General features: G+C 66.4%; 57 protein-coding genes and 1 other RNA gene (2 of these 58 cut by a window edge). 19 read left to right on the forward strand and 39 right to left on the reverse strand.

The features are described 5' to 3' along the window. The 8 genes from atpD to ABQY74_RS17255 form a co-directional block, all read right to left on the reverse strand. A protein-coding gene (gene atpD / locus ABQY74_RS17220) for a F0F1 ATP synthase subunit beta (protein ID WP_016901010.1) crosses the window boundary here: on the reverse strand, positions 1-432 show its 5' end (the start). The gene continues 975 nt to the left of window position 1, outside the view; the window shows 432 of its 1,407 coding nt (coding positions 1-432); the start codon lies at positions 430-432; its stop codon lies off the left edge, out of view. 122 nt (positions 433-554) lie between these two features. Beyond that, entirely contained in the window at positions 555-1,418 is an 864-nt protein-coding gene (gene atpG / locus ABQY74_RS17225) for a F0F1 ATP synthase subunit gamma (RefSeq protein WP_102583529.1), read from the reverse strand. A gap of 186 nt (positions 1,419-1,604) precedes the next feature. Then, positions 1,605-3,152 carry a F0F1 ATP synthase subunit alpha gene (gene atpA / locus ABQY74_RS17230; protein WP_047127371.1) on the reverse strand — a complete coding sequence of 516 codons (1,548 nt, stop codon included), beginning with the start codon at positions 3,150-3,152 and terminating at the stop codon, positions 1,605-1,607. 47 nt (positions 3,153-3,199) lie between these two features. Further along, positions 3,200-3,727 carry a F0F1 ATP synthase subunit delta gene (locus ABQY74_RS17235; RefSeq protein WP_016901013.1) on the reverse strand — a complete coding sequence of 176 codons (528 nt, stop codon included), beginning with the start codon at positions 3,725-3,727 and terminating at the stop codon, positions 3,200-3,202. 3 nt (positions 3,728-3,730) lie between these two features. Further along, a complete protein-coding gene (locus tag ABQY74_RS17240; protein ID WP_016901014.1) occupies positions 3,731-4,201 on the reverse strand; it encodes a F0F1 ATP synthase subunit B in 471 nt (156 codons plus the stop codon). Positions 4,202-4,314: 113 nt separating this feature from the next. Further along, on the reverse strand, positions 4,315-4,617 hold the full coding sequence (gene atpE / locus ABQY74_RS17245; RefSeq protein ID WP_002814105.1) for a F0F1 ATP synthase subunit C: 303 nt from the start codon (positions 4,615-4,617) through the stop codon (positions 4,315-4,317). A gap of 73 nt (positions 4,618-4,690) precedes the next feature. Then, on the reverse strand, positions 4,691-5,491 hold the full coding sequence (gene atpB / locus ABQY74_RS17250; RefSeq protein WP_016901015.1) for a F0F1 ATP synthase subunit A: 801 nt from the start codon (positions 5,489-5,491) through the stop codon (positions 4,691-4,693). 25 nt (positions 5,492-5,516) lie between these two features. After that, positions 5,517-5,882 carry a hypothetical protein gene (locus ABQY74_RS17255; protein WP_016901016.1) on the reverse strand — a complete coding sequence of 122 codons (366 nt, stop codon included), beginning with the start codon at positions 5,880-5,882 and terminating at the stop codon, positions 5,517-5,519. A gap of 529 nt (positions 5,883-6,411) precedes the next feature. Here ABQY74_RS17255 and ABQY74_RS17260 point away from each other — a divergent pair. Beyond that, positions 6,412-7,224, forward strand: a complete 813-nt coding sequence (locus tag ABQY74_RS17260) for a hypothetical protein (protein WP_026064024.1) — start codon at positions 6,412-6,414, stop codon at positions 7,222-7,224. A 210-nt stretch (positions 7,225-7,434) separates the two neighbouring features. On the opposite strand, the gene ABQY74_RS17265 is transcribed toward ABQY74_RS17260, so the two are convergent. The 6 genes from ABQY74_RS17265 to ABQY74_RS17290 all read right to left on the reverse strand — a co-directional run bounded on the left by ABQY74_RS17265 (position 7,435) and on the right by ABQY74_RS17290 (position 15,004). Then, positions 7,435-8,712, reverse strand: coding sequence for an amidohydrolase family protein (locus ABQY74_RS17265; RefSeq protein WP_181143022.1), 1,278 nt, complete (start codon positions 8,710-8,712; stop codon positions 7,435-7,437). 370 nt (positions 8,713-9,082) lie between these two features. After that, positions 9,083-10,915 carry a dihydrolipoyl dehydrogenase gene (lpdA, locus tag ABQY74_RS17270; protein ID WP_104589398.1) on the reverse strand — a complete coding sequence of 611 codons (1,833 nt, stop codon included), beginning with the start codon at positions 10,913-10,915 and terminating at the stop codon, positions 9,083-9,085. Positions 10,916-10,931: 16 nt separating this feature from the next. Continuing rightward, entirely contained in the window at positions 10,932-11,579 is a 648-nt protein-coding gene (locus ABQY74_RS17275) for a hypothetical protein (RefSeq protein WP_054592378.1), read from the reverse strand. Continuing rightward, complete coding sequence (locus ABQY74_RS17280; RefSeq protein ID WP_039525251.1) at positions 11,576-13,354, reverse strand: dihydrolipoyllysine-residue acetyltransferase; 1,779 nt, start codon at positions 13,352-13,354, stop codon at positions 11,576-11,578. Before ABQY74_RS17280 ends, ABQY74_RS17275 begins: the two co-directional genes overlap by 4 nt. Before the next feature lie 128 nt (positions 13,355-13,482). Further along, entirely contained in the window at positions 13,483-14,241 is a 759-nt protein-coding gene (locus ABQY74_RS17285) for a DUF2884 family protein (RefSeq protein ID WP_039529675.1), read from the reverse strand. Positions 14,242-14,476: 235 nt separating this feature from the next. Next, the gene (locus ABQY74_RS17290; protein WP_372470102.1) at positions 14,477-15,004 is read right to left on the reverse strand and encodes a DNA-deoxyinosine glycosylase; all 528 of its coding nucleotides are present in this window, start codon (positions 15,002-15,004) and stop codon (positions 14,477-14,479) included. Between the two features lie 175 nt (positions 15,005-15,179). Between ABQY74_RS17290 and ABQY74_RS17295 the strand changes: the two genes are divergently transcribed. Further along, on the forward strand, positions 15,180-15,851 hold the full coding sequence (locus ABQY74_RS17295) for an OmpW family protein (protein ID WP_016901022.1): 672 nt from the start codon (positions 15,180-15,182) through the stop codon (positions 15,849-15,851). 85 nt (positions 15,852-15,936) lie between these two features. Here the strand turns inward: ABQY74_RS17295 and ABQY74_RS17300 are convergent, their stop codons facing one another. The 6 genes from ABQY74_RS17300 to ABQY74_RS17325 all read right to left on the reverse strand — a co-directional run bounded on the left by ABQY74_RS17300 (position 15,937) and on the right by ABQY74_RS17325 (position 20,359). Further along, positions 15,937-16,494 carry a hypothetical protein gene (locus ABQY74_RS17300; protein WP_039525245.1) on the reverse strand — a complete coding sequence of 186 codons (558 nt, stop codon included), beginning with the start codon at positions 16,492-16,494 and terminating at the stop codon, positions 15,937-15,939. Positions 16,495-16,519: 25 nt separating this feature from the next. Beyond that, a non-coding RNA gene (locus ABQY74_RS17305) (sX9 sRNA) lies at positions 16,520-16,595 on the reverse strand. Between the two features lie 62 nt (positions 16,596-16,657). Then, positions 16,658-17,461, reverse strand: coding sequence for a MetQ/NlpA family ABC transporter substrate-binding protein (locus ABQY74_RS17310; RefSeq protein ID WP_024940265.1), 804 nt, complete (start codon positions 17,459-17,461; stop codon positions 16,658-16,660). Between the two features lie 136 nt (positions 17,462-17,597). Beyond that, positions 17,598-18,290, reverse strand: coding sequence for a methionine ABC transporter permease (locus tag ABQY74_RS17315; protein WP_039525241.1), 693 nt, complete (start codon positions 18,288-18,290; stop codon positions 17,598-17,600). Beyond that, positions 18,287-19,294, reverse strand: a complete 1,008-nt coding sequence (locus ABQY74_RS17320) for a methionine ABC transporter ATP-binding protein (protein ID WP_016903462.1) — start codon at positions 19,292-19,294, stop codon at positions 18,287-18,289. The genes ABQY74_RS17315 and ABQY74_RS17320 overlap by 4 nt, the downstream gene beginning before the upstream one ends. A gap of 168 nt (positions 19,295-19,462) precedes the next feature. Beyond that, positions 19,463-20,359, reverse strand: a complete 897-nt coding sequence (locus tag ABQY74_RS17325; protein ID WP_349792481.1) for a DMT family transporter — start codon at positions 20,357-20,359, stop codon at positions 19,463-19,465. Between the two features lie 107 nt (positions 20,360-20,466). Here ABQY74_RS17325 and ABQY74_RS17330 point away from each other — a divergent pair, with 107 nt between their 5' ends. From ABQY74_RS17330 to ABQY74_RS17355, 6 genes are all read left to right on the forward strand, one after another. Next, on the forward strand, positions 20,467-20,952 hold the full coding sequence (locus ABQY74_RS17330) for a YajQ family cyclic di-GMP-binding protein (protein WP_016903460.1): 486 nt from the start codon (positions 20,467-20,469) through the stop codon (positions 20,950-20,952). 133 nt (positions 20,953-21,085) lie between these two features. Continuing rightward, a complete protein-coding gene (locus tag ABQY74_RS17335; RefSeq protein WP_349792482.1) occupies positions 21,086-21,550 on the forward strand; it encodes a hypothetical protein in 465 nt (154 codons plus the stop codon). Continuing rightward, entirely contained in the window at positions 21,543-23,282 is a 1,740-nt protein-coding gene (locus ABQY74_RS17340) for an ATP-binding protein (RefSeq protein ID WP_349792484.1), read from the forward strand. The genes ABQY74_RS17335 and ABQY74_RS17340 overlap by 8 nt, the downstream gene beginning before the upstream one ends. Next, positions 23,269-24,096 carry an alpha/beta fold hydrolase gene (locus tag ABQY74_RS17345; protein WP_349792486.1) on the forward strand — a complete coding sequence of 276 codons (828 nt, stop codon included), beginning with the start codon at positions 23,269-23,271 and terminating at the stop codon, positions 24,094-24,096. The genes ABQY74_RS17340 and ABQY74_RS17345 overlap by 14 nt, the downstream gene beginning before the upstream one ends. Positions 24,097-24,242: 146 nt before the next feature. After that, positions 24,243-24,803, forward strand: a complete 561-nt coding sequence (locus ABQY74_RS17350) for a DUF1415 domain-containing protein (protein WP_016903456.1) — start codon at positions 24,243-24,245, stop codon at positions 24,801-24,803. A 188-nt stretch (positions 24,804-24,991) separates the two neighbouring features. After that, entirely contained in the window at positions 24,992-25,798 is an 807-nt protein-coding gene (locus ABQY74_RS17355) for an SDR family oxidoreductase (protein ID WP_349792487.1), read from the forward strand. A 76-nt stretch (positions 25,799-25,874) separates the two neighbouring features. Here ABQY74_RS17355 and ABQY74_RS17360 read toward each other — a convergent pair whose 3' ends face one another. Both ABQY74_RS17360 and ABQY74_RS17365 read right to left on the reverse strand, forming a co-directional pair. Beyond that, a complete protein-coding gene (locus tag ABQY74_RS17360) occupies positions 25,875-26,588 on the reverse strand; it encodes a pseudouridine synthase (RefSeq protein ID WP_349792489.1) in 714 nt (237 codons plus the stop codon). Beyond that, on the reverse strand, positions 26,585-27,652 hold the full coding sequence (locus ABQY74_RS17365) for a class I SAM-dependent methyltransferase (protein WP_184458127.1): 1,068 nt from the start codon (positions 27,650-27,652) through the stop codon (positions 26,585-26,587). Before ABQY74_RS17365 ends, ABQY74_RS17360 begins: the two co-directional genes overlap by 4 nt. Positions 27,653-27,844: 192 nt before the next feature. On the opposite strand from ABQY74_RS17365, the gene ABQY74_RS17370 reads away from it, so the two are divergent. Continuing rightward, positions 27,845-28,105: a hypothetical protein gene (locus ABQY74_RS17370; protein ID WP_087962350.1), complete on the forward strand. Its 261-nt coding sequence runs from the start codon at positions 27,845-27,847 to the stop codon at positions 28,103-28,105. 109 nt (positions 28,106-28,214) lie between these two features. Here the strand turns inward: ABQY74_RS17370 and ABQY74_RS17375 are convergent, their stop codons facing one another. The 5 genes from ABQY74_RS17375 to ABQY74_RS17395 all read right to left on the reverse strand — a co-directional run bounded on the left by ABQY74_RS17375 (position 28,215) and on the right by ABQY74_RS17395 (position 32,936). After that, positions 28,215-29,549, reverse strand: a complete 1,335-nt coding sequence (locus ABQY74_RS17375) for a sorbosone dehydrogenase family protein (protein WP_349792492.1) — start codon at positions 29,547-29,549, stop codon at positions 28,215-28,217. 87 nt (positions 29,550-29,636) lie between these two features. Then, positions 29,637-29,945, reverse strand: a complete 309-nt coding sequence (locus ABQY74_RS17380) for a DUF3247 family protein (RefSeq protein ID WP_016903450.1) — start codon at positions 29,943-29,945, stop codon at positions 29,637-29,639. A 126-nt stretch (positions 29,946-30,071) separates the two neighbouring features. Beyond that, a complete protein-coding gene (locus tag ABQY74_RS17385) occupies positions 30,072-32,105 on the reverse strand; it encodes an ATP-binding protein (protein ID WP_349792685.1) in 2,034 nt (677 codons plus the stop codon). Between the two features lie 107 nt (positions 32,106-32,212). Further along, entirely contained in the window at positions 32,213-32,503 is a 291-nt protein-coding gene (locus tag ABQY74_RS17390) for a hypothetical protein (protein WP_016903448.1), read from the reverse strand. After that, positions 32,490-32,936 (reverse strand): hypothetical protein, encoded by a 447-nt coding sequence (locus ABQY74_RS17395; RefSeq protein WP_024940280.1) that lies wholly within the window; start codon positions 32,934-32,936, stop codon positions 32,490-32,492. Before ABQY74_RS17395 ends, ABQY74_RS17390 begins: the two co-directional genes overlap by 14 nt. A gap of 249 nt (positions 32,937-33,185) precedes the next feature. On the opposite strand from ABQY74_RS17395, the gene ABQY74_RS17400 reads away from it, so the two are divergent. Next, the gene (locus ABQY74_RS17400) at positions 33,186-33,761 is read left to right on the forward strand and encodes a DUF3016 domain-containing protein (protein WP_024940281.1); all 576 of its coding nucleotides are present in this window, start codon (positions 33,186-33,188) and stop codon (positions 33,759-33,761) included. Between the two features lie 238 nt (positions 33,762-33,999). Here ABQY74_RS17400 and alr read toward each other — a convergent pair whose 3' ends face one another. Both alr and ABQY74_RS17410 read right to left on the reverse strand, forming a co-directional pair. Then, complete coding sequence (gene alr / locus ABQY74_RS17405) at positions 34,000-35,100, reverse strand: alanine racemase (RefSeq protein WP_349792494.1); 1,101 nt, start codon at positions 35,098-35,100, stop codon at positions 34,000-34,002. Next, a complete protein-coding gene (locus ABQY74_RS17410; protein WP_102580605.1) occupies positions 35,100-36,389 on the reverse strand; it encodes a D-amino acid dehydrogenase in 1,290 nt (429 codons plus the stop codon). The genes alr and ABQY74_RS17410 overlap by 1 nt, the downstream gene beginning before the upstream one ends. Before the next feature lie 148 nt (positions 36,390-36,537). On the opposite strand from ABQY74_RS17410, the gene ABQY74_RS17415 reads away from it, so the two are divergent. Beyond that, the gene (locus ABQY74_RS17415; RefSeq protein ID WP_024940284.1) at positions 36,538-37,017 is read left to right on the forward strand and encodes an Lrp/AsnC ligand binding domain-containing protein; all 480 of its coding nucleotides are present in this window, start codon (positions 36,538-36,540) and stop codon (positions 37,015-37,017) included. 39 nt (positions 37,018-37,056) lie between these two features. Here the strand turns inward: ABQY74_RS17415 and ABQY74_RS17420 are convergent, their stop codons facing one another. Continuing rightward, entirely contained in the window at positions 37,057-37,488 is a 432-nt protein-coding gene (locus ABQY74_RS17420) for a hypothetical protein (protein ID WP_104574591.1), read from the reverse strand. Positions 37,489-37,839: 351 nt separating this feature from the next. Between ABQY74_RS17420 and msrB the strand changes: the two genes are divergently transcribed. The 5 genes from msrB to ABQY74_RS17445 all read left to right on the forward strand — a co-directional run bounded on the left by msrB (position 37,840) and on the right by ABQY74_RS17445 (position 42,119). Continuing rightward, positions 37,840-38,304: a peptide-methionine (R)-S-oxide reductase MsrB gene (msrB, locus tag ABQY74_RS17425; protein WP_039525207.1), complete on the forward strand. Its 465-nt coding sequence runs from the start codon at positions 37,840-37,842 to the stop codon at positions 38,302-38,304. A 416-nt stretch (positions 38,305-38,720) separates the two neighbouring features. After that, on the forward strand, positions 38,721-39,575 hold the full coding sequence (gene motA, locus ABQY74_RS17430; RefSeq protein ID WP_104574593.1) for a flagellar motor stator protein MotA: 855 nt from the start codon (positions 38,721-38,723) through the stop codon (positions 39,573-39,575). A gap of 10 nt (positions 39,576-39,585) precedes the next feature. Next, a complete protein-coding gene (gene motB, locus ABQY74_RS17435) occupies positions 39,586-40,782 on the forward strand; it encodes a flagellar motor protein MotB (RefSeq protein WP_104574595.1) in 1,197 nt (398 codons plus the stop codon). 451 nt (positions 40,783-41,233) lie between these two features. Next, on the forward strand, positions 41,234-41,824 hold the full coding sequence (locus ABQY74_RS17440) for a hypothetical protein (protein WP_372469950.1): 591 nt from the start codon (positions 41,234-41,236) through the stop codon (positions 41,822-41,824). A 10-nt stretch (positions 41,825-41,834) separates the two neighbouring features. Continuing rightward, the gene (locus ABQY74_RS17445) at positions 41,835-42,119 is read left to right on the forward strand and encodes a DUF4031 domain-containing protein (protein WP_349792497.1); all 285 of its coding nucleotides are present in this window, start codon (positions 41,835-41,837) and stop codon (positions 42,117-42,119) included. 463 nt (positions 42,120-42,582) lie between these two features. Here the strand turns inward: ABQY74_RS17445 and ABQY74_RS17450 are convergent, their stop codons facing one another. Continuing rightward, entirely contained in the window at positions 42,583-43,134 is a 552-nt protein-coding gene (locus ABQY74_RS17450) for a hypothetical protein (protein ID WP_104570747.1), read from the reverse strand. A gap of 163 nt (positions 43,135-43,297) precedes the next feature. On the opposite strand from ABQY74_RS17450, the gene ABQY74_RS17455 reads away from it, so the two are divergent. Continuing rightward, a complete protein-coding gene (locus tag ABQY74_RS17455; RefSeq protein ID WP_104608211.1) occupies positions 43,298-43,564 on the forward strand; it encodes a DUF3297 family protein in 267 nt (88 codons plus the stop codon). Between the two features lie 409 nt (positions 43,565-43,973). On the opposite strand, the gene ABQY74_RS17460 is transcribed toward ABQY74_RS17455, so the two are convergent. The 4 genes from ABQY74_RS17460 to ABQY74_RS17475 form a co-directional block, all read right to left on the reverse strand. Continuing rightward, the gene (locus ABQY74_RS17460) at positions 43,974-44,735 is read right to left on the reverse strand and encodes an ABC transporter permease (RefSeq protein WP_016900895.1); all 762 of its coding nucleotides are present in this window, start codon (positions 44,733-44,735) and stop codon (positions 43,974-43,976) included. Next, positions 44,732-45,676, reverse strand: coding sequence for an ABC transporter ATP-binding protein (locus ABQY74_RS17465; RefSeq protein WP_039518748.1), 945 nt, complete (start codon positions 45,674-45,676; stop codon positions 44,732-44,734). Before ABQY74_RS17465 ends, ABQY74_RS17460 begins: the two co-directional genes overlap by 4 nt. A 297-nt stretch (positions 45,677-45,973) precedes the next feature. Beyond that, on the reverse strand, positions 45,974-47,611 hold the full coding sequence (locus ABQY74_RS17470) for a Na+/H+ antiporter (RefSeq protein WP_016900897.1): 1,638 nt from the start codon (positions 47,609-47,611) through the stop codon (positions 45,974-45,976). 258 nt (positions 47,612-47,869) lie between these two features. Next, on the reverse strand, positions 47,870-48,511 hold the full coding sequence (locus ABQY74_RS17475) for a hypothetical protein (RefSeq protein ID WP_349792500.1): 642 nt from the start codon (positions 48,509-48,511) through the stop codon (positions 47,870-47,872). A 622-nt stretch (positions 48,512-49,133) separates the two neighbouring features. Between ABQY74_RS17475 and ABQY74_RS17480 the strand changes: the two genes are divergently transcribed. Beyond that, complete coding sequence (locus ABQY74_RS17480) at positions 49,134-49,691, forward strand: fasciclin domain-containing protein (protein WP_164739454.1); 558 nt, start codon at positions 49,134-49,136, stop codon at positions 49,689-49,691. Positions 49,692-50,163: 472 nt separating this feature from the next. Here the strand turns inward: ABQY74_RS17480 and ABQY74_RS17485 are convergent, their stop codons facing one another. The 4 genes from ABQY74_RS17485 to ABQY74_RS17500 form a co-directional block, all read right to left on the reverse strand. Continuing rightward, positions 50,164-51,603 carry a UdgX family uracil-DNA binding protein gene (locus tag ABQY74_RS17485; RefSeq protein WP_349792687.1) on the reverse strand — a complete coding sequence of 480 codons (1,440 nt, stop codon included), beginning with the start codon at positions 51,601-51,603 and terminating at the stop codon, positions 50,164-50,166. A 202-nt stretch (positions 51,604-51,805) separates the two neighbouring features. After that, on the reverse strand, positions 51,806-53,050 hold the full coding sequence (locus ABQY74_RS17490; protein WP_016900902.1) for a putative DNA modification/repair radical SAM protein: 1,245 nt from the start codon (positions 53,048-53,050) through the stop codon (positions 51,806-51,808). 390 nt (positions 53,051-53,440) lie between these two features. Beyond that, a complete protein-coding gene (locus ABQY74_RS17495; protein ID WP_349792502.1) occupies positions 53,441-54,271 on the reverse strand; it encodes a class III extradiol ring-cleavage dioxygenase in 831 nt (276 codons plus the stop codon). A 31-nt stretch (positions 54,272-54,302) separates the two neighbouring features. Next, a complete protein-coding gene (locus tag ABQY74_RS17500) occupies positions 54,303-54,713 on the reverse strand; it encodes a DoxX family protein (protein WP_039518743.1) in 411 nt (136 codons plus the stop codon). 105 nt (positions 54,714-54,818) lie between these two features. Between ABQY74_RS17500 and ABQY74_RS17505 the strand changes: the two genes are divergently transcribed. Beyond that, a protein-coding gene (locus ABQY74_RS17505; protein WP_047127395.1) for a LysR family transcriptional regulator crosses the window boundary here: on the forward strand, positions 54,819-55,649 show its 5' portion. It continues 63 nt past the right edge of the window; the window shows 831 of its 894 coding nt (coding positions 1-831); its start codon is at positions 54,819-54,821; its stop codon lies beyond the right edge, outside the window.

Below are 55,649 nucleotides of genomic sequence, written 5' to 3' on the forward strand. Positions count from 1 at the left end.
GACCTTGCCGCCCTTGGCGAACGGGCACATCAGGTCGATGACCTTGATGCCGGTTTCCAGCAGCTCGGTGCTGGAGGACTGGTCTTCATACGACGGCGCAGCGCGATGGATTTCCCAATGGTCCGACGCCTGCACGTCACCGGCTTCGTCGATCGGACGACCCAGCACGTCCATGATGCGGCCCAGCGTCCCGGCACCGACCGGCACCGAAATCGCGCGCTCGGTGTTGGTGGCCAGCAGGTTGCGCTTCAGGCCGTCGGTGGAGCCGAGCGCAATCGTGCGCACCACGCCATCGCCGAGCTGCTGCTGCACTTCCAGGGTGATTTCGGTGCCTTCGACCTTCAACGCGTGATAGACCTTCGGCACTTCATTGCGCTGGAATTCGACGTCGACGACCGCGCCGATGATCTGAACGATCTTGCCCTGACTCATTTGGATAACTCCACTAATGTCTGTTCGATTCTTGTGTCGGGAATAGGGAAACGGGAGTCGGGAATGGGAAGATCAAGTGCTGCTGCTTCGACCATTCCCGATTCTCCATTCCCTATTCCCGGCTATACGGCGGCCGCGCCGCTGACGATTTCCGAAATTTCCTGGGTGATCGCCGCCTGACGCGCCTTGTTGTAGACCAGTTGCAAGGTGCCGATCATCTTGTTGGCGTTGTCGCTGGCGGCCTTCATCGCCACCATGCGCGCAGCATGCTCGGAGGCCACGTTTTCCAGCACGGCCTGGTACACCAGCGACTCGATGTAACGCGTCATCACGTGCTCCAGCACGGTCGCGGCATCGGGTTCGTACAGGTAATCCCAATCGTGGTGCGCCACCTTGTGCTCGGCGGCCGGCAGCGGCAGCAGCTGATCGAAGCTGGCCTTCTGCGTCATCGTGTTCACGAAGCGGTTGTAGACCAGATACACGCGGTCCACCTTGCCCTCGACGAAGGCATCCAGCATCACCTTGATCACACCGATCAACTGCTCGATCTGCGGACTGTCGCCCAGATGGGTGACGCTGCCGACCATGTTGACCTTGATGCGACGGAAGAACGCCGAAGCCTTCTGGCCGATGGTCACCACGTCGATCTCGGCGCCCTTGTCCTGCCACGGGCGCACTTCGCCCAGCATCCTGCGGAACAAGTTGTTGTTCAGGCCGCCGGCCAGGCCGCGATCGGAAGAGATCACGATGTAACCGACCCGCCTGACCTGCTCGCGCTCGACCAGGAACGGATGCTGGTAGTCGGTGCTGGCCTGCGCCAGATGCCCGATCACCTGCTTCATCGCCTGCGCGTACGGACGCGAGGTCTTCATACGGTCCTGCGCCTTGCGGATCTTGGAGGCCGAGACCATTTCGAGCGCGCGCGTCACCTTGCGGGTGTTCTGCACGCTCTTGATCTTGGTTTTGATTTCGCGTCCGCCTGCCATACTCGCTCGCTTCGATGGTGGGATTCGAGATGGGTGATTCGGGATTGGCCAAAGCCGCCGACGTCACCTCACCCACAAACCCCGAGTACCTGAATCTGGAGATCCGAAGTGGTGATCCTGGGCGTTCAAGCCCTCAGATCACCGCTTCTACGAATCCCGAATGTCCAATCCCGACTCCCGGCGCTGTTACCAGCTGCCCGTGGTCTTGAACTCTTCGATGCCCTTCTTGAAGGCAGCTTCGATGTCGTTGTCCCAGCCGCCGGTGCTGTTGATCTTGGAGACCAGCTCACCCTGGGTGTTGGCGAAGTGCGCGTGCAGGCCTTCTTCGAACGCCAGCAGCTTGTTGACCGGCACTTCGTCGAGGTAGCCCTCGTTGACGGCATAGATCGACAGCGCCTGGTTGGCGATGGACATCGGCGCGTACTGCTTCTGCTTCATCAGCTCGGTGACGCGCTGACCGCGCTCGAGCTGCTTGCGGGTGGCTTCGTCCAGGTCCGAGGCGAACTGCGCGAACGCGGCCAGCTCACGGTACTGCGCCAGCGAGATACGGATGCCGCCGGACAGCTTCTTGATGATCTTGGTCTGGGCCGCACCACCGACGCGCGACACCGAGATACCGGCATTCACGGCCGGGCGGATGCCGGCGTTGAACAGATCGGTTTCCAGGAAGATCTGGCCGTCGGTGATCGAGATCACGTTGGTCGGCACAAACGCGGACACGTCGCCGGCCTGCGTTTCGATGATCGGCAGCGCGGTCAGCGAACCGGTCTTGCCGGTCACCGCACCGTTGGTGAACTTCTCCACGTACTCCTCGGACACGCGCGCAGCGCGCTCGAGCAGGCGGGAGTGCAGATAGAACACGTCGCCCGGATAGGCTTCGCGACCCGGCGGGCGCTTGAGCAGCAGCGAGATCTGGCGGTAGGCCACGGCCTGCTTGGACAGATCGTCGTACACGATCAGCGCGTCTTCGCCGCGGTCCATGAAGTACTCGCCCATGGTGCAGCCGGCATACGGGCTGATGTACTGCATCGCGGCCGATTCGGACGCGGTCGCAGCCACCACCACGGTGTGCGCCAGCGCGCCGTTTTCTTCGAGCTTGCGCACGATGTTGGCAACGGTCGAGGCCTTCTGGCCGATCGCCACGTACACGCACTTGATGCCGGTGCCCTTCTGGTTGATCACCGCATCGATCGCCAGCGCGGTCTTGCCGGTCTGACGGTCGCCGATGACCAGCTCGCGCTGGCCGCGGCCGATCGGGATCATCGCATCGACCGACTTGTAGCCGGTCTGCACCGGCTGGTCGACCGACTTGCGCCAGATCACGCCGGGCGCAACGCGCTCAACCGGTGCGGTCTGGCTGGCGCCCAGCGGGCCCTTGCCGTCGATCGGCTCGCCCAGCGCGTTGACCACGCGACCGAGCAGTTCCGGACCGACCGGCACTTCCAGGATGCGGCCGGTGGTCTTAGCCACGTCGCCTTCGCGCAGGTTTTCGTAATCGCCCAGCACCACGGCGCCGACCGAATCGCGCTCCAGGTTCAGTGCGAGCGCGAAGGTGTTGTTCGGCAGTTCGATCATTTCGCCCTGCATCACGTCGGCCAGGCCGAAGATGCGCACGATGCCGTCGGACACGCTGGTCACGGAGCCTTCGTTGCGCGACTCTGCGGACAGCTTGACCGCCTCGATGCGGGTCTTGATCAGGTCGCTGATTTCGGAGGGGTTGAGCGTGGTTGCCATCGTTCAGTCCTAGGTGCCGGCCGCGAGGGCCATGCGTTTATGTGAATTCAGTGGGCGAGCGAGCTTTGCAGACGCGCAAGCTTGCCCTTCAGCGAGCCGTCGATGACCACGTCGCCGGTGTCGATCACCGCGCCGCCGATCAACGAAGCATCCACCGCGGTGGTGATGTCCACCTCGCGGCCGAAACGCTTCTTCAGCGCAGCAGCGATCGTGTCCAGTTCCGCCTGGCTCATTGCAGCCGCCGAGGTCACTGTCGCCTTGACGACGTGTTCGGCTTCGGCCCGCAGTTGTTCGTACAGTCCTGCCACTTCCGGCAGCAGCGACAGCCGCTGCGCGTCGGCCAGCAGGCCGAGGAAACGCAGATAGTCTTCGCTCGCCTGCGGCGGCGCCAGCAACGTCACTGCCTGATCCTGGCCCAGGGCCGGGTTGAGCAGCAGCGCGGCCACGCGCGGGTCGCCGGCCACCTGCGCCGAAAACGCCAGCGCATCGGACCAGGGCGCGAAGTTGCCGCCCTCACGCGCGATCGCAAACGCGGCGCGGCCGTACGGACGGGCAAGTGTGAGGGCCTGACTCATCGATTAAATCTCCGCCGCCAGCTCGTCGAGCAGCGCCTTGTGGGCGTTGGCATCGATTTCGCGCTTGAGCAGCTTTTCGGCACCGCTGACGGCCAGCACGGACACCTGCTTGCGCAGTTCCTCGCGGGCACGCGTGGCGGACGCGTCGATCTCGGTCTGCGCCAGATCCTTCTGACGGTTGGCTTCGGCAATTGCCTCGTGCTTGGCCGCTTCGATGATCTGGTTGGCGCGCGCATGGGCCTGATCGATGATCTCGTTGGCCTTGGTGCGTGCGTCCTTCAGTGCTTCGTTGACCTTTTCCTGCGCCTGCGCCAGATCCTTCTGACTGCGATCGGCCGCAGCCAGACCTTCAGCGATCTTTTGCTGACGCTCTTCGATCGCCTGCAGCAGCGGCGGCCAGATCTTGGTCGCGACGATCCAGATCAGACCGGCGAAGGCCAGCGCCTGGGCAAAGATGGTAAGGGTGATATCCATGGGTCGCTCAATCGCTGTTTAGGGGTGAAAGCGCCACCGCATAGCGACGCTTTCCGACCTTCATCCGCGGACGCAACCGCACGCGGTTGCCTCCACATCCTGCTACCGCTGGATCAGCCGGCAGCCTGCGACAGACGCTCGATGAACACCTGGGCCAGCGGGTTGGCGAAGGCGAACAGCAGGCCGACGGCGACGCTGATGATGAACGCGGCGTCGATCAGGCCGGCGGTGATGAACATGCGGACCTGCAGCACCGGGATCAGTTCCGGCTGGCGCGCAGCCGATTCCAGGAACTTGCCAGCCATGATGGCCAGACCGAGGCCGGCACCCAGCGCGGCCAGGCCGATCATGATGCCGACGGCGAGGACGGTGGAGCTCTGGACTTGAGCGAGGTTGGTCAGGACGGCGAGGTACATGGTGATCTCCGAACGAAAGTTTCTAAGGGTGATGGATGAATCGGGATGAAGCGTATGAAGGGTGCAGCGAAACTCAGTGACTGTCTTCGGCAAGGCTCAGATACACGATCGACAGCATCATGAAAATGAAGGCCTGCAGCGGAATCACCAACAGGTGGAACAGCATCCAGCCGAGGCCGAATACGCCGCCAGCGACCATGCCGGCGATGCCCGCACCGCCCAGCACCCAGATCAGCAGGAAGACGATCTCGCCGCCGAACATGTTGCCGAACAGTCGCATCGCCAGCGAAATCGGCTTGCTCAGCCACTCGACGATGTTCAAAAGCAGGTTGAACGGCATCATCCACTTGCCGAACGGCGCCGTCAGGAATTCCTTGGTCATACCGCCCACGCCCTTGGAGCGCAGCGAGAAGACGATCATCAGGAAGAACACGCTGATCGACATGCCCAGGGTGGCATTGACGTCGGCGGTGGGCACCGGCTTCCAGGCGTGGATGCCGGCCCAGCCCAGCGGGATGGCGATGAAATCGGCCGGGATCATCTTGATGAGGTTCATCAACAGGATCCAGAAGAAGATGGTGATCGCGATCGGCGTCACCAGCTTGCTGCTGCCGTGATAGGTGTCCTTGGCCTGGCGGTCGACGAACTCCAGGCAGATCTCGACAAACGCCTGCCACTTGCCCGGCACGCCGGCGGTGGCATTGCGGGTCGCCGTCCAGAACGCGAAGACCATCACCAGGCCCATCAACACCGCCATGACCAGGGTGTCGACGTGGATGGTCCAAAACGTGCCGCCACCCTCGCGAACCGGATAGATCAGGTTCTGCAAGTGATGCTGGATATAGGAGGTAGGTGTTGCTGCCTCGCCCGCCATGTGTCCGGAGCCCTTTAAGTTCGAATCAACGCCTGGCCAGAGCCAGAACCTGAAAAATCAGCCCGATGGCGATACCCGCCAGCAAGGCCAGAGGAGGCAGCCGCCACAGGCCGAAGCCAAGCGCCAGCGCCACGAAAACCAACACCCACTTCAACACCATCGCCAGAATCAGCCGGACCATGGCAATGCCGGCTGCCTGAATACCGCCACCTAGCGCGGTACGTGCTGCCACCCAACCGCCCAGCACCGTCGCAAACCCGGTCAATGCCAGACCGGCAGAGTAACGGGGACCGACCAACAGCAACCCCAGACTGGTTATAGCTACAGCGGCAAGCGGATATACCGCAGCGCGCAGCATCAACCGCCGACCCGCGTCAACGGAGTTCAGCACTACGGTTACCTTACGTGTGAATGAGTGGGAAGCGCAGATGCGCCTCGTCGAGCCGCGAAAGTATAGCAATGGGACAAATTGCGAGACAACCGGCAGAGGTCATCCGTTGCTGCGTCGCACCATACAGGGGTTGCCGCGGCGGGTGGGAACTTTGCCACAAACCGGCGGTCATAACCGGCGAGGCCTGCACATCCTCGTCGAAAGGTCCTGCCGCAGGTCGCGTATGGGAGCCCCGGAGCACCGGGGCTCCTGCTTTTTACGCATTTTGTCGCACCCTGCGACCTTCCCATCGGCGGTCCAATCGGCCCCCTGTGCTGCGACACCGACCATATCGCTTCGCCATTGGCGCCCGGATTGCGCGGTGTACGACTAAAGTCTGACAGCCTAACGCAGCGGACCGTTTTGTCCGATTGCTATCTCGGCCTTCACAGCAATGCGACAGCTCCTTCACTTATGGAAGACGCGGTCTTATCGAAGATGCGCCGCACAGGCCCAAACGCCTGACCATTCCAAGAATTCGGAGCTCCCCATGAAACACCTTCTCGCACTGGCCATCCCGTGCGTATTGGCTGCCGCCTACGCCGCGCCGGCGCACGCCGAAGATACCGATGACCGCTTCCAGCTCCGTCTGGGTGCGATGAACGTCGACAACGACAACACCATCCGTGGCAACACGCTGGTGGCGGGCAACAACGTGTCGGTCAACGAAGACTTCAAGCTCGGTGGCAAGGAATGGGAGCCGCGCGTCGATGGCGTGTTCCGCATCAGCACCCGCCAGCGCCTGATCTTCGATTACTTCAAGTACGACAAGGATCGCCGCGAGACCCTGACCCAGGACATCAGCGGCGGTGGCGTCACCGTGCCGACTGGCAGCTTCATCAAGGGCGAGCTGAAGTATCAGGTTGCCACCCTGGTGTATGACTACTCGGTCATCGACTCGCCGGAATTCAGCCTGGGCCTGCAGATCGGCGCTGAATACGCCAAGGTCGAAGCCAACGCATACGCCGACCTCGGCAGCGTCTTCAGTGGCGACGTGCTGGACGAAAGCGAAGACGGCGTTGCGCCGGTGGTCGGCATCCGCTTCACCGCACGTCCGAGCGAGCACTGGCTGTTCAACGTGCAGGGCCAGTACCTCAACACCAGCTGGGGCGACTTTGGCGATTACGACGGCGACCTGAGCCGCGCCAACGCGATTGCCGAATACCGCTTCACCAAGAACTTCGGCATCTTCGCCGGCTACGACTGGTTCAAGCTCGACGTCGACCAGCGCGGCAGCGACGGCCTGATCGGCCTGAAGCAGGAGTTCAAGGGCCCGGTTGCAGGCGTGACGTTCGCGTTCTGATCTGCTTCGCAGCCTTGTGATTGATGACGCCCCGCCTTGTGCGGGGCGTTGTCGTTTCAGCCGTAAAAATACGGCTTGAGCGTGCGCGCGCCATCTGCGGCAGCACGCGCATGTGATTGCAGGCGCGCATGTTAGATCGGCTGCGTAAGCTGCTGCGCAGGCCGGTTACGCAAGGTCACGATGCATCGTTCAACGCAGCTGCGCGCCGCCTCAATCGAGCACGCGCTCGCCGCCCTTGATCACGCTGTCCACCTGCATCAACACGTTGACGTCCTGCAGCGGATCGCCGTTCACCGCGATCAGATCCGCGTAGCGGCCCGGGGCGATCGCACCGACATCGGCAGTGCGCCCCAGGGCCTCGGCCGCTTCGGTCGTTGCGGCACGGATCGCCTCCAGCGGAGTCATGCCCCACTCCACCATCTTGGCGAACTGGCGTGCGTTGTCGCCGTTGGGATAGACGCCGCCATCGCTGCCGAATACCAGCTCGACCCCGGCCGCGTGCGCGGCGCGAAAGGTTTCGCGCTGCTTGCGCCCGATCTGGCGTTCCTTTTCCAGCGACTCGGCGAACAGGCCATTCTTTTCGCCTTCGGCCAGGATGTAGTCGTCGTTGTAGATGTCCATCGAAAACCAGGTGCCGTGCGCCTTGGCCAGCTTGAAGGATTCGACGTCGGCCAGGCTGGCGTGCTCGATGGTGTCGGCACCGGCACGGATCGCATCGTTGATGCCGGAGGTGCCATGCGCATGCACGGCGACCTTCAATCCCGGCCGATGCGCTTCGTCGACCAGCGCGCGCATTTCTTCCAGGCTGTACTGCTGCCCGCCGACGCTGTCGGTTTTGGACAGCACGCCGCCGGTGCCACAGAACTTGATCACCTCTGCGCCGTACTTGCGCAGCGTGCGCACCGCGGCGCGGATCGCGTCCGGGCCATCGGCAACGCCGGGGCCACTGACGCGCACCGATGGCGGAAATTCGGTGGCATCGCAATGACCGCCGGTCGCGCCGATGCCGTAGGTGGCCGGTACGATGCGCGGGCCGGGCACGGTGCCGTGCTCGATCGCCTGCTTGAGCGCGACGTCGTCGTAATTGAGCGAGCCGACATTGCGCACCGTGGTAAAGCCTGCGCGCAGCGTCCTGGCCGCATTGGCCACCCCGACCACGGTCCAGAAGTTATCGGTGTACTCCAGGCCCTTGTAGCCCCCCAGCGTGGGATCCACGGTGAGATGCACATGCATGTCGATCAAGCCCGGCAGCAAGGTGCGCTCGCCCAACTCGATGCGCTGCGCCTGTGCCGGCAGCGGGTCGCCTTGCCGGCCGACGCGGGTGACACGGCCAGCGACCACCTCGATCTGCGGCCGCTCCAGATAGCGACCGGCCTGCACATCCAGCAAGCGCGCAGCAGTGATGACGGTGGTCTGTGCGTGCGCGCCCAGCGACGCGCACAGGCAGCCAGCAGCGGCAAGCAGCACCGGCAAACGCATCTTCAACATCGTGGTCATCCCTGAGTCGCGAACGGCATGTCCGCTCACCGATGGTGCAAGCGTGGTGGGGGCTGCGCAAGCGGCGGCGGCGCAGCGCTGCCGTTCAAACCAGCGTGCTGCCACGCATGGCCTCACCAGCCCCTTTACCGCACGCTGCATGCAGCAGCGCGTTTCGCCAGTGCGTTGCCGGTTACGTGCAGCGTCTTGAAGCGGCTATGCGACCGAAGCAAGTCATCACCAGACAGATGCGAACGACGCGCGGCAGTCGCTCGTATGCCTGCCATAGCCCGCTCACAGCAGCGCTCGCGCACAGTGGTGCCCGAAACGACAACGCCCCGCGCGGGGCGGGGCGTTGTCGCTAGCAAGTGCTGACGTGCGCTTACTTCTTCTTCGGGATGTACAGGTCGGTGATGGTGCCGTCGTAGACCTCGGCGGCCATACCGACCGATTCGCTCAGGGTCGGATGCGCGTGGATGGTGTGGCCGATGTCTTCGGCCTCGGCGCCCATCTCGATCGCCAGGCCGATCTCGGCCAGCAGATCACCGGCATGCACGCCGACGATGGCGCCACCGATCACGCGGTGGGTTTCTTCGTCGAAGATCAGCTTGGTGAAGCCTTCGGTGCGGCCGATGCCGATCGCGCGGCCACTGGCGGCCCACGGGAACTTGGCCACGCCGACCTTCAGGCCCTTGGCCTTGGCCTCGGTCTCGGTCACGCCGACCCAGGCGATTTCCGGGTTGGTGTAGGCGACCGACGGAATCACCCGCGCCACCCATTCCTTCTTCTCGCCGGCAGCCACTTCGGCGGCCAGCTTGCCCTCGTGGGTGGCCTTGTGCGCCAGCATCGGGTTACCGACGATGTCGCCGATGGCGAAGATGTGCGGCACGTTGGTGCGCATCTGCCGATCGACCGGGATGAAGCCGCGCTCGGTGATGGCGACGCCGGCCTTGTCGGCGCCGATCTTCTTGCCGTTGGGCGTGCGGCCAACCGCCACCAGCACGCGGTCGTAGGCGGTGGCCTGCAAACCCGGCTTCTCGCCCTCGGTGGCCGCTTCGAACGACACCGTGATGCCGCTGGCGTCGGCCTTGACGTCGGTGGCCTTGGTCTTGAGATGGACCTCCACGCCCTGCTTCTTCAGGCGATCTGCCAGCGGCTTGACCAGGTCCTTGTCGGCGCCCGGCATCAGCTGGTCCATGAACTCGACCACGGTGACCTTGCTGCCGAGCGCGCTGTACACCGTGGCCATTTCCAGGCCGATGATGCCGCCGCCGACCACCAGCAGGGTCTTGGGAATGTCGTGCAGTTCCAGCGCGTCGGTGGAGTCCATCACGCGCTTGTCGTCCCACGGGAAGTTCGGCAGCTTCACCGCCTGCGAACCGGCGGCGATGATGCAGTGCTCGAAGCGCAGCAGCTGGGTCTTGCCGTCGTCGCCGACGATCTCCAGCTCGTTGGGCGACACGAACGATGCCACCCCGGTGACGGTGCGCACCTTGCGCTGCTTGGCCATGCTGGCCAGGCCGCCGGTGAGCTTGCCGACCACTTTTTCCTTGTACTCGCGCAGCTTGTCCAGGGTGATCTTGGGCTGGCCGAAGTCCACGCCGAAATCGCCGGCGTGCGCCACTTCGTCGATCACCGCGGCGGCATGCAGCAGCGCCTTGGACGGGATGCAGCCGACATTGAGGCAGACCCCGCCCAGGCTGGCGTAGCGCTCGATCAGCACCGTATCCAGGCCCAGGTCGGCGGCGCGGAATGCGGCGGTGTAGCCGCCAGGGCCGGCGCCGAGCACCACCATCTTGCATTCGATATCGGCCGGCTTGCCGCTGGCCAGCGCCGGCTTGGACGGCGCCGGTTCGGCCGGGGCGCGATGCGACGGCGTCACCGGCGGCTTGCTGCCGGGCGCGGCGGCGGGCGCCGCAGCCGCAGGTGCGGGCTTGCTGTCGGCCTTGGCGGGCGCAGCCGGTGCGGCGGCCTCGCCTTCGGCTTCCAGCAGCAGCACCAGCGCACCTTCGGACAGGCTGTCACCCACCTTGACCTTGAGCTCCTTGACCACGCCGGCGGCCGAGGACGGCACTTCCAGCGTGGCCTTGTCCGACTCCAGCGTTACCAGGCCCTGATCCTTGACCACGCTGTCGCCGACGGCGACCAGCACTTCGATGACGGGGACATCGCTGTAATCGCCGATGTCGGGAACCTTGATTTCAATGACCGCCATTTGCTTCTCCTGTGGCTCAACCGGCCGTGCCGGCAAGCGTCTGCTGGAGTTCATCCAGCGACGATTCGATTTGGGTCCAGCGCTTGTCGCGCTTCTTTTCCTTGCCTTCGCTGGCTTCGATCAGCAACGCGGCCTGCTGCAGCAGCAACTCGCCGGCGCCGCAGCTCGGGCGGGTGCCGCTGTAACGCACGCCATCGACCTGGAACGACAGCACCTCGCCCTCGCTCACCGGGGCGCTGCGACCGCTCGGCGCCAGTTGCGTCAGTGCGCCGGTCCAGTTGCTGACCAGGCGCCTTGCCAACGCCGCCGGAATCGGGATCTCGACCGTTTCCGGGGTCTGCGCGGTGCGGAACTGCACGCTGCCACGATCGCTCTGGCTGACCCAGCTGTAGACGCGCTCGTCGGCGCGGCTATGCCGCAGGGTCCAGTCGGCACCGTCCTTGCCCGGCACCAGCGACACCCCGCTTTCCACGCCGCGGGTGGGCAGCGTCAGCAACGACAGGCTCGGCCTGGTGCCGGCGTCGAGCAGCGTGGTCACCGCGGTGCCGTAGTTACCCACCGCCGGCGGCCAGCCGCGCCCGAGCGTGCTCTCGCACTCGCGTGCCGCCGCGGATGTCCACGGCAGCACGCCCAGCAGGGCGAAGGTCAGCAGCGCTGCTCTCACAGCAGGACGCGGCGCATGTCGGCCAGCACCTGGCTGAGGTAGGTGGTGAAGCGTGCGGCCAGCGCGCCATCGATGACGCGGTGGTCGTAGCTCAACGACAGCGGCAGCATCAGCTTGGGTGCGAACTCCTTGCCGTTCCATACCGGCTGCATCGCCGACTTGGACACGCCCAGGATCGCCACTTCCGGCGCATTGATGATCGGCGTGAACGCCGTACCACCGATGCCGCCGAGCGAGCTGATCGAGAAGCAGCCGCCGCTCATGTCGGCCGGGCCGAGCTTGCCGTCGCGTGCCTTCTTGGCCAGCTCGCCGCTTTCCTGCGCGATCTGCAGCACGCCCTTCTTGTCGACGTCGCGGATCACCGGCACGACCAGGCCGTTCGGGGTGTCGGCGGCGAAGCCGATGTTGATGTACTTCTTCAAGGTCAGGTTTTCGCCGGCCGCATCCAGCGAGGCGTTGAACTCGGGGAACTTCTTCAACGCCGCGGCACTGGCCTTGACCAGGAAGGCGAGCATGGTCAGCTTGATGCCGGCCTTCTCGTTTTCCTTGTTCAATGCCACGCGCAGGGCTTCCAGGTCGGTGATGTCGGCCGATTCGAACTGGGTGACGTGCGGAATCATCGCCCAGTTGCGTGCCAGGTTGGCACCGGAAATCTTCTTGATGCGCGACAGCGGCTGGGTCTCGGTCTCGCCGAACTTGCTGAAGTCCACCTTCGGCCAGGCCAGCAGGTTCAGGCCGTTGCCGCCACCGGCCGGCGCAGCACCGGCTGCGGCAGGCGCGCCGCCGCTGAGTGCGGCCTTGACGAAGCGCTGCACGTCCTCACGGGTGATGCGGCCGCCCTTCTCGCTGCCCTTGAGCTGGTTCAGATCCACCCCGAGCTCGCGTGCGAACACGCGCACCACCGGGCTGGCGTAGGCCACCTTGGACGGCAGCACGCTGTCGGCGTCGAAGGTCACCGGCGGGCTGGACGGCTGCCCGGCCGACGGCTGGCCGCCCTGCGCAGGCTGCGCGGCCTCGCTGGACCGGGCGCCCTGCACCTGCGCGATCTCGCGCTGGGCCAGCTTGTCCGGCACCGCGGACACGGCGACCGGCTCGACCTTGCCGGCGGTTTCGGCGGTGTCGGTGCTGGGCTTGGCCGGGGACTGCGCCGCACCGGCGCCGCCATCGCTGGCAGCGATGATCGCCACCACATTGCCCTGCGAGAGCGTGTCGCCAACCTTGACCTTGAGTTCCTTGACCACACCGGCGGCCGAGGACGGCACTTCCATCGTGGCCTTGTCCGATTCCAGCGTGACCAGGCTCTGGTCCTTGGCGACGGTATCGCCGACGGCGACCAGCACCTCGATCACCGGGATGTCGGTGTAATCGCCGATATCGGGCACGCGGGCTTCGACCAGGCCGCCGTCCGAGGACGCGGCGGGCGCAGCCGGTTCGGCCTTGGCGGCAGGCGCCGGCGCGGCAGCGGGCGCAGCCTTGGCCGGAGCGGCCGGAGCGGCGGCCGGCGCGGGTGCGGCAGCGCTTTCGGCGCCGGCGTCGGCCACTTCGATCAGCGCGACCAGCGCGCCCTGCGACAGCGAATCGCCGACCTTGACCTTGATCTCCTTGACCACGCCGGCCACCGACGAGGGCACTTCCATCGTGGCCTTGTCCGATTCCAGCGTGACCAGGCTCTGGTCCTTGCTGACCGTATCGCCGACCGACACCAGCACCTCGATTACCGGGACATCGCTGTAGTCACCGATATCGGGGACAAGTGCTTCCTTGATTTCGGCCATACGGGGAACTCCGGCAACAGAATGGGGAAACCCCTATTGTGGCCGGCTGCGGGCCGCAGCGCCAACCATTGCCGTGGAAAAAGTCGCGCACCGGACGGGATGCAGCGTTCGCCGGCGCATGCGCCGGATCATTTCGACGCGCGTCGATCAACCCGCAACAGTTGCAGTGGCTCGCCCGAGGGCAAACGATACGCCAGCGCATTGTCCAGGCCGTCGAGCGCCTCGACCCGCGTGCACAGTTGCTGCGCGCGTGGCCGCAACGCACGCGCCTGCGGCTCGATCAGGCGCTCGATGCGCGTTTCCACCCCTTCCAGCGACCGCAGCTGCAGATCGTTTCCGGTCAGTGCCGACTGCACCGCACCGGCGACGACATCGCCGATCAGCTGCGGCAGCAGCTCGGCCACCATCGCGCCGATGTCGTCATCGATATCGATCGAGGTGAGCTGGCTCTTGCCGAAACTCTGCTTCAGGCGGGTGTCGATCTTTTCGCGCACGGCCGCCAGCTGCACGCGCGTGGCCTCGGGGCTGCGGCTGAAGCCGGCCGCCACCTCGCCCAGCGCGGTGACGGCGATATCGGCCGCTTCGCGCCCGACCTCCTGCGCCAGCGGCACCACGTCGCGGGTCTGCCGCTCGAACTGGATCAAGCGCGCGCGATCGTCGGCGCTCACCGCGACCCAGCGGTCGTCGACGAACAAGGCGCCCTGGCGCATCACCAGCCGCTGCGGCGTACCCGACGCGCGGATCAGGATCAGGCTGCGCGGGTTGAGCGTGAGGTCGTAGTCGCTGCTGACATTGCAGTGCAGATCGTCGGCGCTGGCAGCCGGTACGGCGACCAGCAGGCCCAGCAGCAGGCCCGCTGCCATCGGTAGTGCGTGCTTGATCGCCATCTGGTCGCTTCCGTTGATGCGTTGGCTGCAGCATGCCTGCACGGGAGCGGCACTTGCCCGTGCCGGACGCTGGCATGACTTCCGGCCGGTGGTTGCGCCCTGACCAACACGGCCGGCGCTGCAGTGGTGACAGGTGTCGGCCAACTCCGCCACGACGCAGGCACATGGTTCGCACGGCACCATCCGCTCGCTGATGTCTTCGCTCATGGATTGGTTGCGCGGCGATCCGACGTCGCTAATCCAGCGCGTCGCGCAGTGGCTGCCAGGCCGCGCACAGCCGTGGCAGCGACCATGCCGCATTGGCCGGGCTGGTGGACGGCAAGGCCCATACCGGCACCGTATGCAGTGCGATCGGCAGCAGCGGCTGCACATGGCGACGCCATGCCTGCGCGGCGGCCGCACCGTTGCAGGCGACCGCGCGCAGCTGCGGCAGCGTCGCCAGCCGCTCCGCCAGCGGATTGACCATGATGCTGCTGGCGACGATGGCGGTGTCCAGGCTGCCGCGCCGCTCGCATTGGCCGATCACATCCCACAGGCCCACCCCGCAGTTGGCCAGCGCCTGCAGGCGCGCCGGATATGCCAACCCGGCCTCGATGCCCAGCAGTTCCTGCATCAACGGCCAGAAACGGTTGCGCGGATGGGCGTAGTACATCGCCGCGTGCAACGAGGCGTTGCCCGGCATCGAGCCGAGCACCAGGACACGGCAATCGTTAGGAATGTGCGCTGGAAGGCCCTGCAACAGGTCGGTTTTCGTCACGGCGATCGCATCTGCGTGAATGTCTTTTTTAGCTTGCCTGTTGCAGCCACGGCCTTCTCCGGAAACTTGCTGAACAAACGAAATTTTAGCGAGCCACGGGTAGGCGTGGATTCAGATTTTCAGGAATAGCTTTGGCGCGGCCCACTCCACGGGCCTAACAAGAACACTGAGGAGACCCCCAATGCGTGCCATTTCCATCCTGAGCCTGGCTGCCGTATCCGCACTTGCGTTTGCGCCGTCGGCATTTGCACAAGACACCACCTACACCGGCGACACCTCCTCGGCTTCCACCAGCGCCGATAGCGCTTCCGGAAAGCATTGGGCAGTGGTCGGCGGTGTTGCTCTGATCAAGCCGAAGAACGATCCGGCTCCCGGCCTGGACGTCGATGGCGGCCCGGCACCGACGCTGAGCGCCAGCTACTACATCAACGACAACTGGGCTGTTGAGCTGTGGGGCGCCGCCGACAAGTTCAACCACCGTGTCAACGCCGATGGCGTGGGCAAGATCGGCACCGTCGAGCAGCAGCCGATCGCCATCAGCGGCCAGTACCACTTCGGCCAGGCCGATAACGTGTTCCGTCCGTTCGTGGGCGTGGGCTACTACGAGTCGAACTTCAGCAACGAGAAGATCGACGCGGCGTCGGCCACAGGCCAGCACGTGGGCCTGGACACCGCCAAGGGCGTCATCGGCACCGTCGGCGTGGACATGAACATCAACTCCACCTGGTTCGCACGTGCCGACGCCCGCTACATGCGTTCGCGTCCGGAACTGCGCGTGGGCGGCCAGGGCACCGGCAGCGAGCTGGAACTGGATCCGTGGACCGTCGGCTTCGGCGTCGGCGCGCGCTTCTAAGCACGCCGGCAAGCGACGTTTCAGTCGAACAAGAACGGGCCGCAAGGCCCGTTTTTTTATGCTTTGAAATCGTGGCGCCGCCCGTTCAGCGCCAGTAGACGCTGCCGCGCAGGCGCGCGCTGCGCCAGCGCCACCACAGCAAGGTGGCATAGGCGAGCGCATAGCCGAGCAGTACGCCGGCCGCGCCCAACAGGCTGGCGTGACTGAGCCACCCTTCCGTGGGCCAGGCAGCACCCTGCCAGGTGCTGCGCCACCCCTGCACCATGCCGGCGATCACACGTACCACCACCAGCACGGTCAAGGCCAGCACCAGCCACAGGTTGGGTCGGTAGAACAGCCCCTGCTGGGTACGCTCGAAGCGGGTCAAACGTAGTGCCAGCAGCCCCAGCGCCAGCCCGCAGGCCCAGCCGAAGGCGGCATGGCTGATCGCGCCGGGCCAGAACGCGGCGGCGATCAACACGAAGATCACGAACAGCACGGTGGAAAGGCCGGCCGAGACAAGATTGATCATCAACAGCCAGCCGCGTGCCTGCCGCCGCGCGGTGCCGACACGAAAGCGCTGCACCAGCGACAACGGCAACAGCACCGCGAACACCGCCAGGGCGATGATCACGGCCAGCGGTATGGCGAGGAGAAGTGGCATCACATGCTCGGTGGCGATGAAGAGTGGTTGGCAACCCGTAACGCGCGGACGCCACATGAACATGGACGGCGCGCAGCAACCGGCGTGTCCGTGTGGTGCATGCCGATGCCGGGCACCGGCCGCACCCGCCTGGCAGTGAGCGCGGTCGGTTTGTTCGCCGCCCTTAGAACGCCGGCAACACCGCGCCTTTGTACTTCTGCTCGATAAACGCCTTCACTTCCGGGCTGGTCAAGGCCTTGGCCAGCTTCTGCACGCGCGGGTCGTCCTTGTTGTCCGGGCGCGAGACCAGGAAGTTCACGTACGGCGAGTCCTTGCTCTCGATCGCCAACGCGTCGCGGGTCGGATTGAGGCCGGCGTCGAGCGCGTAGTTGGTGTTGATCAGCGCCAGGTCGACCTGGTCGAGCACGCGCGGCAGCATCGCCGAATCGAGCTCGCGGAACTTCAGCTGCTTGGGGTTCTCGACGATGTCGCGCTGGCTGGACAGGGCATTGCTCGGGTCCTTGAGTTTGATCACGCCCGCCTTGTCGAGCAGGATCAGCGCGCGGCTGTTGTTGCTCGGGTCGTTGGGAATCACCACGTCGGCGCCGTTGGGCAGTTCGGCCAATGCCTTGAACCGGCGCGAATACGCACCGAACGGCTCGATATGCACGCCGACCACGGTCACCAGCTGGCTCTTGCGGTCGCGGTTGTAGGCATCCAGGTACGGCTCGGTCTGGAAGTAGTTGACGTCGATCTGCTTCTGCACGACCTGGTCGTTGGGTTGCACGTAGTCGTTGAACACGCGCACGTCCAGCTTGACGCCCTGCTTGGCCAGCAGCGGTTCGACCACCTCCAGGATCTCGGCATGCGGCACCGCGGTGGCGGCCACCGTCAGTGTGTCGCCGCCGCTGCTGCCACCGCTACCTCCACAGGAGGCCAGGGCCAGCGTGGCCGCAGCCAGGAGGGAACGAAACGCGAATGTGCTCATGTGGGGGTCCGTGGGAGGAGGAATGCGGCACTGCCGCAAGCGCTAAACCTAGCAGACCGCGGGTGTAGCCGCGATCGGCAGGCCCGTGTTGCTTGCGTTGCCGTGCGCGCCCGGCAACGCGCGATCCCGGTCGAGCTCAGCGCCGGCTGTAGCGCGCCACCAGCCAGTCGCCCAGCATCTGCAGCAGCTGCACCAGCACCAGCAGGGCGATCACGGTGATCAGCGCGACATCCGAATGCGAGCGCAGATAGCCCTCGCGGTACGCGACATCGCCCAGCCCGCCGGAGCCGATCGCACCGCCCATCGCGGTGAAGCCGATCAGCGCGATGGTGGTCACGGTGGCGCCGGCGATCAGGCCCGGGCGCGCTTCGGGCAGCAGCACGCGCAGCACCAGCTGGCGGGTGGTGGCGCCCATCGCCTGGCTGGCTTCGATGATCCCGCGGTCCACTTCGCGCAAGGCGGTTTCCACCAGCCGTGCATAGAACGGTGCGGCGCCGACCACCAGCGGCAGGATCGCGCCGCGCACGCCCAGCGAGGTGCCCATCAGCGTCAGCGTCAGCGGAATCATCGCGATCATCAGGATGATGAAGGGCACCGAGCGCAGCAGGTTGATCAGTGCCGCGAGCACGCCGTATAGCACCGGGCGGCGGCGCAGCTGCGGGGCACCGCACAGGAACAGCGCAACGCCCAGCGGCAGGCCGATCAGCAGCGTCAGCGGCAGCGCACCGGCCAGCATCAGCAAGGTATCGAGCGTGGCCTGGCCGATGTCGCCCCACTTGGCGGCATCGAGATTGCGGAAAAACCCGCTTGTCGTGGCGATCAGAGTCATACGCGCAGATCCTCCACGTGCACGCCGGCGGCGACGAAGCCCGCGCGTGCCGCGTTATGGTCGCCGCCGGTCAGCGCGACGATGAGCTGGCCGTACGGGGTGTCCTTGATGCGGTCCACGCGCCCGGACAGGATGTTGTAGTCCACCCCGGTCTCGCGGGCGATGCGGCCCAGCACCGGTTCGTAGGTGCCGTTGCCCAGGAAGGTCAACCGCACGATGCGCCCGCCCACCGCGGCGAAGTCGCGATGCAGCTCGGCCTCGTCCACGTGCTCGGCTTCGGACACGAAGCGCCGGGTGGTGGCGTGCTGCGGATGCAGGAACACCTCGGTCACCGGGCCGGTTTCCACCAGCTTGCCGGCGTCCAGCACCGCGACGCGGTCGCAGACCCGGCGGATCACGTCCATCTCGTGGGTGATCAGCACGATGGTCAGGCCCAGCTCGCGGTTGATCTGCGCCAGCAGCTGCAGCACCGAGGCGGTGGTCTGCGGGTCCAGCGCGCTGGTGGCCTCGTCGCACAGCAGGATCTGCGGCCGGGTGGCCAGCGCGCGCGCGATGCCCACGCGCTGCTTCTGCCCGCCGGACAGCTGCGCCGGGTACTTGCTGGCATGCTGCTCCAGCCCGACCCGTGCCAGCAGCTCGGCCACGCGCGCATCGACTTCGGCGCGCGGGGTGCCAGCCAGTTCCAGCGGAAACGCCACATTGCCGGCCACGGTGCGCGAGGACAGCAGGTTGAAGTGCTGGAAGATCATCCCGACACGCCGGCGCAGTGCGCGCAGGCCCTGGCTGTCCAGCGCGGTAACGTCCTCGTCGCCAATCAGCAGCCGCCCGCCGCTGGGTTCTTCCAGCCGGTTGATCAGCCGGATCAGGGTCGACTTGCCGGCACCGGAATGGCCGATGATGCCGAACACCTCGCCGGGGCCGATCCGCAGATCGAGTGGATGCAGCGCCACGATCTGGCGACCGTCAACGGAATAAGACTTGTGCAGGCGCTGAAACTGGATCACCGCGCGTGGCCGATTGGGGGGCCGTGAAGCCTACCAGTCAATGTTTGCGGACGATATTCCAATGAGTTCTAAGTTAGGGATTGGGGAGTCGGGATTGGGGATTCGTAACAGCCAAAGCGCCTTGCCGTTGCTCTGGCGAATCCCCAATCCCCAATCCCGACTCCCCAATCACGGCTTATCCAACGACATCAGCCGATCCGCCTTCCGAATCCGCTCCCGGCGCAGCAGATACAGCCCGCTGGCGACGATGATGCCGGCGCCGGTCCAGGTCCAGCTGTCGGGCAGGGTCTGCCACAGCAGCCAGTCCCAGCCGATCACCCAGACCAGGCCGGTGTATTCCAGCGGCGCGATCATCGAGGCCTCGCCGCGCAGGAAGGCCTGGGTCAGCGCGATCTGCCCCAGTGCGCCGGCCAGGCCCATGCCGGCGATCAGCCAGGCGTGCTCGCCCCGCAACGGCACCCAGTCGGGAATGGCCAGCAGGCCGGCGCCGACCGCCATGAACAGCAGGAACGACACCACCATCGCCTGCGGGGTGTCGGTGCGGGTCAGCAGACTCACGCTGATGGCGGCGATGGCATAGGCGGTGGCCGCCAGCAGCACCATCAACCCGGGCAGCGAGATCAGCCCGTCCACGCCCGGGCGCAACACCACGATCACCCCGACCAGGCCGATGCCGATCGCCGTCCAGCGGCGTGGCCCGACCCGCTCGCCCAGCAATGGCACCGACAGCGCCGCCACCAGCAGCGGGGCGACGAAATACAGCGTGTAGGCGGTCGACAGCGGCATGCGCTTCAGGCCGTAGACGAAGCAGCCGATCATCACCATGCCCAGTACCCCGCGCAGCAGGTGCAGGCCCCAGCGCACCGGCACGATCGAGCGCGGTCCGGCGGTGGCGAATACCCACACCAGCACGAACGGCAGCGAGGCGGCGCCGCGCAGCAGGGTGACCTGCAGCGGCGGGTAATGCGCCGACAGCAGCTTCATTCCCGCATCCATCAGCGAGAAGCAGGCCACGGCGGCCACCATCCAGGCGATGGCGGGAAGCGGAGAGCGGGTGGTGGGCATGGACCATTATCGCTGCGCGTGCGCGCAGCCTGGCAACCCTGTGTCGACAGGGGCGATGACGCGATGCCCTAGAATGGCGGCTGTTTACAGACAGCAGGAGCTTTTGCATGCCTTCCTTCGACGTGGTGTCCGAAGTCGACAAGCACGAACTGACCAATGCGGTGGATCAGGCCAACCGCGAGCTGGATACGCGCTTCGATTTCAAGGGGGTCGAGGCCAGGTTCGAGCTGGAAGACGGCAAGGCGATCAACCAGTCCGCGCCCAGCGATTTCCAGGTCAAGCAGATGACCGACATCCTGCGCGCGCGCCTGCTGGCGCGCGGCATCGACGTGCGTTGCCTGGAGTTCGGCGACATGGAAACCAACCTGGCCGGTGCGCGCCAGAAGGTCACCGTCAAGCAGGGCATCGAGCAGAAGCAGGCCAAGCAGCTGGTGGCCAAGCTGAAGGAAGCCAAGCTCAAGGTCGAGGCGCAGATCAATGGCGACAAGCTGCGCGTGAGCGGCAAGAAGCGCGACGATCTGCAGGACGCGATGGCGCTGCTGAAGAAGGCCGACTTCGAGCTGCCGCTGCAGTTCGACAACTTCCGCGACTGAGCACGCGTGGTGGCTGACACGGCGCCTTGTCGTGCCGCGCTGTGCAGGCGGGCCGCACAGCGCGGTGTGGCGACCGTCCGCTGCCCGGGCATCGGCCGCGCGCGCACCGGCGCGTTACGGATCTGATGCAAGCATGCGCGGCCTGCTCTCCAGCCTGTTGCAACGCGCGCACCCGGCCACGGTGCCGCAGGCGCCGCCCGCTGCCGGGACGGCGTGCGCCGTGACGCACGCACAGCCACGCATCGAAGCCGGCTCGACGCTGCACACGTTGGCCGGGCTGGACCCGCTGGCGGCTGCAGCGTTTGCCGATGCGTTTGCGGTGGAAGTGCAGCGCGCCATCGCCAGCTGCACGCTCGGCCATGCCAGCACCACCCAGGCGCAGGCACTGGAGCAGATCCATTCGCTGAAGAATACGCTCTCGCTGACCGGCTCTGCCGAACTGCTGAACGCCTGCGACCGGTTGCGCGGCGATGTCGACGGCGGCGAACCGGGGTCCGCGCTTGCGCAGCGCTACACCGCGATTGCGACCGCGGCCGGCCTGCTGGTCAAGAATTACCGGCGCACCCTCCCCAACGACGACACCGCCCCCCATGCGTAGTGGATCCAACCGTGCAGCGCCCGGCCTGATTCTGGCCGCCCGGCAGCTGCGCAACGACAGGCTGGTGCGGCTGTTCGAATCGTTCCTGGAATATCGCGCCTGCGTCGGCCGGGTGATCGTGCAGACCATCGTGGCGCTGTGGTGCTTCGGCTGGCTGTACGGGCCGCAGCCGGTGCTGGTCAGGGATGCACAGGCGGTCTTCCCCACCGCGGCAACGCTGTGGATGGTGGCGGTGGTCTGGATGGTGCTGGTGCGACGCAGGATCATCCCGCCGGGCGAGTGGCTGGATGCGATCGGGTTTGCGATGAACCTGCTGTTCATCGGCATCCAGACCTATCTGGCCTTCATCCTGCTGATGTCGCTGAATGCCTTCCTGCCCTTCATCACCATCGCCGCGGTGGCGCGCTATGGGCAAAAGGCGACGCTGCCGGTGCTGCTCAGCACCTTCGTGCTGATGCTGCTGACCGCGCCGGCCGGCTACTGGCTGTCGCGGCCGGCCTACTTTGTGTATGCGGTGGCGCTGAGCGTGGTGCTGCCGCTGCTGGTGGCGCGCATCGTCAGTGCGATGCAGGAGATCGCCCTGCAGGCGCTGGCCTCGCGCGATGCGCAGAGCCGCTTCATCAGCACCATGAACCACGAACTGCGCACGCCGTTGAACGCGGTCATCAACTGCGCGCAACTGATCGACAGCGACACCTTGTCGGCGCAACAGCGCGAACTGATGCAGGCCGTGACGGTCAATGCGATCGCGCTGCGGCATCGGGTGAACGAAGTGATCGACGTGGCCAGCATCGACGGTGGCCGGCTGCAACTGCACAGCAAGCCGCTGAGCCTGCTTGACGTGCTGGCCACGGTCAAAGCGGTGTGCGCGAGTGCAGCGTCTACCAAGGGCGTGGCGCTGGCGCTGCGCAGCGATGCCGCGCAGACGCCTGACCTCATCGGCGACGAGGGGCGCATCGAACAGGTCATCACCAACCTGGTCATCAATGCGATCAAGTTCACCCCGGCCGGTGGCGCGGTCGACGTGCTGATCGCCGCCACGCAGGTGCAGCAGCGCTGGACGATCGCGGTGACCGTGACCGATACCGGCATCGGCATCCCCGACGCCCAGAAGGCCTATGTCTTCACGCCCTTCACCCAGCTCAGCACCGGTTTCAGCCGTGCCGAGGGCGGGGTCGGGCTGGGCCTGTTCATTGCGCTGTCGGTGTCCGAGGCGATGGGCGGCAGCCTGAGCGTGCGCGACAACCCCGGCGGCGGCAGCGTATTTCGCTGGACCTTCGCACTGGCCGCCGCCGCGGCGCAAGGCTGCCGCCCGCCGGCGCTGCGCGAGGCCCTGCAACAGCATGCCGCGACGGTGCCGCCGCTGCACTGCCTGGTGTTCGAGGACATGGACACCAATCGGCTGGTGATCGGCAATCTGCTCACCCGCGCCGGGCACCGGGTGAGCTTTCACAGCGATGGCAGCAACGCGGTGCAGCGCATCCGCGAGGCGGCGCCGGACCTGGTGTTCCTCGACCTGCACATGCCCGGCACCTCGGGCTGGGACGCGCTGGGGGAGGCGCGCGCGGCGATCGCCGCGCTGCCGCCGATCATCGTGCTGACCGCCGACACCCGCACCGATTCGATGCGCGAGGCCACCGCGGCCGGCGTGGCCGGCTATCTGTCCAAACCGATCAACGCGCACCAATTGCTGGCCATCCTCGCCGCGCATGCCACCCATGCAACCGGCTGACCTGAAACCGGGCAACGCGGCACGCCGGCACTGGCACACCGACGCGCAGACGCGCACGCCGCTGGCGCTGCTGTACCTGCACGGGTTCGCCGCCAGCCCGGGAGAAGCCGGCGAACTGCCCGAGCAGATCGCCGATGCGCTGGCTGCCAACCTGTACGTGCACCGTTGGCCCGGGCATGGCCGCAGCGCCGCCGATGCGATGCAGGGGCTGACGCCGGCAGCGTTACAGGCCTCGGCCCTGGATGCACTGGCGCAGGCACAGCACATGGGCGCGCGCGTGGCGATCGTCGGCTCGTCCATGGGCGCCACATTGGGCTTGTGGCTTGCGGCGCAGCGCCCCGACGCGGTGGCTGCGGTGGTCGCCTGGTCACCGGGCATCCGGCCGGCCGACCCGGCGCTGCTGGATCAGGTCTGCGCCGCGCAGACGCCCTTGACCGACCCACGCCCGCGCACCGCCGCGTCGCTGGCGTTCTGGTCCGGCACCATCCACCCGGATGGATTCCGCGCGCTGCGCAGCCTGTTCGACGCGGTTGCCGCCGATCCACCGTGGCCACGCGTGCAATGCCCGGTGTTTCTGGGCTATTACCGCGCTGCCAACGGCGAGGAGGATCCCACCGCCTCGGTGCCGGCGATGCTGGCGATGTTCGCTGCGCTCGGCAGCGCGGCGGAGCACACCTGCGCGATGGCCTTCGACACCGGCGCACATGCGATCGGCTCGCCGCACAAGACCCCGCACGCCGACAAAGTTGCGCAGGCATCGAGTGCGTTTCTGCGCGCGCATGTCGGCGCAAACACGCATGCGGATGCCACCTAGGCCGCGTCAGCGCTGCAACTGCTGGAGTTTTTTCTGCGTTTCGCCAACCTGTTCGGTCGCGCCGGCTTTGCGCTGCGCTGCACCGGCACAGGCGGCCGCGCCGGCAGCGATCGCATACACTGGCCCACCATCACGCCGCCGCCACGATGACGACCACGCCTGCCACGCTCGACCCGTTGACCGCCACCCGCCAGTGGATCGAGCGCGCGGTGATCGGCCTGAATCTGTGCCCGTTCGCCAAGGCGGTCTACGTCAAGGAGCAGGTGCGGCTGGTGCTCAGCGATGCCAGCACGCCCGAAGCGCTGCTCGAACAACTGGCCGAAGAACTGGTGTTGCTGCGCGACACGCCGGCCGAGCAGATCGACACCACCTTGATCGTGCATCCGGACGTGCTCACCGATTTCCTGGACTACAACGACTTCCTCGACAACGCCGATGCGGCGGTGGAAGCGCTGGATCTGGGCGGCGTGTTGCAGGTGGCCAGCTTCCATCCGGACTACCAGTTCGCAGGCGCGGCGGTGGATGACGTAGCCAACTTCACCAACCGCTCGCCCTACCCCACCCTGCACCTGCTGCGCGAAGACAGCGTGGAGCGTGCGGTGGCCGCGTTTCCGGATCCGGACGTGATCGTCGAACGCAATATCCAGACGCTGGAACGCCTGGGCCAGGACGGCTGGGAACGGTTGTTGAGCGCATCGCAGCACTGACCGCCGCATCGCGTACGGCGGCGCGTGCCTGAAACGCGCAGCGATGCCGGCGCGCAGCGGCGCGGCATGACGCGATAACGGCGCGGCAAAACACCGGCATACATACGTCACGCGTGGCGATCGCGTTGCTACGGTCACCACGGCGCCCGCGTTACAGTGCGCGCTACCTCGCTACCCTGGTGCGCCCGATGCCCCTGACCCCCGCCGTCTCCGCATGGAATCCCTCCCCGTTGCAGGACCGCGTGGTGGTGATCACCGGCGGCGCCCAAGGCATCGGCCGTGGCATCGCGCAGGCGGTGCTGGGCGCCGGTGGCAGCGTGGTGATCGGCGACCTGGATGCCGATGCCGGCAAGGCCTGCCTGCAGGAGTGGGCATCGCCGCGACGCAGTGCCTTCGTGCGGTGCGATGCCGCGCGCCCGGCCCAGGCGGCGCGCCTGATCGCCACCGCGCTCACCCGCTTCGGGCGACTCGATGGCCTGGTCAACAACGCCGGCGTGGCCGATCCGCATGTGGCGCCATTGCCGCAACTGGACTGGGACGAGTGGAATCACCGGCTGGCCAGCCTGCATGGCGCCTTCCTGTGCAGCAAGCAGGCCTTGCCCGCATTGGCGCAGGCCCAGGGCGGCGGTGCGATCGTCAACATCGCCTCCACCCGCACCTGGCAATCGGAGCCGCATAGCGAAGCCTATGCCGCCGCCAAGGGCGGGCTGGTGGCCTTCACCCACGCCTTGGCGCTGAGCGAAGGCCCGCAGGTGCGCGTCAACAGCATCAGTCCGGGCTGGATCAGCACCGACGCCTGGCGCGCACCGGCGCGCCGGCGCACACCCAAGTTGTCACGGCGCGACCATGCCCAGCATCCGGCCGGACGGGTGGGCACGCCGGAAGACATCGCGCAACTGGCGGTCTATCTGCTGTCGCCGCAGCTGTCCGGCTTTGTGACCGGGCAGGATTTCATCGTCGATGGCGGCATGTCGCGCAAGATGCAGTACGTCTGAGGCATTGCGGCGCAGGCGGCCTGCAGCAGACCGCGCAGGCCGGAAGCGCCGCAGGCGCCATCACTGGCGGCGCGGCTCAGGCCTGCTCGTTGCGGCCGAACAACACCGCAAGATCCCCTGCCTCCAGCGCGCGCCATTGCCCGGACGGCAGACCGTCCAGCGCCAAGCCACCGATGCGGCTGCGGTGCAAGGCCACCACGTGATTGCCGGCGGCGGCGAACATGCGCCGCACCTGGTGGTAGCGGCCTTCGTGCAGGGTCAGGCGTGCTTCGCGTGGGCCGAGCACTTCCAGTTCGGCCGGCAGCAGCGGCTTGGTTTCGCCTTCCAGCAACAGCGTGCCGCTGGCAAACAGCGCCGCCTCGTCGCCGCGCAGGTCCTCGGCCAGGGTGACGTCGTAGACCTTGTCCAGCGCCGACTTGGGCGAAATGATCCGGTGCAGCAGCGCGCCGTCGTCGGTCATCAGCAACATGCCGCTGGTCTCGCGATCCAGCCGTCCCACCGGCGCCAGCACCGGTGCGCGCGAACGGAAGCGCGGCGGCAGCAGTTCGTAGATAAGCCGGCCGGTGTCCTTGGTCGAGCAGGTGTAGCCGCCGGGCTTGTGCAACAGCAGGCTGAAACCCGCTGGCGGATCCAGCGGTTCGCCATCGATACGGATCGTATCGTGCTCCACCTGGTCGTCGGCATACAGCACCTCGCCGGCGGCGTCGGTGACCGCGCCCTGGCGAAACAGCTGGGTCACCTGCTTGCGGCTGCCGTAGCCGAGGTTGGCGATGTGCTTGACCAGCTTCATGCGCGCGCTCCGCGGCCACGGATGGCGGAAATCAGCTTGAAACCGTCGCGTTCGGCGGCCACGCGCACCTGCCCGAAGCTTTCGTTGAGCACGTACTCGTAGGGCAGATGCCGGTTGGCGACCAGCAGCAGCTGACCACCCGGGCGCAGGGCCTGCGCGGCCACGGCGATGAAGCGCTGGCCGATATCCGGGCGATCGGCACGCGAAGGCGTGTGGAACGGCGGGTTGCTGACGATGAAATCGTACTGCGCCCCCAGGCCGGCGGTAACGTCGCGCCAGTGGTACTGCAGCTGCGCCGGATGCGCGATGGCCTGCAGGTTGCGCCGCGCCAGGGTCAGCGCGCGTGCTTCGGCCTCGTACAGATCCAGCCCGGTGACCTTGGGGCAACGCGCCAGCACCTCGGCCGACAGATAACCGAAGCCCGCGCCCAGATCGGCGCCATGCCCGGCCAGCGTGCTCGGCAGATGCTCGACCAGCAGCGCCGAGGCAGGATCGATGCGGTCCCAGGCAAACACACCGGGGCGACTGACGAAGCGCCCGTCCAGAATGGGGCGCGGCGCATCCAGCGCGGCCCAGCGCGCCTGCAGCACCGCATCGGTGTCGGCAGGCAGCGGCGCGCTCCAGTAGGTGCGGCAATGGTGCTTGGTCAGGCTGCCGGCCAGGCCAGTGAGCTGACGCAGATCCGCCTCGCCCGAGCGCGCGCCCTCGTTGTTGGACTGGCAGGCCACCACGCGGCCGCCCGGGGCGGCCAGCGCGACCGCGCGCGCGAACAGGGCACGCGCTTCCTCGCGTTGCCGCGGCGGCAACACCAGCACCAGGGCATAACGGGTGCTGTCGGCCTCGATCTCGCTCTCTTCGCGCACGTTCCAGCCGTTGCGCTCCAGCGCTTCGGCGAAGGGACGAAAGCTCTGCTCGCAGGTCAGCGCATCGGCAGCCGCATGCTCGCGCAGCGGGAACCCGTCGCGCGCGCGCAGGAACAGCACCGGGCCGCTGGGCCATGGCAGCACGCCCTGGGCGAAGGGCAGAAACAGAGCTTGAAGCGGGGCATCGTGCGGGCCAGCCATCGGATCATCGGGTCGGGAACAGGCCGCCATTGTAAGGGAGCGCTGCCTGCCGCCCGCCTTGGCGCCCGCTTGGGCGGGCATTCGATTGCGTGACCTACAGACGGCAACCCTTCCAATGTCTATACGGTCTATTGATGCGCACGCAACATCCGCCCGCCTAGGCTGGAATCACACCAATACCGGAGAGACGCGATGCGAGCCCTGTTCGTAGGTGGAGTGGTCGACAACAGCGAAATGGATCTGGATGACACCCCGCCACCGATGCACTACCCCGAAAACACCGGTGCGGGCCGGCCGCGTTATCGCCTGCACCAGGTCGGCGAGCGCGACGATGGCAGCGTGGCATATGCGGTGTATGGCGCCCCGGAAATGGCCGATGACGACATCAGCCGGATCACCGAAGAACGTGGCTATGCGCGGCGCTTCAGTGCCTCGCCCGAACCGCCGCGCTGAGCGCGTTCGCATTGGCGTGGTACCGCGCATGACCACGGCACACGCATGAAAAAACCGGGCCTGGGCCCGGTTTTTTTGTTTGAACGCCTGAGCCAGCGCGTTGTCTGGATCAGCGCGCCTTGGGTGTCACCCGCCAGATCACATTGCCGACATCGTCGGCCACCAGCAGCGCCCCGGTATTGTCCGGGCTCACGCCCACCGGGCGCCCCTGCGCATTGCCTTCGGCATCCAGGAAACCGTCCAGCACCGTGATCGGCGTGCCGCTGGGCTTGCCGTCGACAAACGGCACGAACAGCACCTTGTAGCCGCTGGGCGGGTCGCGATTCCACGAGCCGTGCTGGCCAATGAAGGCGCCCTGGCGGAAGCGCTCCGGCAACAGGCTTCCGCTGGCAAAGCTCAGGCCCAGCGAGGCGGTATGCGGGCCCAGCGCGTAGTCGGGCTTGATCGCGTTGGCCACCAGCTCGGGGTTCTGCGGTTTGACCCGCTCGTCCACATGCTGGCCGTAATAGCTGTAGGGCCAGCCATAAAAGCCGCCGTCGCGCACCGAGGTCAGGTAATCCGGCACCAGATCGCTGCCGATCTCGTCGCGCTCGTTGACCACCACCCACAGCGACTTGCTCTGCGGCTCCCAGGCGGTGCCGACCGGATTGCGCAGGCCGCTGGCGAACACGCGGCTGCTGCCGGTGGCCGGGTCGATCTCCAGGATCGCGGCGCGGTTGAGTTCGGCCTCCATGCCGTTTTCTGCCACGTTGCTATTGGAACCGACGCCGACATACAGCTTGCTGCCATCGGCACTGGCCAGCAGCGACTTGGTCCAATGATGATTCAGGCCGCCGGGCAGATTGGCCACGAAGGTCGGCTTGGCGGTGATATGCGTCTCGCCGGGCTTGTACGGAAAGCTCACCAGCGCATCTGCATTGGCCACGTAGAAACGATCGCCGATCAGGGCCATGCCGAACGGTGAAAACAGGCCACTGATGAACTGGGTGCGCACTTCGGCCACGCCATCGCCATCGGCGTCGCGCAGCAAGGTGATGCGGTTGGCGCTGGGCACCACGGCGCCGGCCTTGCTCATCATCGCGCCCTGCACCTTCTTGCGGATGCCGCCGCCTTCGGCGTCTTCCGGCTTGGGCGGCTCGGCGGTCTCGGCCACCAGCACGTCGCCGTTCGGCAGCACATAGACCCAGCGTGGGTGATCCAGGTCGCGTGCAAACGCGGCAACCTGCAGGTCGTCGGCAGCGATCGGCTTGGCGTTCTCGGTCCAGCGCTTGACCGGCGCCACCTTGACGGTGGGGATCAAGCGTTTGACCGGCTCGGGCAATTGCGGGTTCGGCCCGGTCCCTTGTTCGATGGCAAGCGTGGCGGTATCGCCGCAGGCGGCGAGGATGGCGACGGTCATCAGCGACAGCGGCCAGCGGGCGAGCTTCAACGCGGGAGCATTCATTTCGCGATCGATCCTGAACAGTTACGACAATCGGTCATCATGCCGTCAACGCCACGACGAGAAGTAAACACATCGTCAATGCGTGACTCAGGGAGCGGCTTGCGGATCGCTGCCCAACGGCAAGGGGTGCACTGCCACGATGCGATCCATCCAGATCCAGTGCGGCTCCTGCGCGGCATCCAGTTGGTCGATACGCAACTGGCCGTTGAGGCCTTCGCGCTGCTGGTCGTCCAGATAGGTCTGGATGCTTGGGCGCACGGCGACGGTGCCGCTGATCATGCTGCCGTCGTCGAGCTCGACGCGCACACGCTCCTGCCCACCGAGCAGCGACACCCAGTGTTCGAGCGTGGCGATCTGCACTTGTTCCGAATAGACATGCGGGGCGTATCTGGACATGGCGTCATCTCCATCGAGTGAATGCACCACGCTAGGCCATCGGCCGTGAAAGAGGCAGTAAACAGCCTCTTTCACCTGCTGCCTGTCGGCCGGAGCAGCGGCGCCACGTCGGCGCCGCCTACCCTTTCACTCCACCGATTCGCGCGCGGCGCGCACTGCGGTGACCAGTTGGGCGACGCTGTAGGGCTTGGCCAGATGCTCCTGGAAACCGGAGTCCAGCGCGCGCTTGCGATCGTCGTCGCGTGCCAGCGCGGTCACTGCCACGGCCGGCAGTGCCGCCGCGTTCAGCCCCATGTTCTCGCGCACGGTGCGGATCAGCCCGTAGCCATCCATGCCCGGCATGCCGATGTCGGTCAGCATCAGGTCGAAGCGTGCATGGCCGCGATGATCGATCAGTGCCAGCGCATCGGTGGCGCTGCCGGCGGTGACCACTTCGGCGCCCTGCTCTTCCAGCAGGCGGCGCAGGTAATCGAGCATGTCCGGCTGGTCTTCCACCGCCAGCAGGCGCAAGCCATTGAGCGCGCGCGCTTCGATGATCTGTTCGGACATCAGCCGTCGGCGCAGTTCGCGCCGCGGACGCCTGGCCTGATCGGGAATATGCTCCGGCAGGCGCACGGTGAAGGTCGCGCCCTTGCCGCGACCGCCGCTGGTGGCGCTGACCTGGCCGCCATGCATTTCCACCAGCTGCTGCACGATCGCCAGGCCCAGGCCCAGGCCGCCATGCTGGCGCGTGGTGGTGCCGTCGGCCTGGCGGAAGCGGCCGAACAGATGCGGCAGGAATTCCGCTGCGATGCCATCACCCGAATCGCGTATCGCGACCAGCAGGTGGCCATCGTCGCGTTCGATGGTGACGTCGATGCGGCCATGCGCCGGAGTGAACTTGATCGCATTGGACAGCAGATTCCAGAGCACCTGCTGCAGCCGCGTGGCATCGCCCAGCACCAGACACGGCGCGGACGGGGCATGCACCTCCAGCACCTGGTCCTTGCCCTCGGCAGCCAGCTCCTGGGTGTTCAGGGCCTCGCGCACCTGTTCGACCAGATCCAGCGACTCGACCTCCAGCTGCACCTTGCCCAGCAACATGCTGCTGAGGTCGAGCATGTCCGAGATCAGGCGTTTCTGCGCACGGGCGCTGCTGGCGATCACCGACAGGCCCTTGTAGTTGGGATGGCCTTCCTCGACCCGCTGCAGCAGCAGCTCGCTCCAGCCCAGGATGGTGGTCAGCGGCGTGCGCAATTCGTGCGACAAGGTGGCCAGGAACTCGTCCTTCAGCCGCGCCATGCTCTCGGCTTCGTTGCGTGCGCTGCGCTCGGATTCGAGCAGCTGCTCGCGCGCCAGTTCGATCTCGCGTTGTTCAGTCACGTCCGGGCTGCTGCCGGCCAGGCCGATGAAGCGCCCGTCGGCAGAGTAACGCGGCGTGGCGGTCATTTCGATCCAGCGCCACTGCCCGTCGTGGCGGCGCGCACGCACCAGTGCATGCAGGCCGCGCTGTTCTTCCAATGCGGTCGCCAGTTCGAACTGGAAGATCGACAGGTCGTCCGGATGCAGCAACTCGCTCCAGGCCGACACCGTGCCGCTGGAAATGTCGATGCCGAAAAACTCGCCATAGGCACTGTTGACGAAGCGCACCACGCCTTGCGCGTCCAGCACCCAGACAGGCATCGGCAGGCCGTCGGCCAGGGCGCTGAAACGCGCCTCGCTCTCGGCCAGCTCGCGCTCCACCCGCTTGCGCTCGGTGATGTCCATGAACAACACCGCCACCCGCGCCTGCTCCGGCTGCCCGACCCGGAATGCGTCCACCGAATACCAGCGGCGCAATGCCTTGGCCTGCATTTCGAAGTGGATGCGGTTGCCGGTGCGGGCGACATGGCCGTAGCGGTCAAACCATTCCTGTTCGTGATCGACCAGCATGCCGCGAATGGACACGTTCAATACATTGGAAAGACCGGTGTAGCGCTCGAACGCGCCATTGGTCATGCGGATCACGTAATCGACGGCCTTGTCGCCATCGAACACCATATCGATGACGCAGAACCCCGCGTCCAGATTATGGAAGATCTCGTGGTACATCCCCGGGTCGAGGAAGGGCTCGGCGAGGGCTGCCGGATGGCTGGTGGCCAGATCGGGGCTGGTGGTCGAGGTGCTCAAATCGGGATCCAGGGGTGGTGCCAGGGCGGATGACGAGCAGATGAAACCACGCCCGGTGTCGTCAGCGGGTGCACAGCCGGCCGGCCCGGTTCACGCGCGTGCCGCCGGCTCCCCAGGGATCACCACAACAGCGCCGCGCACAGCGCGATGCAGGCCGCCAGCACCACGATCCCGGCGATCACGCCGCGAAACACCCACTCGCCTTCGCGACGCAACTGCTCGTCCATCCAGCGCTGCGCTTCTTCGCGCCAGGCGGTGGAACGCGCGTACTCGGCGTCCAGCAACAGCAGCCGCACCCGCGACAGGCCGAGCTTGGCGCATTCGCTGCGGCAGCGCTCGCTGAAACCATCCTCGCCGGTGGCGACCTGTGCGCCCAGCGGCAGCTGCAATTCGAGTTCATGCCTGGACATAACGGGGACGCTCCTGATCAAGCTCGTGTTCCAGCGCCATCCGCGCCAGTTGGGTGTAGTTGGCGCGTGGACCCTGGCCGCGGCCGGTGAGCATCCCCTGGTAATCCAGGTCCTGCCAGACCCGCCCGGTCCACTCGACGCAATCCTCGGCAATCACCAGCATCAGCGAGTAGCGGTACTCCAGCCCGTTGGCGGCGGTGTAGGCGTAGACCGGCGGGAACTGCACCGCCACATCGCCCTGCCGCGCCAGCGCGGCCAGGTGCTCGCGCAAGGCATCACGCGGCGAGGCTCCCGGCTCCAGGCGCAGCGTGCGCGTGGCCAGATCCAGGTCCACATCGCTTTGCAGGGCGACGAAGGCGGCGGCCCCGGTGGCGGGGTTATGGCCGTGCTGTTTCGCCCAGTCGATGAACTGCAGGCGCACGTCCGACGGCATGTGTGCCGGCGCCGAAGAGGCTGACTTTGTGCGGAAAGAGTGGGTGTCCATGCTGGCGATCTTCCGGGCTGCGCCGTGAAGCGCAGGCGCAGGCGCGGTGAACCCGCCGTCATGGCCCCAGCGTTGCGGATTAACCGCGTGGCAATGGCCTGCCAGCCCTTGCGCGGCAAGCGTTGCCGGCAGGCAGACGCGCCCCCACACTGCAACGACGCCCGGTACGTCCACGTACCTTCCGCTTGGAGACTTTCCATGAAACGTTCCAGCCTTTGCGGCGCCAGCCTGTTGCTGGCAGGACTGCTCGCGGCAACCGGCGCGCAGGCACGTGTACGCAACGTCACCGACCCGCAGGCGCCACGCGCGCTGACCGGCGATGGCAAGGTCGATGTGCGCTGGACCGACCCGGCGCAGTTTTCCGAAGTGCGCTTCAGCGGCAACCGCTGGGAAGCGCAGCGTGGCGACTGGGTGACCCAGCTGGCGACCTATTTCCAGCAGAGCGCCGCGCGCAAGCTGCCCGACGGCCAGCGCCTGAGCGTGACCATCACCGACATCCGCCGCGCCGGCCAGTACGAGCCCTGGCACGGGCCGCGCATGCAGGACGTGCGCATCGTCAAGGACATCTACCCGCCGCGCCTGAGCTTCAACTACACGCTGACCGGCGCCGATGGCCAGGTGATCGACCAGGGCGAACGCAAGCTGGTGGATTCGGCATTTCTGATGAGCGGCCCGCGCCTGACCGACAGCGATCCGCTGCGCTTCGAAAAGGCGATGATCGACGACTGGGTGCGCAAGCAGTTCCGCGGCGACCGGAGTACTGCGGGGTTGTGAGCTGCCGCTTCAAGTTTCTTCCGTAGGGGCGTTCCGTAGGGGCGCCACGGCACAGCTTGCGCGCCACTGGCGCGCGTGCCTTGGTGCGCCTGTGCCGCTGGCGCAGGCCGGGGCGCGGAGCGGGGGTTGGGGTGAGGGTACGGAGCGAAGCCAACGCGTTGTTCCAAGTGCATGTGGCTTCGCACGTCCCCTCATCCGCCCCTTCGGGGCACCTTTTCCCGATGGGAGAAGGGACATGTCACCGCGTGACTTCCTCGCCCACTGCCGCCTCACCCACATACGTCCGCGGCACGCGCTTGAGTCCACACAGCAGTTGATATGCGCTGACATTGCACTGCGTTGCCAGCGGACTGACGCGCGGCGCATCGCCCCACAGCTGCACTGACGCACCGATGTCGGCCTGCGGGTGCTCGGTGAGATCCACGGTCAGCATGTCCATCGACACACGCCCGATCAGCGGGCAGACCTGTCCATCCACCAGCACCGGGGTGCCGTTGGGGGCGAACTGCGGATAGCCGTCGGCATAACCGGCCGCCACCACGCCGACGCGGGTGGGCCGCTCGGCGACGAAGCGGGCGCCGTACCCCACCGGCTCGCCGGCCGGCAGCTCGCGTACGGAGATGATGCGCGAGCGCAGCGTCATCACCGGGCGTAGTTGCGCGGTGGTGTCGGTGTCCTGCGGGAACGGGTTTGCGCCGTACAGCATCAGCCCCGGACGCGACCAATCGTTACGCAGCGCCGGCCAGCCGAGCAGGCCGGGCGAATTGCGCAGGCTGGTTTCGGCCTGCATGCCGCCTGCAGTGAGTGCGAACGCCACCGCCTGCTCGTCGGTGCGGCTGCACTCCAGCTCGTCGGCGCGCGCCAAGTGGGTCATCAGCACCAGCGAGGCGATCTGCGGCAGCCCGCGCAGCCGCAACCACGCCGCACGAAAGTCTTCCGGTGACAGGCCCAGCCGATGCATGCCGCTGTCCAGCTTCAGCCAAACCTGCAACGGACGCGGGCTCTGGAACTCGGCCAGCGCGCGCACCTGCTGCGGCGTGGCCACCACCGTCCACAGATCATGCTCGGCAATCAGGCGCAGTTCGTCGTGTTCGAAGAACCCTTCCAGCAGCAGGATCGGCGCACGGATGCCGGCCTGACGCAGCTCCAGCGCTTCTTCGATGCAGGCCACCGCAAAGCCGTCGGCCTCGCCGTCCAGCGCCTGCGCGCAGCGCACCGCGCCATGGCCGTAGGCATCGGCCTTGACCACCGCCAGGGCCTTGCTGCCGCCCAGGCGCTTGGCCAGGCGGTAGTTGTGACGCAATGCGTCCAGGTCGATCAACGCTTGCGCAGGACGCACTACGCGGCCTCCTGCTGCGCGCGGGCGCTGCGTGGCGACAGGTAACGGAAGATGTCCAGGCCTTCGCTATCGATGTCGGGCGTGCGGCCCTGCATCAGGTCGGCCAGATAGCGGCCCGAGCCGCAGGCCATGGTCCAGCCCAGGGTGCCGTGACCGGTATTGAGGAACAGGTTGGCATACGGCGTGGCGCCGACCACCGGCGTGCCGTCCGGCGTGGCCGGGCGCAGGCCGGTCCAGAACTCGGCCCGGGCCAGATCGCCGGCGCCGGGGAACAGGTCGTTGACCACCATCTCCAGCGTGGCGCGGCGGCGCGGATTCAACGACAGGTCGAAGCCGGCCACCTCGGCCATGCCGCCGACGCGGATACGGTCGTCGAAGCGGGTCAGCGCGATCTTGTAGCTCTCGTCCAGCACCGTGGAGGTCGGCGCGCGCGCGGCATCCACGATCGGGATGGTCAGCGAATAGCCCTTGAGCGGATACACCGGCAGGTGCAGGCCGAGCGAGAGCAGCAGGTCGGCCGAATAGCTGCCCAGCGCCAGCACGTAGCGGTCGGCGGTCTCGATGCGGCCATCGATCTGCACGCCGGTGACGCGCCCGCCTGCGTGCTGCAGATGCTCGATCTGCTGCCCGTAGCGGAACTCCACCCCCGCCTGCGCGGCCAGTTCGGCCAGGCGCTGGGTGAACAGCCGGCAGTCGCCGGTCTGGTCCTCGGGCAGGCGCAGGGCGCCGGCCATTTGCGCGCCACCGCCGGCCAGGCCCGGTTCGAACTGGGCGATCTGCGCCGGGGTCAGCAGCTCGTAGGGCACGCCGTACTGGGCCAGCACCTCGATGTCCTGCGCGGCGGCATCCAGTTGCTGCTGGGTGCGGAACAGCTGGGTGGTACCGAGCTGACGGCCCTCGAACTCGATGCCGGTGCTGGCACGCAATGCGTTCAGGCAATCGCGGCTGTAGTCGGACATGCGCACCATGCGCGCCTTATTCACTGCATAGCGCTCGGCGGTGCAGTTGCGCAGCATCTGGCTGAGCCAGGCCAGCTGACGCAGGTCGCGGGTGGGCCGGATCGACAGCGGTGCATGCTGCTCGAACAGCCACTTCACCGCCTTGCCGGGCACGCCGGGCGCGGCCCACGGCGAGGTGTAGCCGAACGACAGCTGGCCGGCATTGGCGTAGCTGGTTTCCAGCGCCGCCGCCGGCTGGCGGTCGACCACGGTGACCTCGCAACCGGCCTGTGCCAGATACCAGGCCGTGGTGGTGCCGATGACGCCACTACCGAGAATGAGCACCCGCATGTCGTTCTCCTGGAAAGGGTATTCCCCCACAACCAGGCGCCGAGGGGGACAGTTAGACGCAGTATATTGCGAGCCAGGCAGTGCCATTTCTGGAATCAGCCCGCCCTGGCAGTGAATCCTCCTGTCAAACCCTGTGGAAGCAGACCCGATGACGACGCGCACCCGCGAGCTGGACAAGATCGATCGCAAGATCCTGCGCATCCTGCAGCAGGAGGGGCGGATTTCCTTTACCGAACTGGGCGAGCGGGTGGGATTGTCGACCACGCCCTGCACCGAGCGCGTGCGCCGGCTGGAGCGCGATGGCGCCATCACCGGCTACTACGCTCGGCTGGACCCGCACTATCTCAAGGCCAGCCTGCTGGTGTTCGTGGAGATCAGCCTGGCCTACAAGTCCGGCGACATCTTCGAGGAGTTCCGGCGCGCCGCGCTCAAGCTGCCCAACGTCCTGGAATGCCATCTGGTCTCGGGCGATTTCGACTACCTGCTCAAGGCGCGCATCAGCGAGATGGCCTCCTATCGCAAGCTGCTCGGCAGCACCTTGCTGACCATGCCGCATGTGCGCGAGTCCAAGAGCTACATCGTGATGGAAGAGGTCAAGGAGACCCTGGCGTTGCCCATCGAAGGCTGAGATTCTGGATTCGGGAGTGCGGATTCGCAATGGCGCGGGTCAGCGCACCACGCGCATGCCGTCGCCGGCCGGGACCGCGTCGTAATAGCGCCCGGTCTTGGTATCCAGCACCCGGTTGGCGCCGGCCGGCTGCATGCCGTGCAGCAAGCGACCATTGCGGTCGTAGACCATCGGCGCGCTGGCCGGCGCAACCTGGCTGCCGGCCGGGGCCACCGGCGTCTGTGCCGGGCCACGGGTCGGGATGGTGGGCGCGGACGGGCGCTGGCCAAGCTGCGATGGCACCGGAGCCGTGGCCGGCGCGGGTGGCACTACGCGCGGCGCGGTCAGCGTGGGCTGGGCGGGCGTCGGGGTGGTGATCGGTTGCAGGGTGTTGGACGAGCGTGTGCTGGTGGCCGATTGCGCCGCCGCAGCGCCGGCGGCAACCAACAGGCCGCACAGCAGCAGGCCGCGCATTGAAGGAGAGATCGCCATGACGGACACCGTGCTTGATCGAGGAGTACTCACTGGATGGGGGCGCCGGCGTGCTGCGGCAATGCATTAGGTCGGCTATGGCCTGAACGCGTTCGCGAGATGATCGCGGCGCGAAAAACACATCCTTCTTTCATCGGGACGATGTGGCGCGCAGTGCCGGATGAGGGTGCGTGAAGCCTGGCAATCACTACTGCTTAATGGCTTCGCCGCCGCACCCTCGCCTCAATCCCCACCCCGTGCCCCGGCCGGCGCCAGTGGCGCTTGGTCCCGGCACGCTTGAACCACGCCGACAGCGCCCACATCACGGGGGGCAGGCGCGGCACCCTGCCAGCGCGCGCATGCGAGAACCCCATGAGCCAGTTCGATCTGACCCCTCCCTCCCCCGCCCAACGCGACGCCCTGATCGCCGGGCTCAGCGACGAGGAACAGCGCGTGCTGCTGCACCATGGCACCGAAGCGCCGTTCTGCGGGGTGTTCCTGGACAACAAGCTCGACGGCGTCTACACCTGCCGCCTGTGCGGGTTGCCGCTGTTCCGCTCCAGCGCCAAGTTCGAATCCGGCACCGGCTGGCCGAGCTTCTTCGCCCCGTACGACACCGCCCATGTGCGCGAAATCCGCGACACCAGCTACGGCATGATCCGCACCGAGATCGTCTGCGCGCGCTGCGACAGCCACCTGGGCCACGTGTTCCCCGACGGCCCGCCGCCGACCGGCGAACGCCACTGCCTGAACTCGGTCTCGCTGGGCTTTACCGAAAACGGCCAGGCCCTGCCCAACCCCTTGCAGCGCGCAGGCGCCGAAGCGCAACCGGCCTGAGCCGACACATGCATCCGGCCCGGAGGGATTCCGTGCCGGATGCATACTTGCAACACCTGCGCCCACCTATGCGCCCACTGGCAGGCGCTGCCGCATCGGCGACGCAATGCAGCGACCCCGACAAGGCGTCGAACCGCCATTGCGACCATGCGCGATTCACCTAAGCAAGGCTGCATCACGACAAGCGTTGCAAGGATTGCTTGCATTAGGCAGCCGCGCCGCAAAGCCCTTCAATCAAAGGCTGGAACGGCCTGAGCGCAACCGGGCGCAAGCAACGACAGCACCGCAACCTCCCGCGTGAAGATGAGATCCACCAAGCGATCGTTCAGTTACACCGCACACCTTCACGCCGTGCGCTTCAAGAATCCGCCGCGCAAGCCGAAACAACAGCAACCCTGTTTGCTTTTGGCTGCGCCATGCTCATCATCATCGGCTTCATCGTCGTCATCGTCAGTGTCCTCGGCGGCTATGTGCTGTCGCACGGCAAGCTGGGCGCGCTCTGGCAGCCGTACGAGCTGATGATCATCGGTGGCGCGGCGTTCGGTGCGTTTCTGGTCAGCACGCCCGGCAAGATCGTCAAGGAGACCCTCAGCAGCATCCTGGGCGTGTTCAAGGGCCCGCAGTACAAGTCCGACGACTACAAGGACACGCTGAGCCTGATCTACGAGCTGCTCAACAAGGCGCGCCGCGACGGCTTCATGGCGCTGGAAGATCACGTCGAAAAACCGCAGGACAGCACCATCTTCGGCAACTACCCCAAGGTGGTCGCCGACCATCACCTGCTGGACTTCATCACCGACTGCCTGCGCCTGATGATCGGCAGCAACATCGAGCCGCACGAGCTGGAGCCGCTACTCGAGCTGGAGCTGGAAAAACATCACCACGAAGCGCTGGCGCCCTCGCATGCGTTGAGCAAGGTGTCCGACGGCCTGCCCGGCTTCGGCATCGTGGCGGCCGTGCTCGGCATCGTGATCACCATGGGTTCGATCGGCGGGCCGATCGAGGAGATCGGCCACCACGTCGGCGCCGCCCTGGTCGGCACCTTCCTGGGCATTTTGCTGGCCTATGGCTTCGTCGCACCGCTGGCCGCGGCGATGGAAGCGCGCGCCGAGCAGGACGGACGCATGTACGAGGCAGTCAAGACCGCGCTGCTGGCCTGCCTGCGTGGCTACAACCCGAAGATTGCGCTGGAATTCGCGCGCAAGACGCTGCCCTCCAACGTGCGTCCGAGCTTTGCGGATTTCGAAACGCACCTGAAGACGATCAAGTAGGACCGCGGTCATGGCCGAGGGCAAATCCACCGTCGTCATCCGACGGGTCAAGAAGGTGCAGGGCGGCGGCCATCATGGCGGCGCCTGGAAGGTGGCGTTTGCCGACTTCGTGACCGCGATGATGGCGTTCTTCCTGGTGCTGTGGCTGATGGCCGCCACCACCAAGGAGCAGCGCGCGGCGATCTCGGAATACTTCCGCAATCCCAGCCCGTTGTCGGGCAAGTCGCCGGCCCCCTCGCCGGGCATGAATGGCCCTGGCGGCGCCAGCACCTCGATGATCAAGCTCGGCGGCACCGCCGACATGGCCAAGGGGCAGAAGGACGAGATGGGCCGCAAGCGCGACAACGCCGCCGACACCAACGAAGACAGCCGCGCCAGGGACAAGAAGCGCCTGGAAGCGCTGATGCAGGACCTGAAAGAGGCCATCGACAAGAGCCAGGCGCTGGAGCCGTTCAAGGACCAGCTGCTGCTCGACCTCACCCCGGACGGCCTGCGCATCCAGATCGTGGACAAGCAGAACCGGCCGATGTTCGACATGGGCCGCGACCAGCTCAAGCCGTACACCGTGGCAATCCTGCGCGAGCTGTCCAGCTTCATCAACCAGGTGCCCAACCACATCAGCATCACCGGCCACACCGACACCACCGCCTACAGCAGCGATACCGGTTACACCAACTGGGAACTCAGCGCCGACCGCGCCAATGCCGCGCGCCGTGCGCTGGTGGGCGGCGGCATGGACGATGCCAAGGTCACCCGCGTGGTGGGGCTGTCCTCGTCGGTGCTGTTCGACAAGACCGACCCGCAGAACCCGATCAACCGCCGCATCAGCATCGTGGTGATGACCCAGGATGCCGAACAGGCCGCGCTGGCCGGCGCCGGCCAGGGCATTGCGCTGGGCAAGCCCACCCACGATGCCGACACTCATGTGCCGGATCTGAGTGCCGCAGCAACCGCCACCACCGCGGTGGGGACACCGGCTGCGCTGCCTGCGGCAGGACCCAGCGCTGCTGCGCCGACGGGCGGACCTGCGGCTGCGGCCAGCGCCACATCGCCTGCTGCAGCACCCCCGGTCACCAGCGCCGCGCCGGCGGCACCGCGCGTCTCCACGCGCAGCCAGGTGGCTTCGGCCACCGCACTGGCCAAGGCTGCCGAAGCCGCCGTGGCCGCACCGCGCACTGCGGTCAGCGAAGTACCCGCGCGGCGCTGAGGGCGGCTTAGGGCACCTGGCAAAGCGTTGCCTGGCGGTTCTTGGCGTTCTTGGCGTTCTTGGCGTTCTTGGCGTTCTTGGCGGTTGCGGGCGGTTGCGGGCGGTTGCGGTTGCGGTTGCGGCAGACGGCAGACGGCAGACGGCACGTTGTCGTGCATATCGAATCCGACGTGCATCCCGGATCTGGTCGCTCTGCGGGTTACTCGTCGGACTGCTTGTCGTCCTGCATGCCGATCCTGACCAGCAATCGCGCGTTGGCGCTCCGACAGACCCGCGGTGCCAGCCGCTGCAGCCTGTCCGACATATCGGCGTCAGCGGCCTTCGGAACGCCGGAAGCGCCGACAGGAGCATCGCCCGGCGCGGCCGGCGTTCATCGGCCTGGCGGCGGCACCCGAGCCGGGTCACGCGCAAGCGCCTAGAATGGTCGGCCATTCCCAGCGTCGAGAACACCGTGTCCCGCAATTCCAAGGCCAAGCGCGACAAGCGCAAGAAGTCCCAACCCAAGCGCCCGATCGTCCGTCTGGGCCAGGCGCCGCAGATCGCCAACCATGCCGTGCTGCAGGATGCCGACGGCCGCGTGGTCGCTGCGATCGGCTTGCAGAACGGCAGCGAATGGCTGCTGTCGATCGGCGGCCAGACCATGGGCAGCGCCGACAACCCGGTGCCGATGCTGGCCATGCTCAAGCACCTGGCCAATCTGCAGGAGAAGGAAGGCAAGACCATCTCGCTGGAATACTCCACCCAGCTGCAGCAGATGATCGACGACCTCGCCGCCGAAGACGGCAAGACCGCCGAGGAATACCTGACCACGCTGGTGTCCGAGTTCGAGAACAGCGACACTGAAGGCGACGACGACGAAGCCGAAGACGCAGACGCAGACGCCGAGGCAGGCGATGCCCCGGCAGATGCCGATGCGGACACCGATGCCGATGCTGATGCCAGCGCCGAAGATGCCGCTGCCGACACCGCAGGCGACGCGTCGCAGGACGACGCCGACGACGCAACTGACGGCGGCAAGAAGAAGAAGGGCAAGAAGGCCTAAGGGCCCGCCGGTGGCCGTCTACGTCGACGATGCAGTGCATCCGTGGCGCGAGCAGCGCTGGGCGCACCTGCTCGGCGATACGCTGGACGAGCTGCATGCGATGGCGGCGCGGCTGGGCATTCCCCGCCGCGCCTTCCAGAACAAACTCAGCGGCGCGCACTACGATGTGTCCGCAACACTCCGCGCCGAAGCGATCGCGCTCGGTGCCATTGCGATCTCCCGCCACACCGACCGTGCCTTGCTCACGGCCTTGATCGCCAACGCGCGTGCACAGGCGCGCGGCGAGGCGCCTTGAGGCGGGGATTGGGGAGTCGGGATTGGGGATTCGTAGCGGCGATGGCCGCGGGCTGATCGGCGGCGCGCCGTTGTAGGAGCGCGCCTGAGCGCGAGGAGCCATCCCGGTAACGCCCGTCGCGCGCAGGCACGCTCCTACGTGGCAATCGCTGGGCCGTGCATGCGTACCGGCCAGGAGGCCTACAACTTCAGCACGCGCGATGGCGGCATCTCTCTGCACATGACGGCGCGCCGTTGTAGGAGCGCGCCCGAGCGCGAGGAGCTCTCCCGGTAACGCCCGTCGCGCGCAGGCACGCTCCTACGTGGGAATCGCCGGGCTGTGGACAATGCCTGCGCGGCAGACCCTAGTGGCTACCACGCGCTTAGCATTCTGCCGCGGCAGAACGCACCACCGCGGCTCGACACAACCACACCCACAGACCGCTCCTGCGATTCCCGATTCCCGATTCCCCAATCCCGGCGCCTCAGAACGCCTCATTCCCCAGCCGCACTTCCACCTCCAACAGCGAGGTCAGCGCCAGCATGGCGTCGTCGTCGCGACTGAGCGCGATCCAGCCGGCATAGGCGTCGCCGCCGGTGTTCCAGTTCCACAGCGAGTAGCCGTGCTCGCGCAGACGATCGAAGGCCACCGCCATCAGGTCGGGCACACTCAGATCGCTGGAAAACTCCTCGTCATCCAGGTCACCGCCCCAGTCGATGCGCAGGTTCCAGCGCGCGCTGAGTTCGTCGATGGCGGCAATGAACGCGTCGGTGTCCTTCCAGTCCACGAAAAAGCCCGAGCGCCAGTCGATCGCATCCTTCAAGGCCCACAACCAGGCATCGTCGCCCTCGTCGTCGTCCAGGTCGGCCTGTGCCTCGCGCCAGGTATCGAACTGGCCCAAGGCGGTGTCTTCGTCGCCGGGATTGATCAGCACCAGCAGATTCCACACCCGCGCCGGGTGGTCGTCGACATCGTCTTCGTCGCCTTCGGGCTGCAGGCCTTCGTCGTCTTCGTAATCGGCGCTGTTATCGGGCATGGCGGTCTGGTTCCAGGAATGCAGGTGTGAAGTGTGAGGCCTGGCGGGGCGCAAGCAAACCGCCCGGCGCGTGCGCAGGCAGCGCCGGGGCTGATCTTCGCGGCGCGGGCCCGTATCCTGTGCGGCCGAAGACGGCCATCCCGGCCGCCATGACGCCTTTCCCATGAGCGATACCCCTCCCGATCATCTGGCCATCGATGCACGCAGCCCGTTCCACAATGCCGATGCGCTCAGCCGCGGCGTCGGCGTGCGCTTCAACGGTGTCGAACGCGACAACGTGGAGGAGTATTCGGTCAGCGAAGGCTGGATCAAGGTGCAGGTCGGCAAGGCCCGCGACCGTCGCGGCAACCCGATGACGATGAAGATCAAGGGTGAGGTGGTGGCCTACTTCCTGGACACCAAGGCCGACGCCAAGCCGGCTGCCGAATAAGAGCGGCTGACATCACCACGTCACGCCGGGCTATTGCAGGCCGGCTGCCCTGCGCCCTGGCTGCAGGGCCCTGGCCCGCCCACCCTCGCGGGGCACGCTGCAAGTACGTCCTTGCATAAGCGCTGACGCCGCATCCATGCCGCGTCAGGTCCGGCGACGGTGCGTGGGCAAAGACCAGCCAGGAATATCGGTGTGCATGGTTTTCAACACCGAGCAACTCTCTGGCGTGGCGCCCTCGCCAATTGCGAGACCGTGGGACGACATGGATGCCGCTACCGAACCCCCAGGGCCAGGTTCACCGCGCTCCCGCGAGCAGCGAGGGCGCTGCGCATTCGCGCCAGTCAGCGTTGACCTGGACTGCCGACGGCATCCACCAGGATGCGGCCGACCAAACCACTGCATTCACCACTCACGCCTTGAGCCGGTAACCGCTGCGGAAGATCGCCGCCACCACGCCCAGGCACACCAGCAGGAACAGGAAGGTCATGCCGGTGCTCACCGCGATGTGCACGTCGGCCTTTCCGTAGAAACTCCAGCGGAACCCGCTGATCAGATACACCACCGGGTTGAACAGGGTGACCTTCTGCCATAACGGCGGCAGCATGTTGATCGAGTAGAAACTGCCGCCCAGGAAGGTCAGCGGCGTCACCACCATCAGCGGAATCACCTGCAGTTTTTCGAAGCCGTCGGCCCAGATCCCGATAATGAAACCGAACAGGCTGAAGGTCAGCGCAGTGAGCACCAGAAAGCCCAGCATCCATAGCGGATGTGCGATCTCGTAAGGCACGAACAGCCGCGCGGTGAGCAGGATCAGCAAGCCCAGCAACACCGACTTGGTCGCCGCCGCGCCCACGTAGCCGATCACGATCTCCCACCAGGCCACCGGCGCCGACAGCACCTCGTAGATGGTGCCGGCCCAGCGCGGCATGTAGATGCCGAACGAGGCGTTGGAAATGCTCTCGTTAAGCAAGGACAGCATCACCAGCCCGGGAATGATGAAGGCGCCGTAGCTGATGCCGTCGATGTCGCCCATGCGCGAGCCGATCGCCGCGCCGAACACCACGAAATACAGTGAGGTCGACAACACCGGCGAGGCGATCGACTGGGTCAGCGTGCGGAAGGCGCGCGCCATTTCGAAGCGGTAGATCGCCGCAATCGCATGCCGGTTCATGCGCGCACCTCCACGTTGCGGGCGCCATGCACCAGGTTGACGAAGATCTCCTCCAGCGAACTCTCGCTGGAATGCAGGTCCTTGAAGTCGATGCCCTGCTCGTTGAGCCGGCGCAGCAACGCGCCGATGCCGGTCTGCTCGGCCTGGGTGTCGAAGGTGTAGATCAGGCTGTTGCCGTCGGCCGACAGCTCCAGCGGCAGATCGCCCAGCGCGGCCGGGATGGCCTGCAGCGGCGCCTGCAGGCTCAGCGTGAGCTGCTTCTTGCCGAGCTTGCGCATCAGCGTGTGCTTGTCTTCCACCAGTACCAGCTCGCCGCGATTGATCACCCCGACCCGGTCGGCCATGTCCTCGGCTTCCTCGATGTAATGGGTGGTCAGAATCACCGTGGTGCCCTGCTCGCGCAGCCTGCGCACCATCTGCCACATGTCGTGACGCAGCTCCACGTCCACGCCTGCGGTGGGTTCGTCCAGAAACAGGATGCGCGGCTCGTGCGCCAGCGCCTTGGCGATCAGCACGCGCCGCTTCATGCCGCCGGACAGCGTGGAAATCTTGTTGTGGCGCTTGTCCCACAGCGAGAGCTCGCGCAGCACCGTCTCCAGATACGCCGCATTGGCCGGCTTGCCGAACAGCCCGCGACTGAAGCGCACGGTGGCCCACACGGTTTCGAACGCATCGGTGGCCAGCTCCTGCGGCACCAGACCGATACTGGCACGCGCGGCGCGGTAGTCGCGCACGATGTCGTGACCATCGGCCAGCACGGTGCCGGTGCTGGGGTTGATCAGCCCGCAGATGATGCTGATCAGCGTGGTCTTGCCGGCGCCGTTGGGACCGAGCAGCGCGAAGATCTCGCCGCGCCGGATCTGAAGGTCCACCTGCTTGAGCGCCTGAAAACCGCCAGCGTAGGTCTTGCTCAATCCCTGGATGGAAACGATTGGAGTCATGTCTTCTGCACTGGAGCGATCAGCCGCACAGGGTAGGCCGTGCGCCATGAAGATGGGAGAAGTGCGGATGGAATGGTGTCTTCCGGCGCGCGCCGGGAAGCCTCAGCGAACTGGACCGCGCACGCCTGCTGCGTCCGGTAGTCGACGCATCTCCATGTAGGAGCGCGCTTGCGCGCGATGGCGCTTTCCCGCCAACGCCCCATCGCGCCCAGGTGCGCTCCTACCCGAACACGGCAACCGCTGCTGCTCCTGCGATTCCCCACTCCCGATTCACGATTCCCGCGCGCGCCAGCGCGCTCAAGCGCGCTTGCGCGACTCGATCAGGTCCAGATTGCGCACCAGCCGGCGCGACAGGTCGTCGGAAATCTCGCGGCGCCTGGCCAGCTTGAACAGCTCGTTGCGCTCGGCCACCAGCGCGGCATGGCGGAACTGGCGCAGCGCCTGTTCGTAGGCACCGGCCTCTTCCGGATCGGTCTCGGCCATGTCCACCGCGCCGAGCTTGCGCTGATAGCGCTGGCTGACCTGATTGGCGGCGGCGTTGTAGCGCTCGGCATGCTTGCTGCCGTCCACCAGCCGCTGACGCAGTTTTTCCACCGCTTCCAGCGCCGCCTGCGAGGCGGCCTTGACCGCCAGGTCTTCCTTGAGCTGCTCGTCTTCTTCTTCGGGCAATTCCAGCCCGCGCAGCAGCCGCGGCAAGGCCACGCTGGCCACCAGCAGCGACACCAGGATCACCGAGGCGGCCAGGAAGATCGCCAACTGGCGGGCCGGAAACGGCGAGCCGTCTTCCAGCATCAACGGCAGCGTGAGCACGCCGGCCAGGGTGATCGCACCGCGCACGCCGGCCAGCGAAACCGCCACCACGATGCGCCACGGCGGGCTGACATGCTGCTCGCCGCGCCACTGCGCCTTGAAGATGTTCCAGCGCAGCGACAGGAACACCCACACGAAGCGCAACGCCATCAGGCTGGCGCTGATGGTGGCCACGTACACCGCCAGCCACCACGGATTGAGGTGCCCGGCCTCCTGCACGCTGCGCACCGCCCCGTCCAGGATGCCCGGCAACTGCTCGCCCAGCAGCACGAAGATGATGCCGTTGAAGGTGAACTGCACCGTGTCCCACACCGCCGAGCGCTGCAGCCGCATGTTGCCCGGCGCGTTACCGGCCATTTCCACGTAACTCATGGTGACGCCGGCGGCCACTGCGGCGAGGATGCCGGAGGCATGGAAGGCCTCGGCCAGCAGATAGGCCGCGAATGGGGTCAGCAGGTTGACCAGGATCGCCGAACCCGGCTCCTCACCGAAGTGGCGCCAGATCCAGGCCTGGATGCGGCTCAGGCCGAAGGTGGTCGCCACGCCCAGCGCCAAGCCGGCCAATGCCACCCACAGGAAGGTCAGCGAGGCGGTGGCGAGCGAGAAGCTGCCGGTCAGCACCGCGGCCACCGCGAACTGGAAGCACACCAGCCCGGAGGCATCGTTGAGCAGGGACTCGCCTTCCAGGATGTGCATCAGCCGCTTGGGGATCGACACCTTGGAGGCGATCGAGGACACCGCCACCGGATCGGTCGGCGAGATGATCGCCGCCAGTGCGAAGGCCACCGCCAGCGGCATCGCCGGGATCAGCCAATGGATCAGCAGGCCCGCACCGATCACGGTGAACACCACCAGACCCAGCGCCAGCTCGAGGATGGCCGCCTTGTCGCGGAACAGGCCTTGTTTGGGAATGCGCCAGCCATCCAGGAACAGCAGCGGCGGCAGGAACAACAGGAAGAACAGCTCCGGTTCCAGCTCGTGCCCGGCATCGAACACACCCGAAACCACCGCGCCAAGCGCAATCTGGACCAACGGCAGGGGCAACGAGAACGGCAGGATGCGGATCAGATAACCGCTGGCCGCGACCGCCAGCAACATGGCGAGGACGACATCGATCGAATGCATGGAAAACCCGGAAGAAGAAACGGTGCGCGCGTGCGGCATCGCATAGTGCAACGCACCATCACGCGCCTACGGAAACATACCGGTTTGCATCCGGCGATGAAACCTTTGCGCCACCTCGCCCGGCTTGCTGTCCGTTGCGGCAGATCTGCCATCGGGGCGCGTCGATGTCACACCGTTGCGATTCGCATACGCCAGCGAATGGACGCACGCGCCCTGTTGCGGGAGTGCCCTGCCAGTCAGCTCACCGACAGACTGCAATCAGCTATGGCGAACGTGCCGCTTCGTATGCGGGGACGATTGCCGCGTGGTCTCGACCGGGACGATGAAGGTCGCTTGCTGCAGTTGCAGTCTGGAGTCGTAGTGACTCACCACCACCTTGACTGCCTTGGGCTTTTTCCGGAAGGCATACGGCCACTGCGCGCCAACCATCTGCTGGCCGATCTTCTGGCCGTCGGCGTCTTCCACGAGTTTGAGGTGCACCGGGTAATTGCCTGCGCCGCCATTGTCCGCATCGTTGGCATCGACCACATCGATATGGGCTTTCGAAAACGCCAGCGTCGAGGGCCCGCCATCCTTGTAGTTGGCGCTGTCATCGAACCCGATGTTCTTGTAACTGTAACTCACCAGCAGCACCTGCGTGGGCCGCCAGGATCCACCGCCATCGTCATGGATTTTCACCTTGGCCGGGCGCACGGCATCGACGGTGAACTGCCACTCGCCCGGAACAATCCATTGCTGCCCTGGCCGATAGGCTTCACTGGACGGAGCAACGGCCTTTGCCGGCGTTGACGTCGGAGCCCGCACTGCGGCCGAGGCCTGCGTGATGCCGCACACCATTACGCTTGTAGCCATGAATACTCGCAGTGCCAGCCGCGTGCATTGGATTTTTTTCTGCGTCATCTAGCTACAACCTTTCTGCGTGATCGGGTGAATTGCGTTGCCCGCAAATGCGGAGCCAGCCTGCAATGTTCAACGTCATTATCTGCACTCCACGCCGGCTGCGATGAATGCAGCCGGTGGCGCGAGGTTACATGACACAAGCAGCAGATCACTGACGACATCATGCTACAGCGTTGCTTATTTAGTCCGGCTTCACCCACGAACTCATGTAGCAAAAACCACCTGATATTCACGCATTCGATAATCAGGTTGCAGCACCAAAGATAATCCTGCCTTCCCTATTTGCGCTTGCTGGTAACTGTCGTCAGCAACGCATTGAACCTTGCCTGCACTGGCTGCGCATCGCATGGACGGCGGCAGGCGAATCGCGTCCTGGCTGCAATGGCACCTCGGCCTGCATCGCTTCGGTTTGGACGACCGGCACATGCCTGGGTTGCAGCTGCAGCCCGAGCCCAGCGAGCGCAACAGGCCGTGTCGATGCCTGCGTTATGACGCTCTCGAGCGACGCGGTGCCGGGTACGCCTGTGTAAAAACCGCGTGATGCATCCGCGCTGCATCTACCCGCGTATCCAGCACTACGATTGCCATCCAGGCAGTCGCTTACCCAAAGGATCGATGCCTCATGAAGACCTCATTCCAGTCGCTTGCCATTGCCGCTGCCATTGCCCTGACCAGTGCCATGGCCCCCGCTTACGCCGCATCGAACCCGACCGTGGGCGGTGCACCGATGCTGGTGACCAAGGACATCGTCGACAACGCCGTCAACTCCAAGGACCACACCACCCTGGTCGCCGCGGTCAAGGCCGCCGGCCTGGTCGACACGCTGAAGGGGCCGGGCCCGTTCACCGTGTTCGCCCCGACCAACGCTGCATTCGCCGCCCTGCCGGCCGGCACGGTGGAAACGCTGCTCAAGCCCGAATCCAAGCCCACGCTGACCAAGGTGCTGACCTATCACGTCGTACCGGGCAAGGTCGACGCCGCATCGCTGATCGCCAAGATCAAGGCCGGCGGCGGCAGCGCCTCGCTGACCACCGTGCAGGGCGAGGCACTGACTGCAAAGCTCAACGGCAAGAAAGTCACCATCACCGATGCCAAGGGCAACACCGCCAACGTCACCATTGCCGATGTCATGCAGAGCAATGGCGTGATCCACGTGGTCGACAAGGTGTTGATGCCGTAACGGCGGCTCGCTGCCTGACGCAGGCAGTCGCAGGCGCGTGACCTGCATCGGCGGAACGCAGCCAGGTTCCGTCGATGGGTCGACGACGAATTGCGCACGCCAGCAACGTTCAGAGCAGCTGCATTGCCGCAAGCACTCGGGTAGGCGCGGACGCCGCGCTCGAAACCGGCAGGTACGGGTGGTACATGCCGATGTCGAACACCGCGCCTGCCTGACCAACATGCAGCAGTCGTGTCGGCCGCTGCCTCAAGTGATTGGTTGCGCTGTCGTTGCACGGCAACGCCAGCGCATCAGCTGCACAAGACTTAAGTGCAGACACTGCTGAATCGTTGTATCCGCGCGTGCCTGGAAACAGGCTCCAGGCAGCGCCACCAGACCGCAAAGCGGCGGTGAGGGAACCACTGGCTCGCCAGTGGTTCCACTTGGTGTCTCGTTCTCCGACACCGTGCGCGTGCATTTGCACGCGCATTTTTTATGTCTTCGCCATGCGCTCCGCAGCAATCGGTGCATCCAGCAACTGGCGCAGATCCTCGACAAACCCGCGGTAGCCTTCCTCGCGCGCGGCCTCCGAGCCCTGCCGCAATACCCACGAGGGATGCACGGTGGTCAGCACCGGCGTGCCGTCGTCCAGCCGCTGCCACTGACCGCGCTGCTGCATCAAGCGAAAGCTGTTCCCCAACACCGCCTGTGCCGCGGTTGCGCCCAGGCAGACGATCTGCGCCGGACGCAGCTGCGCGCGTTCGGCATGCAACCAGCCACTGCAGGCCTGCACATGCGACCGTTCCGGGTTGCGATGCAGACGCCGCTTGCCGCGTTGCTCGAAGCGGAAATGCTTGACCGCATTGGTCACGTAGACCGTGGCGCGGTCGATGCCGATCTCGCCCAGCGCCATGTTGAACAAACGCCCGGCCGGCCCGACGAACGGACGCCCGCTCAGATCCTCTTCGTCGCCGGGCTGCTCGCCGATCACCATCACCGACGCATCGCTCGGCCCTTCGCCGAACACCGTCTGCGTTGCCGGCTGCCATAACGCGCAGCGGCGGCAATCGCGCGCGGCCACGCGCAACTGCGCCAGGCTTTGCGTGGCCACTTCCGGGACCGGCGCCGGCGCCACCGGCACTCGCCGCCGCACCGGCTCGGGCGCACGCTCGGCCATCTCGCGCACGCGCACACCCGCCTCGCGGATCAGCTCCGGCAACAAGCTCGCCTCGGGCAGGTTCTTCCAGTATTTCTGCGGCATTTCCTGCCGCATCATGGTTGGATTGAGCCGCGCCGGATTGAAGATATGCGCGTAATAGGTGCGCCAGAGCGTCTCCTGCGCATCGTCGGCCGGCACCTGGGTGCGCACGGCGCCTTCGCCAAACGTCAACGCCTCGCCATCCCAGCGCACGCTGCGATACGGGGTGAGGATCGCCCAGCGCATGCCGGCGAAGCGGCGCGCGAAAAACGGCGCCACCCGATCCACGATCCAATGTTCGGGCTCGAACCACGCCACGAAGTCTTCCTCTTCCACCGGCAAACGCCGAAAGCGCACGAACGCCTTCATCTTGTGCGTATCGCGCTGCACCGCCTTTTGCCACTGCGTCACCCGATGCACGTCGACATCGGTGGCCCGCTCGAGCAGCGCGCGCTCGCCGCAGGCCACCCGCCACAACAACCGGTACAGCACCGCATAGCGCTGCGGATCGCGGTGACACAACACCGCTCCGGCCATCTGCAGGAACTCCGCCGAGACCCGCGGCGCCGCAACCACGGCCGGCAAATCCAGCAGCCCCTGCCCCATCAACAAGCCGCCCTGCGCTCCGCCATTCCACGCGATGGAGTCCGGCTCCACCTGCGCGCACCACCCTGCCCGCGCCAGCGCACGCCATGCTTCAAGGCTCCAGCCCGGCTCGACGTCAGCGTTGAACATCGCGGTGGTCAGCATGGAGAGGTGGGATTGGGGATTTAAGATTGGGGAGTCGCAAAGCGTCGCGTTCCTGTGTCAGCACTTGCGTTCGGTGGCAGCTTTGCGCTTGATGCGACCCTTCTCCGCGCTTCGGGCAGCTTGCCCGGCAACAGGGAGAGGCCAGCGGACGCGGCGGAGCGCCGGACGCCGGCGGCCAGTTGCGGGTTCAATCGAATAGACTCGCCTGTCTGGGTGCCGGCGCCAGTTGCGCGCGCAAGCGCACCGGGTCGTCCAGGCGCTGGCGCGGATGATGGTCCAGCACGCTCACAAACGGCAGCAGCTTCTTCATCGGCACCCGCAACCGCGCCAGGTCGCCCACCCGCAAGCGCGCATGCCGGCGCGACAACAACAGGCGCTCCACATTGCGCGTGCCCAGGCCCGGCACCCGCAGCAGCATCTCGCGCGGCGCCGCGTTCAGATCCACCGGAAACCGCTCCGGGTTGCGCAGCGCCCAGGCCAGCTTCGGATCCACGTCCAGATCGAGCATGCCGCTGGACTGCGCCGGTGCGATCTCCTCCACGCTGAACTCGTAGAAGCGCAGCAACCAGTCGGCCTGATACAGCCGGTGCTCGCGCTGCAACGGCGGTGCCTGCAGCGGCAATTTGGACGAGGCATCCGGGATCGGACTGAAGGCCGAGTAATACACCCGGCGCATCCGGTAATTGCCGTAGAGATTGTGGCTGGTGTCCAGGATGCTGCGGTCGTTGGCATCGTCGGCGCCGACGATCATCTGCGTGCTCTGCCCGGCCGGTGCAAAGCGCGGCGGCTTGGCGCGGCGCAGCTTTTCGGCCTTGCGCTCCAGCTGGTTTTCTTCGATGCGCCAACGCAGTTCGCCCATTGCCGAGCGGATGCCGCCGACGCTTTTTTCCGGCGCCAGCAGTGTCAATCCCTGCTCGGTCGGCAGCTCCACGTTGATGCTCAGGCGGTCGGCGTAGCGGCCGGCGGCGGCCAGCAATTCCGGCGTTGCATCGGGGATGGTCTTGAGGTGGATGTAGCCGGCGAAGTGATGCACCTCGCGCAGCTGCCGCGCCACTTCCACCAGCTGCTCCATCGTGTAATCGGAGTTGCGGATGATGCCGCTGGACAGGAACAGGCCTTCGATGTAATTGCGCTTGTAGAAGTCCAGCGTCAGCGTGACCACTTCTTCCGGCGTGAAGCGCGCACGGCGCACATTGCTGGACACGCGGTTGACGCAATACGCGCAATCGAACACGCAGAAATTGGTGAGCAGGATCTTCAACAGCGACACGCAGCGGCCGTCGGGCGTGTACGAGTGGCAGATGCCCATGCCCTCGGTGCTGCCGATCCCGCCGGTGCCGAGCGAATTGCGCTTGTTCGCGCCACTGGAGGCGCAGGACGCGTCGTATTTGGCCGCATCGGCCAGCACTGCGAGTTTGTCGAGGATTTTCACGCAAGCAGCATGTCGTGAAGGCGTCTCAGCCTATGAGACTGCACCGCACTTCATCGTGAATGCTTCAGAGCGCTGCACTGCCGGCTCTGGTCGGCAGCATGCCTTGTGGCTGCACTGCCGGCTCTTGTGGGCAGCATGCCTGTCGCTGCGCTGCCGGCTCTTGCGGGCAGCATGCCTGGTCGCTGCGGGCCGGTATGCCGTAGGTACCAAGCCGTATCGCCATGGGTCTTGCGGGCTATAGCCACCGTACCACAGCGGCTTGCAGCGGCAGTAACTGGCCACATGCCTTGGCTTGCAGGCGGCTGGGTGGTGCCTCGGGATTGCGGGGCCGGCATGCCGCCTGCACCGTCGATGACAGCGACGCTGCAGGCGTGCTGCGTCCGCCAGGGCTCAGGCGGCGACCGGGCCCGCAAGCGCGCGATCATCACCGGGATCGCCGTCGAACCGGTAGATATCCATCGCCAGAAATCCCGCGTCGATGCCGGCATCGATGCGCCGTGCGCCGAGCCGGTCGGCGCCGGCGGCGCCCATCGCCACGTACAGCGGCAACAGGTGCTCGTCGGTGGGATGCGCCCGTGCGGCATGCGGTGCCTGCCGGCGATAGTCCAGCAACGCGGCGATGTCGTCCTCCACCAGTTTGCGCTCGGTCCACTCGATGAAGGGCCGCACATAGGGCGCCTCGCGCTCGGCGCTGTAGCCATGGCGGAAGTCGTGCAGGTTATGGGTGATGCTGCCCGAGCCGATCACCAGCACCCCGTCCTCGCGCAGCGGCGCCAGCGCGCGACCGACCGCAAACTGGTGTGCCGGCCCCAGCTCGGGCTGGATCGACACCGACACCACCGGGATGTCGGCGGCCGGATACAGCAGGCGCAGCGGCACCCACACGCCATGATCGAAGCCGCGCTGCGGATCCAGATGCGGATGCAGGCCGGCCTGTTCCAGCCGGCGCAGGATCTGCTGCGCCAGCGCCGGCTCGCCGGGCGCGGGATATTCCAGCTCGTACAGCGGCGCCGGGAAGCCGCCGAAGTCGTGAATGGTGGGCGGCCGCGCCGCGGCGCTGACCAGCGGGCGACGGCCCAGCCAGTGCGCGGACGCAACGACGATCGCGCGCGGCCGCGGCAAGGTCTGTGCGAGCTCGGCCAGGCGCTCGCCGACCTGCCCCGGCTGCAGCGCAGTCATCGGCGATCCGTGCGAGATGTACAGGGAAGGCAAACGGGTCATGGCGTACTCCTCGGAAGAACGACAGGCAGCCTCAACGCGCCGGCTTCAGCGCCCACGCGCCTTCGCCGAGCAGGGCTTGCACGATCAGCAACACCGCCCACAGCGCCGGGTATTCCCAGCCGCCGCCCGGATTGGAGAAACCGAAGCCGTTGCCGCCGTGCACGCTGACGATGGTGCCCAGCAGCAGCGGCACGCCCAGCAACCCGATCCAGCGCGCATAGATGCCCAGCAGCAGGGACAGGCCCAGACCCAGTTCCAGCGCAATGGTGAGATAGGCCAGCGCGCCCGGCAGGCCCAGCGAGTGGAAATAAGCCACGGTGCCGGCCGGGGTGAACACCAGCAACTTGATCAGGCCGTGGACCAGGAACAGCGCGCCCAGGCTGATGCGCAACAAGGCGGCGCCATAGGCAGCGGTACGCGGGGAAGCAAGCGAGGTGGACATTGGACGGACTCCAGTGAGGACCTGCACAGCCTATTACTTACAAATTTCTGATAAATAGTTTTAGTTCGGATAATTTATTGCGATCAAAGCAACAATCGGACATCCATGGATACCCTCGATGCGATGCGCGTGTTCGCAGCAGTGGCCGAACGCAGCGGCTTCAGTGCGGCCGCCGATGCGCTGGACCGCTCTACTGCCAGCGTGACCCGGCAGGTCGCCGCGCTCGAGCAACGGCTGGGCACCCGCCTGCTCAACCGCACCACCCGGCGGGTCAGCCTGACCAGCGCCGGCACCGCGTATTACCAGCGCTGCCTGCAACTGCTGGCCGACCTGGACGATCTGGAGGCCACGGTCGGCGCGCAGGCGCTGGAGCCGGCCGGGGTGCTGCGCGTCAATGCGCCGGTGAGCTATGGCATCGAGCGCCTGGCCGCGCTGCTGCCAGGCTTTTGCGCGCGCTACCCGCAGGTGGAACTGGACCTGTCGCTGTCGGACCGGCTGGTGGACATGGTCGAAGAAGGCTTCGATGTCGCCATCCGTATCACCCGGCAGCCGGCGCCGACGCTGATTGCCCGGCGCCTGGGCACGGTCCGCCTGGTGCCCTGCGCGGCGCCGGCCTACCTGGCACGCGCCGGCACCCCGATGCATCCGTCCGACCTGGCCGGCCACGACTGCCTGCTGTACCACTACTCGCCCAACGGCGACGAGGTGCGCTTCCATGGGCCCGATGGCGATAGCGATGTGCGCATCCACGGCAGCCTGCGCGCCAACAACGGGCATGTGCTGAGCGCGGCGGCGGTGGCCGGCCTGGGCATCGCAATGCAGCCGGACTTCCTGGCCGACGAGCATCTGGCGGCCGGCCGGCTGGTGCGCATCCTTCCGCAGTACGCACTGGGGGAGATCGGCATCTTTGCCGTCTATACCAGCCGCAGCCACCTG

Source organism: Xanthomonas sp. WHRI 7064 (genome assembly GCF_040202355.2).
Lineage (GTDB): Bacteria > Pseudomonadota > Gammaproteobacteria > Xanthomonadales > Xanthomonadaceae > Xanthomonas > Xanthomonas arboricola.

Coding starts and splice junctions, on each gene's coding strand:
- atpG (WP_102583529.1), bottom strand. CDS start 1,418: ATGGCAGGCGGACGCGAAATCAAAACCAAGATCAAGAGCGTGCAGAAC.
- atpA (WP_047127371.1), bottom strand. CDS start 3,152: ATGGCAACCACGCTCAACCCCTCCGAAATCAGCGACCTGATCAAGACC.
- ABQY74_RS17235 (WP_016901013.1), bottom strand. CDS start 3,727: ATGAGTCAGGCCCTCACACTTGCCCGTCCGTACGGCCGCGCCGCGTTT.
- ABQY74_RS17240 (WP_016901014.1), bottom strand. CDS start 4,201: ATGGATATCACCCTTACCATCTTTGCCCAGGCGCTGGCCTTCGCCGGT.
- atpE (WP_002814105.1), bottom strand. CDS start 4,617: ATGTACCTCGCCGTCCTGACCAACCTCGCTCAAGTCCAGAGCTCCACC.
- atpB (WP_016901015.1), bottom strand. CDS start 5,491: ATGGCGGGCGAGGCAGCAACACCTACCTCCTATATCCAGCATCACTTG.
- ABQY74_RS17260 (WP_026064024.1), top strand. CDS start 6,412: ATGAAACACCTTCTCGCACTGGCCATCCCGTGCGTATTGGCTGCCGCC.
- ABQY74_RS17265 (WP_181143022.1), bottom strand. CDS start 8,712: ATGTTGAAGATGCGTTTGCCGGTGCTGCTTGCCGCTGCTGGCTGCCTG.
- lpdA (WP_104589398.1), bottom strand. CDS start 10,915: ATGGCGGTCATTGAAATCAAGGTTCCCGACATCGGCGATTACAGCGAT.
- ABQY74_RS17280 (WP_039525251.1), bottom strand. CDS start 13,354: ATGGCCGAAATCAAGGAAGCACTTGTCCCCGATATCGGTGACTACAGC.
- ABQY74_RS17285 (WP_039529675.1), bottom strand. CDS start 14,241: ATGGCGATCAAGCACGCACTACCGATGGCAGCGGGCCTGCTGCTGGGC.
- ABQY74_RS17295 (WP_016901022.1), top strand. CDS start 15,180: ATGCGTGCCATTTCCATCCTGAGCCTGGCTGCCGTATCCGCACTTGCG.
- ABQY74_RS17300 (WP_039525245.1), bottom strand. CDS start 16,494: ATGCCACTTCTCCTCGCCATACCGCTGGCCGTGATCATCGCCCTGGCG.
- ABQY74_RS17310 (WP_024940265.1), bottom strand. CDS start 17,461: ATGAGCACATTCGCGTTTCGTTCCCTCCTGGCTGCGGCCACGCTGGCC.
- ABQY74_RS17315 (WP_039525241.1), bottom strand. CDS start 18,290: ATGACTCTGATCGCCACGACAAGCGGGTTTTTCCGCAATCTCGATGCC.
- ABQY74_RS17325 (WP_349792481.1), bottom strand. CDS start 20,359: ATGCCCACCACCCGCTCTCCGCTTCCCGCCATCGCCTGGATGGTGGCC.
- ABQY74_RS17330 (WP_016903460.1), top strand. CDS start 20,467: ATGCCTTCCTTCGACGTGGTGTCCGAAGTCGACAAGCACGAACTGACC.
- ABQY74_RS17335 (WP_349792482.1), top strand. CDS start 21,086: ATGCGCGGCCTGCTCTCCAGCCTGTTGCAACGCGCGCACCCGGCCACG.
- ABQY74_RS17340 (WP_349792484.1), top strand. CDS start 21,543: ATGCGTAGTGGATCCAACCGTGCAGCGCCCGGCCTGATTCTGGCCGCC.
- ABQY74_RS17345 (WP_349792486.1), top strand. CDS start 23,269: ATGCAACCGGCTGACCTGAAACCGGGCAACGCGGCACGCCGGCACTGG.
- ABQY74_RS17350 (WP_016903456.1), top strand. CDS start 24,243: ATGACGACCACGCCTGCCACGCTCGACCCGTTGACCGCCACCCGCCAG.
- ABQY74_RS17355 (WP_349792487.1), top strand. CDS start 24,992: ATGCCCCTGACCCCCGCCGTCTCCGCATGGAATCCCTCCCCGTTGCAG.
- ABQY74_RS17360 (WP_349792489.1), bottom strand. CDS start 26,588: ATGAAGCTGGTCAAGCACATCGCCAACCTCGGCTACGGCAGCCGCAAG.
- ABQY74_RS17365 (WP_184458127.1), bottom strand. CDS start 27,652: ATGGCTGGCCCGCACGATGCCCCGCTTCAAGCTCTGTTTCTGCCCTTC.
- ABQY74_RS17370 (WP_087962350.1), top strand. CDS start 27,845: ATGCGAGCCCTGTTCGTAGGTGGAGTGGTCGACAACAGCGAAATGGAT.
- ABQY74_RS17375 (WP_349792492.1), bottom strand. CDS start 29,549: ATGAATGCTCCCGCGTTGAAGCTCGCCCGCTGGCCGCTGTCGCTGATG.
- ABQY74_RS17380 (WP_016903450.1), bottom strand. CDS start 29,945: ATGTCCAGATACGCCCCGCATGTCTATTCGGAACAAGTGCAGATCGCC.
- ABQY74_RS17390 (WP_016903448.1), bottom strand. CDS start 32,503: ATGTCCAGGCATGAACTCGAATTGCAGCTGCCGCTGGGCGCACAGGTC.
- ABQY74_RS17395 (WP_024940280.1), bottom strand. CDS start 32,936: ATGCCGTCGGACGTGCGCCTGCAGTTCATCGACTGGGCGAAACAGCAC.
- ABQY74_RS17400 (WP_024940281.1), top strand. CDS start 33,186: ATGAAACGTTCCAGCCTTTGCGGCGCCAGCCTGTTGCTGGCAGGACTG.
- ABQY74_RS17410 (WP_102580605.1), bottom strand. CDS start 36,389: ATGCGGGTGCTCATTCTCGGTAGTGGCGTCATCGGCACCACCACGGCC.
- ABQY74_RS17415 (WP_024940284.1), top strand. CDS start 36,538: ATGACGACGCGCACCCGCGAGCTGGACAAGATCGATCGCAAGATCCTG.
- ABQY74_RS17420 (WP_104574591.1), bottom strand. CDS start 37,488: ATGGCGATCTCTCCTTCAATGCGCGGCCTGCTGCTGTGCGGCCTGTTG.
- msrB (WP_039525207.1), top strand. CDS start 37,840: ATGAGCCAGTTCGATCTGACCCCTCCCTCCCCCGCCCAACGCGACGCC.
- motA (WP_104574593.1), top strand. CDS start 38,721: ATGCTCATCATCATCGGCTTCATCGTCGTCATCGTCAGTGTCCTCGGC.
- motB (WP_104574595.1), top strand. CDS start 39,586: ATGGCCGAGGGCAAATCCACCGTCGTCATCCGACGGGTCAAGAAGGTG.
- ABQY74_RS17450 (WP_104570747.1), bottom strand. CDS start 43,134: ATGCCCGATAACAGCGCCGATTACGAAGACGACGAAGGCCTGCAGCCC.
- ABQY74_RS17455 (WP_104608211.1), top strand. CDS start 43,298: ATGAGCGATACCCCTCCCGATCATCTGGCCATCGATGCACGCAGCCCG.
- ABQY74_RS17460 (WP_016900895.1), bottom strand. CDS start 44,735: ATGAACCGGCATGCGATTGCGGCGATCTACCGCTTCGAAATGGCGCGC.
- ABQY74_RS17465 (WP_039518748.1), bottom strand. CDS start 45,676: ATGACTCCAATCGTTTCCATCCAGGGATTGAGCAAGACCTACGCTGGC.
- ABQY74_RS17470 (WP_016900897.1), bottom strand. CDS start 47,611: ATGCATTCGATCGATGTCGTCCTCGCCATGTTGCTGGCGGTCGCGGCC.
- ABQY74_RS17475 (WP_349792500.1), bottom strand. CDS start 48,511: ATGACGCAGAAAAAAATCCAATGCACGCGGCTGGCACTGCGAGTATTC.
- ABQY74_RS17480 (WP_164739454.1), top strand. CDS start 49,134: ATGAAGACCTCATTCCAGTCGCTTGCCATTGCCGCTGCCATTGCCCTG.
- ABQY74_RS17485 (WP_349792687.1), bottom strand. CDS start 51,603: ATGTTCAACGCTGACGTCGAGCCGGGCTGGAGCCTTGAAGCATGGCGT.
- ABQY74_RS17495 (WP_349792502.1), bottom strand. CDS start 54,271: ATGACCCGTTTGCCTTCCCTGTACATCTCGCACGGATCGCCGATGACT.
- ABQY74_RS17500 (WP_039518743.1), bottom strand. CDS start 54,713: ATGTCCACCTCGCTTGCTTCCCCGCGTACCGCTGCCTATGGCGCCGCC.